Genomic DNA, 48738 nt, shown 5'->3' on the forward strand with positions numbered 1-48738 from the left:
CACCGTCCGCGCCATTCGCACGCGCTACACCGCAGGCGGCATCAGCATCCGCGAAACCCTCCTTGCCATGCTCCGCGCCGGACTCTCCGTCCGCGACATCTGTACGAAAATCGGATGTACCAAAGCGGCGGTCGCCTCGGCTATCCGCAACCACGACATTCAGCGCCCCTTCGTGGAAGGACTCTCCGACGAAATGAAGAAAAAACTCCGGCTCTGGACCGGAGCACACTTTTTTTTGTATAGGACGCACGCAGCGTAACCCGTAACTCCTCCAACGGCTTTTTCTTAAGTGATCGTCTACTGTTGCGTGATATTACTGGTCGTATGCACAGTAAACCCGGGCTGTGACACCACGCAACCGCTTACCATTTTCCAAATCCCCCCGACAATCCGGAAACCTTCCCGAAAAACCGGAAACTGCCCAGATTCATACCATTCCCCGCCCAACAGAATACGCAGAGACTGCCGCAGTGCAGCCTCAGGAGAAACAAAAAACATGCCACTCGACTTCACCCCGACTGCAATCGTGAAGAGCGCAAAGCGCACCTTCACCGCACCGATCACCTCTGCGAACGCGTTCGACGAAACAATCGCCGCACTCAAAGCAGAGGACAACCCCCTCGGCGCAACCGCGTATCAGACCGCCGGTGAAACCATCGACGGCGTCACCACCGCCGCCGAATCCTACCGGGCCACCATCGAATACCTCGACACCCTCGGCAAAACCCGCGGCGCAATCACCATCAGCGCACCGACCCGCACCTCCTACGATACAATCATCGCAGAAATCCTCGCTGCGACAGCCATCACCACCGCCTACGGTGCGGACACAACCGCAACCCGCAACACCGCAAAAGACAGCTGGAACGTCCGCCTCAGACTCCACGACCCCACCGGCGAAATCTACTACCTCGCCTTCACCAGAAAAGACCTCAAAATCAGCTCCTACGAGGCAGACGCCATCCTCACCAAAGTGGACACCTGGGCAGACAGCGTAGCCGCACTTAACTAACCGACCCGCTTCAATTCTAATGCGGGGTGATGAATCTGCCCCGAACGGGGCAGAACATCACCCCACAGAATTAAACCGGCGCGATTCACTCGCGGGCTTTGCCCGCTCGGATGCAGCGGTTGAACCGGGTATGCCAAACAAAAAAGACACCAAAAAAAGAGAAACAAAACCATGGACACTATCCTCCTCATCCTCATCATCGGACTCACCGCAAACGGCCTCGCCTTTGCCGCACTCATCCTCGCACCGCCCCTCTACGCATGGACGGACCGGTGGCTTGACCGCACCCACCACAGCACCGCAAACGAAAACCGGGACTAAAATCCCCGGCTTCTTTTTTTCTGAAAAACCTTACACCGCCTCTGCCGCCTCAGCAAACTCCTTGGCACCCGAAACCCGTCCGAACAACTTCAGCATCCACCGTTCCCTCCACCCGTACGCAAAACTCCCTCCCGACGCATTCGGATGACCTCCCCCGTTAAACTGCCGCGCAATCAGATGACTCACCGGCGCAACACTCCGGAGAGAAAACTTCCCCGTAGCAAACACCAGAAGCTCCATATCGCATCCAAGCTCCCGCCGCGCCTCCGCCGCCGTCTCGCTCGGATACCCGTATGCAGGCATCACCGCAATCACATACTTCCCCCGGAACACCCGCGCATGTCGAATACTCTTCCTCATACACGCATTCTTATCCCGCTCAATACCCGCAAAAATCCGCGAAACCTCATCATCAATAATAACACCCTCCGCAAGCTTATCCCGGATCAACTCAAGAAACTCCCGCTTCGACGTCACCATCCCCAGAACCGCCGACCGCGGATCCTCATGCCTCCACAAATCATAATCGCACACCACCCGTGCAACCTCCGCCGCCGCCGCATTCCCCCCCGCAAACGAAGCACAGACCACACCCGTAGCACACACGGACGTATCCACCGTAAGCGACACCACAAACGGCCGGACGCGTTCCATCTCCTCCTCCGACCACTTGTGATGATCATACCACTCAATCTTCCATCCCGCCGCATGTACCTTGCGGACCTGATCCTCAATCCCCTTCTGATACCCCAGATCCGAAATAATCAAACGATCCCCCTTCCCGTTGCATCCGCTCACCTGTCCCATAAACCAGCCGAACCGGTTCACCGACGAAAACAACGTAAGAATCTCCGGCCCGAACACCATCCGGCAGACCGCATCACTCCCCGCCGCATCCAGATCATTATGGGTCAGATGCACCACACCCGTCGCCCTCCCCACAATCTTCTCCTGCAGGCTCGGTTTCCTCTCAACAGACTTCTTACGCAGACACAAAGGCATTAGCTACTATGTTGCACCTTTGACAAAATAAGATAACGGGATGGAAAATAAGAATACTTATATAATTCACACGTCAACATTAATGACGCACAGCGCCTTTATAGCTCAGTCGGGAGAGCGCCAGACTGAAGATCTGGTTGTCGCCGGTTCAATTCCGGCTGAAGGCACTCCTTTTGGGTATTTTTTTCACAACATTTCCGGACACGGAACCGTATCAAATAACCTATCACAAAAATACCCGGCTGCAAAAAAAGAAAAAAACCGGCTCACTCAACCAGCAGCAGCATCACCGTCGTCATCGGAGAACCCAGCACCGACCCCCCCTCCACCTCCGTACACTCCAGCACACCCAGCTCCCATCCCGCCGCCGCACACGTCGCATACACATCAATACCCGCAGCCTCCATACTCGGCCGCATCCTCCTGCGGTTCTTACAATCCGTAATCACCGCTCCCTTCTCCTTCGCCGTACACTTCCCGCACCAGCCGCACTGATGCCCCGTGTACCCGAACGCCTTGTAAAACCCGTCATGAAACGCCATCTCCTCCAGCGCAAACATCACCGTCTGCACATACCGCGTCATCTCCCGCGACACCAGCCGCTCCGGCGTCGTCTCCCCCACATCCCCGTCAAACCGCACCAGAAGAGCCTGTGCATAACAATCAAGAACAGCCCGCGTCTCCGAAGGAGTCGGCGTATACGGCGGACACGAAAACCGCCGTCCGAACCCGTTACACCCGAACAGACACTTCATCCGCACCCACTCCCCCGTCACAACACTCTCCGCCGCAACCGGCACCGCATCCCCGCCTCTCTCACGGACAAAACACGTCAGCCTGGCAATCTCCTCATCAACCGTATACCTCCTCATTCTGACCCCCTCCGTCTCAGCGCCTCCTCAATAATTTTCCTCGACGAATTAAACGTACAACCGCAGAACGGCCCGACCCGCACCACATCCGCACGAATACCCCGCTCCCGCATCTGCGACACCAGCCGCTCCTCCGAAAAACCCTGATTAAACCCAAGCGTAACCACCTCAGGATCAATCTCCGCAATCGGCCGGAACATATCCTCCATATCCCCCAAAATCGCATGATCCACACACCGGAGACCCGCAATCATCATCAGACGCTGCTCCTCCGGAACAACCGGCCGCGGCTTATGCACCACATTCCGTTCCCGGGCAACAACCACCCACAGCTCATCACCCAGCTTCCTCGACTCCTCCAGATAAAACAAATGTCCGGGATGCAGAATATCAAACGTCCCGGTTGCAACAACTCTTCTCACGCAGAAACAACCTCCAAAGACATCGTATGGCCCTCGCGATCAAAACAGCGCCACGAATCCTCCGCAAACGGATCGCCCACAATAATATGACACTGGCCCGTCTCCGCAAACGTCTGCAGATCCGCATCTGACGGCCACAACGCCCCGTTCGGATGACTATGCGCCGTACCCGCAATCTGCATCCCGAGCGGCACCATATCCATAAAAATTGTCGCACTATCGCTCGTAACCGTCGTCCCCGCAATCGGATACACCGTCGTAATCACACCCTTCTCCGACCCGAGCATCACAATAAACTCATCGGGAAAACTCGACTTCCCCATCTCAAGAAGCAGATCCAGGACTTCCCGGTCGATTGCACGAACGAACATACTCTATTTATATTGGCGTGACGGAGAGATAATCATTCACATGCGGTCCGAAGAAATCACCGGCCTTGGCACAATCACCTGCAACGGACAGGAAATCCCCTACACCATCATATACAGCAACCGCAGCAAATCATGGGCAATCGAAGTCAAAACAGACGCCTCCGTCATCGTCCGCATGCCGCAGAACATCCCCCCCGAAAAAGTCAGAAAACTCGTCGAAACCAAACGTGAATGGATAGCCGATCAGGTACAAAAATACTCCTCCCGTCCCAAAATATCCCGCAACTACACCAACGGCGAAACCCTCCCCTTCCTCGGTCAGGAATACCCCGTTATCCGCCACACCGGCAGCCCCGCAAAAGCAGAATTTACCGACGACCGGTTCCTCATCACCATCCCCGACGACTTCACCGGACCCGATCAGACCGCCCTTGCCCGCGACCTGACCATCATGCTCTACCGGAGAATCGGCACAGCCCCTCTGGAAAAGATCATTCAGCACTACGCACCCCTCGCAGAAATCACCCCTCCCCGGCTCCGCATCCGGCTTCAGGAACGCAAATGGGGATGCTGCACTCCCAAAAACGGCATCATCATCAACGCCCGCATCCTCCTTGCCCCGGAAATCGTAGCCGAATACATCGTCGTTCACGAACTTGCCCACCTCAGATACCGCCACCACCAGAAAACCTTCTGGAACGAAGTCGAACGCCTCATGCCCGCATACCGCGACGCCGAAAACATTCTCAAAACCGACGGCTGGAAATTCGTCTTCTAAAACCCGGAAAACAAAAAAATAAAAGAGGAGGATAACTCTATGTCAGCCGGATAACCTTATCCGGTGATGAAATCATCAGTCCGCACCCATGCTGCTGCATCAACCGGCAGCACAAAGATACGTCCGTCTCCCTTCTTACCCGTCCGTGCATGATCACGGATAATCTTGATGATAGAATCCACATCCTTATCCGGAATCACAATCTCCAGTTTCGTCTTCGGCAGAGTGTGAATCTGCATCTTCCCCGCACGGTACTGCAGGCAGATACCTCCCTGCTCACCCCGTCCGCGGACATCGGTAATCGTTACTCCTGGAATATTCACTTCTTCAAGGGCATCTACAACATCATCCACCTTCTCGGGTCGGATAACTGCTACAATCATTTTCATACTGCATATCCTCCTACATTAGTTTGCCAGTTGTTCACCGTGCTGTGCGATGTCAAGACCCACATACTCCTCATCATCAGTGACCCGCAGGCCCATAACTTTGTTGATAACCCAGGCGAGGACAAAGGTCACCACGAAGGAGTAAACTACCGCAACACAGGCGTCCAGAATCTGGATGCCGAACTGCATCACGTTTCCTTCGATAAGGCCGCCGACACCGCCGATTGCCGTAACCGCGAACACACCTGTCAGGATTGCACCTGCAAACCCTCCCATACCATGGATTGCCCAGGCATCAAGGGACTCATCAAGACCTTTCTTGATTCTCCAGGTAAGAGCCGCGTAACAGACAATCGCTGCAATGATACCGATAGCAAGAGCACCAAGCACATTGACGAAACCTGCAGCCGGAGTAATACCGACTAAACCTGCAATAGCTCCCGAGATGAAACCGAGCGAGTTCGGCTTGCCACCTTTCCAGGAAAGAGCCATCCAGGTCAGAGCACCGGCCGCACAGGCCACCGCGGTCACCAGGAACGCACTCGCCGCAAGACCGTCCGCTGCAAGAGCACTACCTGCATTGAAACCGAACCAGCCGAGAATCAGGAACACACCACCGAGCAGAGTCAGCGGGATGTTGTGCGGACTCATCGTCTGGGAACCGTAACCAAGCCGTTTCCCGATCACAAGAGCAAGCGCCAGTGCCGCGAAACCTGAACTGATATGAACTACTGTTCCTCCGGCAAAGTCCAGAGCACCAAGCTGACCTGCCCAGCCTCCGCCCCATGCCCAGTGGGCAAGCGGCGCATAGACGATTGTTAACCAGATTGCACCAAAGATGAGGAACGCAGACATCTTAATTCTGCCAACAACACCTGAGGTCAGGATGGCGAGTGTCAGACATGCAAACATCATCTGGAAACAGACGAACAGCATATCAGGAATACCGCCGGACACACCGTCAATCGTGATGCCGTTTAACCCGAAGTACTCCAGGCTTCCAATGAATCCACCAATATCGCTGCCGAAGGCAAGTGAGTACCCGACAACAATCCACTGGATAATACCAAGGGCGAGGGCCACAAGGGACAGCATCATGGTTGCGATGACGTTCTTTTTCCTTACCATTCCACCGTAGAACAGACCTACTGCGGGAACCATCAGCAACACTAATGCGGCTGAAATAAGTACCCAGGCTGTCGCACCAGTATCAATATCCATAGTAATTCACCAATTAGCACGGCACACATACAAAAAGCCAAAGCAAAAAATAACTCTCCCCGAATCCCCTGCGGTGCGAAGAAACACCACAGGTCGAGGAAAATCCCATTCTACTCTAAACCTTTTGTGGTGTCTTGTGCTATTACTAATGTTGATATCTCATGTATATAAAGTGACATGGTGCGTGTTAACTTGTGTCATGCTACTGTTTGTATCTGTGGGATTTCCGGTACCTGCGCGCACAAAGAAGCATACAACCAATAGATACCAGCACACATTATAGAGTAATATGAAAGCCTGCATTATGTGCGGCGGCGAAGGCACCCGTCTTCGTCCCCTGACATTTGAGCGGCCCAAGCCGTGCATCCCGATAGCGAACCGTCCGTCCATTGTCCATCTTGTCACGCACCTCGCAAACCTCGGCTTTACCGACATAGTCATCACCATCGGCTACCTTGGCGACGAAATTCAGAAAGCACTCGGTGACGGCTCGCTCTACGGCGCAACCATCACCTACGTTCCCGAAAAGATCAAACTCGGAACCGCAGGCTCCGTCAAAAACGCCGAAGAGTACCTCAACGACGCACCATTCCTCGTAGTCGGCGGCGACCACATGACCGACCTCAACGTCCTTGAGTTCTACCGCGAACATATGAACTCCTCGGCGATTACCTCAATTGGTCTCATCAGCATTGAAGACCCCCGCGAGTTCGGCATCGCCGAACTCGACGCATCCCTGCGCATCCGCCGGTTCCGTGAAAAACCCTCTCCCGGAGAAATCTTCTCAAACCTTGCAAGTACCGGAATTTACGTCTGCGATCCGAAAATCTTTGAATTCATCCCCAAAGACACCAAATTCGACTTCGCCAAAGACCTCTTCCCGCTCTTAATGGAGAAAGGATACCAGCTGAACGGCTGGCTTGCACGCGGCAACTGGACCGATGTCGGCAACCCCGCCATGCTCCGGGCTGCGGAGAAATGGAAACTGCAGGAGAATGCAGCGACCAGCGTCGCCGGAACACTCAACGTCAAAGATGCACACATCACCGGCCCGGTGCGGTTCGGCGACGGCATCACACTTGGCGCAGGTTCGCGTGTCGTCGGCCCGGTCTTCATCGGCAGCGGCGTAACCGTCGGTGAAAACGTCATCATCGGCCCCTACACCAGCATTGGCGATAATGTTCTGATCAAAAACAATGCAAAAATATTCTCCTCCTCCCTCTACAACGGTGTCGTTGTCGGGGCAAACACCACCATCTCCGGCAGCATCATCGACATCGACACCATTATCGGTGACAACTGTTCCATAGAGCACAACACCGTAATCGGTCCCCGGTCGGTTCTCCGCAACAGCGTCACCATCCACTCCGGAACCCGGCTCTGGCCTGAAGTCATCGTACCGGAAAAAGCGATCGTCAAAGAGCATATGCTCAACGAAAAGTTCGACACCCGCTGTGAAGGATCGTAAAATCCTCTTCCCGCACTCTTTTTTTCGCCGGACACCAAACACTCATCCATGAAATTTTCCGGTAAAGTTGCCGTAGTCACCGGAGCCGCAAAAGGCATCGGCAGATCCGTTGCCCTTCTCTTCGCAGAAAACGGAGCAAAAGTTGCCGTCGTTGACATTGATGAAACCGAAGGTACAGCCACCGCCGCAGACATCAACAAAGCAGGCGGAAAAGCCTGCTTCATCCGCTGCGACGTAGGATGTGAATCTGACATTCTTCAGATGATTGCAGAGGTCACACAAACCTTCGGCACCATTGACATCCTCGTAAACGACGCCGCACTCCAGCTCAACAAAGGCCTGCTCGAAACCACCGCTGAAGAGTTCCGGCATGTCATGGACGTAAACGTCACCGGCACCTTCCTCTGTACCCGGGAAGCGGCAAAACACATGATCGCCCAAAACAAAGGCGGCGCGATCATCAACTTCTCCTCAACCTTCGCCGTAGTCGGCTCATCCGGCTACCTCGCCTATCATGCCTCCAAAGGAGCAATCGCCTCCCTCACCCGCGCAGCAGCAGTCGCCCTCCTGCCGTACGGCATCCGTGTCAATGCGGTTGCACCGGGAACCACCGAAACCCCCGGTCTCTACGACGGCGCCCGCGACACCGGAGACTTACAGGCAGGTCTCGCGGGTTTCCTTGCCCTTCAGCCGCTCAAACGGTTCGGCAGACCCGATGAAATTGCAAAAATCGTCCTCATGCTGGCAAGTGACGACGCCTCCTTTGTTTACGGAGCGGTCTGGATGGCAGACGGCGCCTACACAATTGTGTAAAAAAAATTAATCGTGGAGGTGCATACCGGCCCGCCGGACCTCAAGCTCCTCCTCCACCTTCGCAAAATCCACATCCGCAGCTTTGAGGGCAACCATCAGATGGAACAGCAGATCCGCAGCCTCTCCCACAATCGCCTCCTCGCGTCCGTTCTTCACCGCAAGCACAAACTCGCAGGACTCCTCACCCACCTTTTCGAGCGGCTTGTCAATACCCTTCTCATGAAACAGCAGATGACGGACATACGACTTCCTGCCCGGATCCTCTCTTTCACGCTCGCAGATAACCTGCCACAACTCATCAAACACCTGTGCATCCGTCATGCTTCCTCTTCTCCTCCGGGAACCGCAATATCCCCGATATCTTTCCGGTAAAATCTGCAGACCAGCTGGCGCGCCTTCTCGATCGTTGACCCGCCCTTGCCGATTGCAAGACCTACATCACTCTTCTCCGGAACAACAACCGTCACCGGACAATCATCTCCGCCGATCAGCACCTCCAGCACCTCCGCGGGTTTGAACATATTTGCGATAAACAGGGCTGGCTCCTCGGCAAACTCCACCATCTCGATCCGCTTCCCGAGAACCCGCGACATCTTCTTAATATTATCGCCGTTCTTTCCGATTGCAAGTCCCATATCTCCCTGCTTGATCACATAGATGATCCGATCAAACCGGTCGTCAATAAGACAGTCAATCGCCGTAGCCTTCGTTAAAATCCGGAGTTCCTCGATATACCGGCGTTCCTTAAAACCGATAGTCCGTTCCATTGCATATTTGTCGATAATATCCATACGTATCAGAAATTTTCCTATTGCAACAATTGATCCGGGGGACATCCCCCGCAGTATCCGGTAATGGTGGAGTTAGTAGGATCTTCCTACCAGAGCAGCTTTACCCGTCTTGCCGCAGATAATGCACGGCCCTTCATCGTTGACCACATACCTGCTGCGAACCTCGGTTCCCAGAAGACTTGAATTCGTCAGCTCCTCAAGTTTATCTGCACAGTCTCGGCATCCGCACCAGTGCACAACCACCACATTACCGTCCAGCTTCTCATTACACTCCTCGGGAGTTGCTGCCGTCATCAGATGGCTTTCCAGATGGCTCTCCGCCCGCGCAAGAATCTGGTCATGCGCCTCGTCGAGAAGCTTCCTCACCGACTCCGCGGCATTTTCACGCGGAACAATCGTCTTTACCCCCAGACGGTTCACACAGACAAGCTGATTGTTGTCAAGATCGCGGGGACCGAGCTCCACCCTGAGGGGGACCCCGTGCAGCTCCCAGTGATAGTACTTTGCACCCGGGCGCATATCGCGGGCATCCGTCTTCACCCGAAGACCGGCGGCCTTTAGTTCACTCTCCAGCGTCTTTACCGCTGCAAGAATCTCATCGCCGCGCTTGCCGACAATAACCGGAATGATAACAACCTGCGTCGGGGCAACCGTTGCCGGAAGGACCAGTCCCTTATCATCGCCGTGCACACCGATAACTGCGGCAATGCACCGCTCGGAGATACCGTAGCAGGTCTGCGATCCAAACTGCTGCTCACCGTTCACATCCTCATACGTGATACCAAAGGTTCTGGAGAAGTGATCGCCGAGATGGTGGACCGTTCCGATCTGCAGGGTTCTGCCGTCCGGCATCACCGCATCAACCGCCATGGTAAAGTCCGCACCCGGGAACTTGTCCCAGTCGGGCCGCTTGGAGATGATGATCGGAACACCGAGATCGCGGTAGAACTCCTGCGACAGCGCAAGTTCATACTCAACCTGCTCATTTGCCTCATCCCAGGTTGCATGAACCGTATGTGACTCCATAAAGGAGGTGATCTCCCGAAGCCGGATCAGCGGGCGGGTGTGCTTTGTCTCGTACCGGAATGTATTCACAACCTGATACAACTTCAGCGGAAGGTCAGCATGCGACCGGATCCACAGCGCATACATCGGATAAATTGCCGTCTCCGATGTCGGACGGAGTGCCAGTTTCACATCCAGCGGAGAAAGACCGCCGTGCGTAACCCAGTACACCTCATCCTCAAAACCTTTGATGTGCTCGGCCTCCTTCATGAACTCTGTTTCGGGGATCAGAAGCGGAAAAAGTGTTTCCTCATGATCTCTGTTTAAGAGGCTGCGGAGAAGTGTGTAGGTATGATTGCGAAGTGCAAATCCGAACGGATACCACACATACAGTCCTTTTACCGGATAGCGGACATCCATAATCTCCGCACGCCGGATAACCTCATTGTACCACGCGCTGAAATCACTTCGCGGCGGTAATCCTTCCGTCTCATCTGCCATGTTGTATATACACCTGAAGCAGTAGATCTATGCGCCGCAAGAGTATTAAGATAACCAACCGGCTTTGCCCCATCCTGCGCCCCCGTCGCGGAAGAGAGGAGTGCATACGAAAAAAATCAGAAAGTCCGGATCACAACGCAAGAACCGGTCTTCCGCCGCCGGTGATGCACTCGCCGCCGGATCTCCCGACCACATAGGTGTCTTCGACACCAACCGTCCCGACACCTGTAACACCGGCCTTCGGCTCAAGTGCAATCACCATATTTTCCGCAAGCGGGGAATCAAAACCCCGTGCAATCACCGGCCACTCATTCACCACAAGACCGATGCCGTGACCCAGGAAAGAAACGCGGCGGCTGCCGTACCCCATAAAATTCTCCGCAAGCCCGGGACTGAGGCCCCCGATAACCTCGGCATAGATCTCGGACGGAATATTTCCTGCGGCAAGGAGACCTGCCGCCCTCTTCTGTACTGCAATACACTCCTCATGCAGTGCTAGCGCATGTTCCGGCAGCTTTCCCGAAAAAGAGTACACCTGTGTTTTATCCGTATGGTAGCCGCAGTATCCGTAGCCGATATCCACAAACACCAGATCACCTTTTGTAAGGATACGATCCCTGCTGCCGACCGAAGGAATGACCGGCGACGCACCCAGCATCCCGCCCGGTCCGTCAAAACAGGTCGCTGCAAGTGTCGTTGTACCAAAACCTATCTGGCCGATCTGCATCTCCGTCCCGAACCCGGAAAACCGCACCACTCCCTGATAACTCATCTCCATCATCGCCCGGTAGAGTTCGCCGAACAGCTGAGCTTCACTCATACCTTCATACAGAATCTCCGGCACAACCTCCATCAGCAGACGGTCGTGTTCGCGCCCCGCTGTCCTCAGGAACTCCAGTTCATACGAACTCTTCACCGCGCGAAGATGCAGCATCACCGGATCGAGCGCGAGCACCGCATCCAGCCGGAAGTACTTCTGCAGCCGGTCAAGCATCGCCACCGGCACCTGATCCGTCTCAACAAACGTCCTCCCCAGATCTGAAGGGAGCACCTCCAGCATATCACGGTAACTCTTCATCGGGAAAATTGCATCAAGCGGTGACTCCTCGCGTGCCCGCTCAAAGCTCCGACGCACAAAAAACTGTACATCTCCGTTCCTGCGCAGAACCAGAACCCCGTCCTGAATCGTTCCGGTGAGGTAGTAAAGATTGACTCTTCCGAAAACAAGGGCAGTGTCCCAGGATGCATCGGAGGTCTCAAGTGCTGAGAAAAGATGTGCAAGCCGCGTGTCCGACTCGGATTTGGGAAGTTTCAGATACATGGAAATCTCCGTTGAAAAATCTGTAAAGTGGTATGTCGCAGCCGGTTTTAAGATTGCGGGTTTAGGATAAATCACACGCCCGCAAGAGCCATCATCGCAATCTCCGGCGTCACAAACGTCTCCACCAATGCCGCAATAATCAGAAGCGGGACGACCACCAGCAAAAACCGTGTCCCGTACCACAAACACGTCGTCCCGGCATTATCTCTCCCCTGGGCATCCAGATACAGGGAACGTCCGGTCTGCAGACCAAGGGCTGCCGCCATAAGAATTGCTGCAATCTCAAAAATACCGTGCGGAACAATCGTCGCCGCAAACACCGACACATCGTGCCCGCGCAGCATGACGCCGGAGATATTACCAATTACATACCCGTTGGAAACCAAAACAAACAGTGTAACCGCTCCAAACGTCATTCCTCCGATAAACAGGATTAAGCAAACCTTCAGGTTATTGAAAAAGATCTGCCAGGACAACAGTGCAGGAGCCGACGTGTCCAGTTCTGTTGTGGAACTCTGAAACGTCACCACAATCTCATCAGCCTCCTCCGGCATCTCAATGGACGCCGTATAGCCGTACATGCAGGACCCGAAAAACAGTACCACAACAACCGCGAGAGCCACGAAGTAGATTTTTCGATCTGACATCATCAGATAAACAGCACCATCCGCAGAATATCCCGCACACCCGGTGCAAACCCGACCGCAATCATTGCAAGCAGTACCAGATGCCAGATCTCATCCATACCTTCTTCCTTACGGAACATCTCCAGAATCCAGATGGCCGGAATCAGCACCGCTATTTTGAGAGGGAACATCACAAAGGCTGTTCCTGTAAGCTGGATCAGACCATCTCCCAGAACATGCTGCTCAATATAATGCATCGGATGCAGCTCCAGTGCAAAACTTGTTGCCGACGCATCCAGCAGTTGTCCGAAGATCAGAATCTTGTACAGCGGATGTGTCACATACTCCCATCGGAATCCGTATCGGAGCAGTGCCCAGAACAGACCCGCCGCAACCGTCGCTATCACCAGAATGCAACCCGCAACCCATAATGCAAGTTCCGTCTGGGTAATGCCCCACCAGCAGAGGAACGCGAGTGTCACCAGATTCGATACAACCCCTGTCCAGAAATACGGCTTCGTATAGGACGCAACAACCCCGTGTTTTTCCAGACTGCGGGACAGCACCAGAACCAGAATCGTGTACAGCAGCACCACGAAAAAGATCGGCGGTGTAACAAACAGCACCCACCAGGGTTCGGGGATGCAGCCGGTATCCTCCACAACCCGGAGAACCCCGCCGAAAACGACAAACGGCATTGATGCCAGAATGAGCTGGGTATCAACTCTGATATTATTTGCCCGAAGCCAGCGGTAAAGAAGATAAAGGGTGACGAGCAACAAGACTGCACACGTAATCGTCAAATAGATATTATACGGCTGGTCTTCAAGGACCGCATCGATATAGTATTTTTGTATGAACGCACCTATTTCATTAAACATATGGGGCCCCTGACCGTGAACGTAGACAATAATAGGATACTCAAGGATAAAACCTTTGACAAATCCCGATGGATTCAGATGCCGCGCAACGTCGTGGTCGGCCATGACGCTCTTCTGCAGATTCCGGGAATCATCGATGATCTCGGCGTTGCAGGACCAATCATGCTCCTGTCGGGTGCAACAACCATACAGACCGTCGGCGCACGGGTTGCAGAACTCCTGCAGGAACGCCCTGTCACCACTTGTCTTGTCGGCAGAATCACCTACGACGAGATTCAGCGTATCGAAGAGGCAGCGAAGGAAGCAGGAAGTGTACTCATCATCGCGGTTGGTGGCGGCCGCGTCATCGACACCGCAAAGGTCGTCTCCTACAACCTTGACATTCAGTTCATCAGTGTGCCGACCGCCGCATCCCACGACGGCATCGCCTCCTCCCGCGCATCGGTTGTAACCGATGCCGGCAACGTCAGCGTCGCCGCCCAGCCGCCGCTTGCGATTGTTGCAGATACCGGCGTGATTGCAACCGCCCCGCACCGGCTGCTTGCCGCAGGATGTGCAGACATCATTGCAAACTACACTGCTATCCTTGACTGGGAACTCTCCCACCGCCTCACCGGGGAAGCTATCAGCGAGTATGCCCTGACGCTCTCAAAGATCACCGCAGAAATTCTGGTAAACAACGCCGACCTTGTCAGCCATAACGATGAGACCGCTGCGTGGATTGTAGTAAAGGCGCTCTTCTCCTCAGGAATTGCCATGAGTATCGCCGGAAGCTCGCGGCCCGCCTCCGGTGGAGAGCACAAATTTGCCCACATGCTGGAACGTCTTGTCCCGGATTCTGCCCTGCACGGAGAAGCCTGCGGACTTGGTACCATCATCGGCATGTACTTTCACGGCGGCGACTGGAAAGGTATCCGGGCCTCCCTCAGGCGCATAGGTGCCCCTACCACACCGAAAGACCTCGGTATCAGCAACGAAACCTGTGTTGAGGCCGTTCTTCGTGCCTGCGAGATCCGGCCCGAGCGGTTCACCATCTTTGATACCGGTATCACGCGGGAAGCGGCTGTTGCGGCAGTAGAAGCATTGTATGAGGTGTAAATAAAATGGATGACGCAGAAAAAATTGTTACTATCGTCGGATCCGTGCTGGCTCATGAAGGAGCCGAGTTCGTCTATGCGGGAAAAATCCCCGAATGCGAAAAATGCAAAGTAGTCAAGGTCTGCCACAACGCAAAACTCCGGGAAGGCCGCCGGTATCGTGTGACCGCTGTCCGTCCGACGAAACACGAATGTTTTGTTCATGCCGGAGGAGCGGTTGCCGTGGAAGTAGCTGAAGCTCCCATCACCGCTGTTATTCCGACCAGCCAGGCAACCCGCCGGACCCGCATCACCTACACACCGGTATGTGACGACAGATTCTGCAAAGGCTACGCCTTCTGCCATCCTGACGGCATGACAGAGAAAGGACGCTATGTTGTTCTTGAAGTGCTCGGTTCCTACAACGAGATGTGCCCGAAGGGAAAGAAAAATCTTAAACTTGTCGAACTGCGCAGCGTGCCGACGTAAGCGTCCCGGCACATGCCGCAATCTCCTTCCGGATTTTGATTTGGCACATCCACTCTTTTGGCACATTTTTCACTCCGAAATACAGCCCGGCAAGCCCTCCGGCGATGGATGCAATCGTATCCGTATCACCGCCAAGCGTTGCCGCCCGCTCAATGCAGTCGCGAACAGATGCAGCATCTTGGAAACAGAATAGTGCACACCGTGTTGCTTCCACCGCATCAACCGACGGGATAAGGTCTCCGGAAAACAGATCCGTTCTCCCCGCCGCGTCCCGTGCCGCTGCAAGAGCATCGTCCCGCTCTCCTCCCTCCAGCAGTACTGCAGCTGCAATGGAAACCGCTGCACAGCAGTCTCCCGCTGCCGGATCGAAATGGGTGAATGCCGAGACCCTCCGTGCCTCGGCAGCTGCCGTCTGAGTGTTACAGACCAGCCCCACCGGCAGTGTCCGCATGACACTGCCGTTTGTCCTGCTCCCGAGGAGCGAATCCACCGTCCGTACCGCTGCATCAGGGAGACATCCCTGCTCCAGCAGTGCACAAAGCATCTTCGTGGTTCTGCCAAACGTCACCGGGTTGCGCCTGACAATCTCCGTCATGCGCAGAAGAAACGCATCCCGATCAAACATCCCGCAGGAAAGATACGTCCGGAGCAGGGCAAGCGTCATCATTGTGTCGTCCGTTACCGCACCCGCTGCAAGAGAAAACTGTCCTCCGCCGGCAACCGACAGGTTGCGGCGCGACGCAGGCATCATCCCCTCAAACGTGAGACCGACTGCATCACCTGCCGCCGCCCCGAACAGTCCTCCGAAGATCCTCTCCTTCTCCGATATAAACGTCATCCAAAGCCTCATATGTGGGTGTTATCTTATCCAAAAAACTCCCCTGTCGCACAGGTTATTTTGGAAAACTGCGCTTGTAACAGCCGTAACTGAACCGTGCTACAGTGTGTCCGGACCGAATTTTTCTTCTCCGATATAAACGTCACCAATAACCTATATCTGTAAATGAACAGACAAATGTAAGTAATCTTTTGATACGAGGTGTTTTGAAAATATGCAGAAAGAAGAGTTGCTTCACTTACATATGCTAATGGTTCAGATTAAGAAATACTACGAGTCAGTATCCGGAAACACCGTTTCGACCGCCGAGTATGACGCAATGCAGATATCTCCCATTCATATCCATAAAAATAAAAACCTTCACCGTGTTGCTCTTCTCACCCTCGGCAACGAGATCGTTACCGAGATGAACGCTCACAAAAAGCCCCAGACCTCGTTCCCCCAGGATTCTGGTACCAGCGTCATTGCAGAGCACTAACTCTTTTCCTCCAAATATGGACGAGCATGCTGTTCACCGGGAGATAATCTCCCTCATTTTTGCCTCGTCATATCCGGACATTCAGAGCATCAAGCTTTCCGTCTGCCGGAAATACTCCCTTGACACCATGCCGAAGAACTCGGCAATTCTTGCGGCGGCAACAGAGGAAGAGTATGAATCCGTTCGCCGCGTGCTCCAGGTAAAGCCGACACGTACACTTTCCGGTGTCGCTCCGGTCGCCGTTATGACCTCGCCATGTGCATGCCCGCACGGCAAATGTCTCCCCTGCCCGGGCGGACCGGATCATGTCTTCCAGTCGCCGCAGAGCTATACCGGCGAAGAACCGGCGGCCCTTCGCGCCCGACAGAATGAATATGACCCCTACCGTCAGGTCACCGCACGGCTCGTACAGTTCAAACTGCTCGGTCATCATGTAGACAAAGCGGAACTGATCGTCATGGGCGGTACCATGACCGCACGTGAACCCGCATATCAGGAGTGGTTCGTTGCCGAATGTCTCCGCGGCATGAACGAGTTCTCAGGGACACCATCTGCGGCACACAACCTTGCGGAACTGATGACTGAAAACGAAACCGCATCTGTCCGGTGCATTGCAACCACCTTCGAAACACGGCCCGACTGGTGCCGCGAAGAGCACATCAACCGGATGCTTGACCTTGGCGTCACCAAAGTCGAGCTTGGATTCCAGCATACCGATGACGACCTGCTTGCGCGGAACAAGCGCGGTCACACCGTTGCCGACAGTGTTGAAGCCAACCGCCTCCTGCGCGATGCCGGGATCAAAGTAGGATTTCATGTCATGCCGAATCTCTATGGCAGCAGCATCCCGCGGGATCGGGAAATGTTTGACACGCTCTTCACTGACCCCCGGTTCTGTCCCGACTTTCTCAAGATCTACCCGACGCTGGTAACACCCGGCGCAGAACTTGAAGAACTCTGGAAAGCAGGAGAATACGAAACTTACGACGAGGACGACCTCGTTGACCTTCTCGCCTATGCCAAAGAACGACTGCCCGAGTACGTCAGGCTCCAGCGCATCCAGCGCGACATTCCCGCAAAACTCATCGTGTCCGGATCCATTCACGGTCACATCCGCCAGATGGCGCAGAAACGTCTTGCAGAGAGAGGCAGGCAGTGCCGCTGCATCCGGTGCCGCGAGATCGGGAGACGCCCGAGCCACGCATCCGTTGAAGAAAAAACCCTCATTTACGAATGCTGCGGCGGAACCGAACACTTCCTCTCCACCGTTGCCGGAGACGCCCTGATAGGATTTGTGCGCCTGCGGTTCCCGGGAAGTGTCTTCCGCGCAGAGCTCGAAGCAGCAGCACTCGTCCGGGAACTGCACGTGTACGGCAGCATCGTGCCGCTTGGAGAACATGGGGAAGGCGAGGACCGCCAGCACCGTTCCTATGGCCGGAACCTGCTTTCCCGCGCAGAAGACACTGCCCGCAAAGCCGGTTATGAAAAAATCGCTGTTATGAGCGGTGTCGGTGTGCGGCCCTACTATCGCAAACAGGGATATGTGCGGACAGGCCCATATATGATCAAGACGTTATGAAGCCGGCCACCTATGAGTTCCTCAGGCAGCGATTCTCTGCCTACTACAACGGAGATGTGCAGGGAGCCGGCGCCGTATACATCCCCGAGGCACTCACGGAACGGGAATGGGGCTTCATCTTCTTTTCGAGCGGTGCAAAGACCGCCGGAATGCGCCGTCATCTCTCCTTCAGTTCGCCCGAAGAAGTACACACCTATCTCAAAACCATGACTCCCGCGCACGTCTACTACTCAACCGCCTACTATGCGCGGCCGGGAGCAGGGCAGATGAGCGACAAGGGATGGCTGGGTGCTGACCTCATCTTCGACCTTGACGCGGACCATATTGTCCGGGGTCCCTACGACGTCATGCTTGCGCGGGTCAAAGAGGAACTGTTCAAACTCATTGATATGCTGACATCAGAACTCGGATTTTCCGAGCGCGACCTCCGCATCAACTTCTCCGGCGGCCGCGGTTATCACATCCATGTCCCGACCCTTGCGGTCCGCAGCTGGGACAGTGCCGAGCGGCGCGAACTGGTCAACTATGTCTCGGGAACAGGTCTGTCCGCAGAAAGCATGCTTGCAGGTCCTGCACGGGACAAGGGCTGGCAGAAACGCTACCGTGCAGCCCTGCTTGCAGAGCTTGACAGGATAGCGGCACTGGATAGTGATGCGCAGACCGGATATCTCACCGGCCTGAAAGGGGTTTCCGACAAATTTGCCGCAGGATTCCTGAAAAATCTTGACACAACCCGTACAACCGCCGCAGCCATGCCGGAAAAACTGCTCGAAAACAAAGTTATCCGGGCAATCACAAACGCGGAGAACAAACCGTTTCAAGATCAGATTCTTGCAATGGCGGCCCAGGCCGATGAACCGGTTACCACCGACATCAAGCGGCTCATCCGTCATCCCGGCTCTCTGCACGGTGGTTCCGGCATGCGGGTAACCCCGCTTGAGATCAGCCGTCTTGCCGCATTCGATCCGCTGATCGATGCCGTCGTGTTCGGCGAGCGGCAGGTAACGGTTGAGTGTTCCTTCCCGCTGTCGATGCCGATACTCGGAAACCGCTATGACCTTGCCGCAGGATTGAATACCGTCCCTGAGGCGCTTGCGGTCTTCCTCTGCTGTCGCGGTATTGCAGAGATTGGGGGAGTGTAAATGCCTGACCGCATCAGCATCTCGGAACTTCACGGTTACCTGATTGACGAGCGCAACAGCGGTTCACTTACCGAAATCCCTGCAACCCTGTATGAAGAGGTGCATGCGGAACTCTCTTCGCTGACCAGTGAAGCGCGCAGCATGGGTGATCCGTTCGGAGAAGGTGTGCAGATTCTCTTAAAAGAACGTGAAAGCCTGCGCGAGTATATCCGTGACCTCTATACCGAACGTACCCGCAAAATCTTCTCACTGGCCCTCGCCAAAGCAACCGGTGAAGAGATCAACCGCGAAGAGCTCCGCGCCATGGTTCCCGGAGAGCGTTCGCTCTATGAGGTTGTGGCGGACTCGGCCACCGCGTGCAGAAAGGCTCTTCTTGACGGTAAACAGATAGTAGATACCACAACCGCATTCCACTTTACTCCGTCTGAGACTGGGCAGGTGGCAGATGAGCCGCTTTCGGCTGATGCGGCATCGTTTGCGGACGCGCATGCAGATGAAGTGTTCCAGAACGGCAACGCCGATGCAGAAACTGCTCCCGAATCGTACCGCGTGATTATGGTACAAGAAAAAGTCGAGGAATTTCAGGATTATAGCGGACGGTGCTATGCTCTTTCGCCAGGAGACATCGTTTCCCTGCCACAACCCATGGCAGAAATTCTTTGCAACCGCAACATAGCATTAAATATCAGGCTTCGCAAATAAGTATGGTATTCGGTATCCTTGATTTAGAGGGGACAATATTCATGAAAAAACCAGTAAAATTCAACACCTACTGCCCGTACTGCCGGAAGCACACCGAGCATGAGGTGGAAAAGGTAAAGAAGGGTAAGACAACCGGCCTCCACTGGATTGACCGGCAGAAGGCTCGCCGCAGCTCCGTTGGAAACCGCGGTAAGTTCGGCAAGGTTCCGGGAGGAGACAAGCCGACCAAGAAGATCAACGTACGCTACCGGTGCAAGGAATGCGGAAAGGCACACCTGAGAGCAGGATACCGCGCCGGCAAATTTGAACTTACGGAGTGAGCAAGAATGGTAAAAGCAACCCGCGAAAACCGGAGCAAGTTTCTGAAGGTTAAGTGCCCCGACTGTGAACACGAGCAACTCGTCTTCGAAAAGGCATCCTCAAAAGTTGAGTGCATCGTCTGCGGACGCGTCCTTGCAGAGCCGACCGGCGGCAAGGCCGACATCAAAGCTGATGTCGTCGCATCCTACGAGTAAATTCGGAAATATCATCAATGAGTGAAAGAGACTGGCCAATTGAAGGAGAACTTGTCGTCTGCAGTGTTGCAGAGGTCAAGGACTTTGCGGCATTCGTTGCCCTGGATGAGTATGAAGGACGTCAGGGTTTAATCCCGATTGCGGAGATTGCCCGTGGATGGATCAAGTACATCCGGGACTATATTCGTGAAGGACAGAAAGTTGTATGCAAGGTCCTTCATGTGGATGCATCCCGCGGCCACATTGATCTTTCCCTCAAAGATGTAAACGAACATCAGCGTCGGGAAAAGATTCAGGACTGGAAGAACGAACAGAAAGCCCACAAGTGGATCGAGTTCGCCTCAAAGGACAGTGATGTCCCGATCAAGGTAATTGAAGAGGCAATGTACAAGGAATACTCCTCGCTCTACGGTGCGTTTGAAGACATCGCCGTTTACGGAGATGCAACTCTGGAAAAGTTCTCCCTGTCTGATGTTGCAAGAACCGCGCTGGCAAAAGTCGCATCGGAAAATGTGAAAGTTCCACGGGTTACGGTTTCCGCAATTCTGGAACTCACCTCCAACAAACCGGACGGGGTGAATGTGATTCGGCGTGCACTCCGCTCTGCCGAGCCCAAGGTTGATGGTGCCGAGATCGAACTGTTGTATCTTGGTGCACCCAAATACCGGGTAAAGGTTGTTGCCCCTGATTACAAAACTGCGGAAAAAGCTCTGGAAAAAGCTGCATCCGCGGCAATCGGGGTTATGGAGCGTGCTGAAGGTGCCGGGAAACTGGTACGGAAACAGAAATAATCTGGTGCGTTATGACTGGTCATATCCGGCAGTGCCCGATTGATCACACCTATACTCTTTTGAAAGTTTGTCCGAAATGCGGTGCTGCAACAGAGTCTGTACATCCTGCCCGCTACTCTCCGCAGGATCGGTATGGAAAATTCCGAAGGATGGTGCGTGAATGGAACAGGTGAGTGTGCGCTGGTATGTGGAAGATGTGTCAGCCCACTCCGCTCCGATCGTAGTAGCAGGTCTTCCGGGTGTTGGTCACGTCGGAAAGCTGGTGGTGGATCATCTGATCCATGCGCTATCCGCGGTGAAGGTTGCAGAGATCACCTCAACGCTGTTTCCGCCGCAGATGTATCTCGGTGAGGATGCGGTTCTTCGTCTGCCGCGGAACGAGATTTTTTTTGTACCGGGAACCGATGAGCGCGGTCCGGTGATTTTTCTTGCGGGCGACTGCCAGAGTACCAGCGCCGAGGGGCATTACACGCTTGCGGAAGGGTATCTGCGGGTGTTTGATCTTCTTGGTGTCCGCCGCATCTACACACTGGGGGGTTATGGTGTCGGTCGTATGGTCGAACATCCCCGCGTGCTTTCGGCGCTCAGTTCTTCTTCCCTCAGAGAGGAGGTGCTTGCGGCAGGTGCGGTGATTAGTCCGGAGGAACCGGTGGGTGGTATCATCGGCGCTGCCGGACTTCTCATTACGCTTGGACGTCTGCACAGTATGGAAGGCATTGCACTTCTTGGCGAGACCTCAGGTTATCTGGTGGATCCGGTGAGTTCAACCGCGGTGCTGGATGTACTGGAACGACTGACGCATATCCGTGCCGACCGGACAGAACTGACAAATCTTGCGGAACAGATGATGACCGAGGTTGCGGCAATTGCAAACGCTGCGATGCCGCAGCCTCCGGACGATCTCAGATACATCGGATGAATCATGCAGAAAAATACAGACCTCCACCTGCACTCCTGTTTTTCGATGGCAACGTCCCCGGATATGCTGCCGGAAAATATTCTTGCTGGATGCAGAATCAAAGGTATTGAGGTTGTCGGCAGCGGTGATGCCCTGCATCCCGAATGGCGCAGGATGTGGGAGCCGTATCTGGATAATGCGTTCGGGATTACGGTTGTGCCGCAGACCGAGGTTGAGGATTCTTCTCGCGTGCATCATGTGATTCTTGCGGAAACCTTTGATCAGTTTGCCGAACTGCAGGAGATGTTTGCGCCTGCATGCGGACATCTGACAACCGCCGGCAGGCCGCATCTTCAATTGAACGGGGAAGAGATTGCATCTGCGGTGCATGAAGTAGGCGGCCTGATTGGTCCTGCCCATGCGTTTACCCCGTGGACATCGCTCTTTGCCGCATATACTTCCCCCTCGGAATGTTACGGGGAGGAGGGTTTTGAGTTCTGCGAACTGGGTCTTTCGGCGGACTCCACCTATGGTGCGGGAATTGCGGAGTTCGCGGAGGTTCCGTTCCTCACAAACTCCGATGCCCACAGCCCGACGCCGGTGAAACTCGGCCGCGAGTTTACGCGGATGGAGATTACGGATGAATCTCCCAAAGCTGTTCTTTCGGCAGTTTCCGCAGGTTCGGTTGTACTGAATGCCGGGTTTTTCCCGGAAGAAGGAAAGTACAACCGCACGGCATGTACCCGCTGTTATGAGCAGTTTTCCCTTGCGGAGGCGGAACGTCTCCGCTGGAAGTGTCCGCATGATAAAGGAAGAATCAAACTCGGTGTCCGTGAACGTGCAGAAAAACTCTCCACACTCTCTGAACCGACACCGCGCCCGCCGTATCTGAAGATGATTCCTCTGGGCGAGGTGATTGCCCGTGTGATGGGAACAGCGTCGCCGAACACGAAAAAATGTGCGGCGCTGTACGGCAGATTCATCGAGGCGTTTGACAATGAAATCGCTGTTCTGCTGGAGGTTCCGGAACGGGATCTATGTTCCGTTTCACCGGAGGTCGCGGATGCAGTGGTCAAGATGCGGGAAGGCCGCGTCACACTGTTTCCCGGTGGCGGCGGCAGATACGGCTCGTTTGCATTTTGATATTTTCTGATGCTGACTCTGGGGTTGCGGGAATTTTTCTGGAAAATGTAACAGGATGAGTCGTGGGTGCGGTTTTGTTTGAAGTAACCACGGATAAAAATTCACAAACAACGAAAATTCAACCCGCTTAGATTTTCCATAAAAATCCTCGCAACATCCCGGTTCACACATCCAGCACAAAAAATTATGCAAGGAATGCGCAGCGCGACTCGTCCAGCACCTGCACATCATCCAGCGATCGCAGCCGCATATTGCGTGCAGTCTTCTCAATACCCAGCTCAACATCTGAATCAATATCGATGATGTATGCCTCAAGCTCTTTGAGATGCATCCGGTTCGCTGCAACTGCCCGGTGATGACCGTCAATGAGGATCAGCTTTCCCCGTCGCCGAACTACGATCAGCGGCTCGGCAAGGCCTTTGGTGATCTCGTAACTTCTCCCGTCAAGCTCGTCCATATACACCTTTGACTGCGTCGGCATCAGCCGCTCAACCGGAATCATGCCGCGGGAAAGTTGCGGCTGTACGCCGTAGAGCGTCTTTAAGGTCTGAATGTAGTCAAAAACCTTCTCCGGCGTTACCTTTTCAATCTGCGACCGGATCACATCCGCATTGGTAATGATACCGATCAGCTTATTCTGATGATTGATGACCGGCAACTTCTGAATACAGAACCGGAACATCTTCCGCGCCACATCCGTCATTCCGCTGTCGGGATAGGTTTTCAGGAGTACCTTCTCCATCAGCATTGCAATCGAATCCGAAGCTGCGGCTCCCACAATATCCCGGGCTGCAATAAACCCGACAACACATCCCTCCTCATCCACCACCGGAAATCCGTCATGGGTTGTAGCACGGATCAGTCGGATGACATCCTTCACCGTGCCTGTTACCGGGACACTGAACACATGAATCGTCATGTAGTCGGAGACCACCTTCTTCTCTGTCGGAATTAATCCGGGATGCGTCGGCCCGACCAGCGAGTGCTCGGGACTGTCATCGATCTTCACATCCGCAAGCGTGTAGATGTTCATCGAATGCGCGGTTTTCTCAAGCCCGAGCTCAATATCTGCATCAATGGAGACCACGTACGCATCAAGACTGGGAATACCAAGCCTCTGTGCCGCAACCGCCCGGTGATGCCCGTCCACGAGAATCAGGCGTCCGCAGCACCGCACCGCAATCACCGGCTCGGCAAGATGCATCTTCAGCTCATACATCCTGCCCTCCAGTTCCTCCTGAAACACCAGAGACTGAGTCGGCTGGATATCACCAACCGGAATCGTTTCTCTTGAGAGCTTTGGATCAACACCATAGAGGGTATGCAGCGTACTCATAAAATTGAAAACTTTCTCCGGCGTCACCCGTTCAATCTGTGACCGGATTACATCCACATTCGAGACGATGCCGATAAGTGTGTTCTCATCATCAACGACCGGCAGTTTTTGAATGCCGGAGCGGAAAATTCTGCGGGCAACCTCAGTGATCGTCAGATTTGATGTTGCTTTGATCGGATGACGTGACATTCGCTGATCGACGGTCGTCAGCGGATGTTCTCCGATAATATCGCGTGCGGAGATGTAGCCGACCACTTTTCCCTGCCGCACCACCGGAAATCCATCATGATGGGTCGTGCGGATCAGATGAATTACATCACCAATGGTCTCGCCCGCATCAACGCTGATGACGTCGTGCGTCATGTAGTCCCGGACCTGCTTCTTCTCCATTGCTTGAGATAGTAATTCGTGGTGAAACAGCATCAATGCATCGAACAAAAAAAGTGGGGAGTATATTGGGGGTATGGATGGGGGATCGGAAGTGATATTCCTGCAGAACGGCTGGTTGAAGTGAGGTTTACTCAATATCGATGCTTGTTCCTTCCTCCGCTTTTTCCTTTTGCAGGGTGATTTCCATGACACCGTTCTTGAAGCTGGCCTTTGCCCCCTCCTGCGTGACTGCGGCAGGCAGGTGGATATTTCTCTGCATGCTGCCGACTTTACGCTCGCGCAGGTGGTAGGTGCCTTCTGTTCCCTCTTCCTCTGTGTGTGTGTGCTGTTCGGTTTTGATCATCAGGGTCTCAGGGTCAAGGAGCCTGACGGAAATATTCTCTTTTTCCACACCCGGGAGATCGGTTACGACAATGATCTCGCTCTCATTTTCGCAGAGGTCAACATGGAAATCGCTGCCGAACACGGAGTAGTTGCCGCTTTTTACTGCGGCAGGGAGAGTTGATGCACCGGACTGATTCATAAGGGAAGTTGCACGGGCTTCCATTTCGGCGAACAGCGAGTCAAGTTCGTTGCCAAGGGATGTAAAACTGAACTGATATGGTCTGATTGACATGATATTTTACCTCGTATACTATTGGTCACTCGCACGGAGCGGTTCATTGTGACTTACTAATAGTAAGTCACAATTGTATATAAATATTCTTTAATCTGCATTCTCAGGACAGCAACTACTTTATGAGGCATCCCTTCCCATACTATAGAGAAATGGCAGTACAGTCGAAGAGTAACGCGGGTGATAAACCCCGTCAGAAAAAAAATATTAATTGGACGCAGGTGGGCGTAGTCGCCTTTTGTGTTCTTCTTGTCGTAATGTGTATCATCTCGTTCAGTAATCTTGGCAATATTTTCAACCAGAACGGTGGAACCACGACATCCGGCACCCTTGTTGCCGGTGATCTTGCATACGTTGACTACACGATGTACATCGGCGACGTCCCCATGGTAACCTCCTCCCTTGATGTCTTCAACAACTCTCCGGCGGACCGTCTCCCGACATGGACGCAGACTCTTGGTCTTGTTGCAGGCCAGCAGATGGATGTTGTAAACGGAACCCCGTTACTGATCAACTCATCGTATGAGTATCCGTTCCGGATGCTGAATCAGGAGTACAACCAGATTGCCACCGGCGTCGTCGGCCTTGCGGTGGGCGAGTCAAGAACGGTAGAGTCCACAGGTTCCTTCTTCCAGACGACCTACACCAAAGATCAGGCAGAAGAGATGGGCATCGATTACGCCAACTGGACTGTCGGTACGATGGGACTCATGAACTTCCCGGTTGTAAACGAGACCAGCAATACCACAACGATGGCAATCCGCCCTGCTCTTGTTACCAACAAGACCGCTGATGAAATGGTTCTTCAGTACGGATACGATACTATCGAGATGAAAGTTGTTCAGGCGTACCGGACAAACGCCTAACAACTTTTTTTTGAAAATTTTGTAAAAAAAATAATTTATGACTTTTTGATCGCGTCGCGGTTGTGTTTGTAGGATTTTTCCTTCGGGTTAATCTTCATCGCCGTCCCGAATGCGGCGACTGCCTCATCCTTTCTTCCCAGATATGCACAGGCCGCACCTTTGATGCTCCAGACCTCGTCGTCTTCGGGGGTGATCAGCAGGACTTCTTCCGCAACTGCGAGTGCTTCGTCCCATTGTCCGATTCGCACGAGAAGATTTGCGAGCATTTTTGCGATGCGTTCATCCGTTGGTACTGCCTCTTTTCCACTGCGGAGAACTGCTTCCGCCTCATCCAATCTTCCCAGAGCCACAAGAGCATTTGCTTTGTTTGCAAAGGCTGCCGGGTTTGCCGGATCAATGGCAAGAGCCGCATCTGCTGCGGCAACCGCTCCCGCCGCATCTCCGGCGCGAATGAGATAACCCGCCTTGTTTGCATGGATCTGCGGTGCGTGGGGATTGATTGCAAGCGCGTCGCTTGCGGCAACCACCGCGTCAAGATATTTTCCGGTTTCAGCGAGCAGTCGTGCACGTTCTGCAAAGAATCGGTAATCGCCCGGAAACATCTCCGAGGATTTTGTGTAGCAGCCAAGTGCTGCGGTCTGCTGACCGATCTTTTCCAGCAACAGTCCGAGATTGTACCACACGTCCGGCACGTCCGGCCGGATCTTCAGTGACTCTTCGTAGCAGTAGATGGCACCTTTTGTGTCTCCTGTTTCGATGTGCGATGCAGCTTCCTTACACCAGAGCACGGGATCCGAAGGATTTTGGACCCGTGGATTTTTTACCATTATTTTTTCTCCCACCTGAGCAGCTGCGTAACACTTCCCAGCGTTCCGCCGCGACGGATCTCTTCTCTTACCCGGGTCTCGGTTTTGAAGACCTCAACCGCGCGGCGGGCAACCTCATAGGCCCGTTCTCGTGGAATGACAACGACACCTGACTGATCGCCGATTAGCCAGTCCCCGGGGCGCACGGTCTGTCCGCAGCAGGATATCTCAGGCCCAATTTCGCCGAATCCTTTCGGTTCTCCGGCATTCGGTTGTACTGCGGTTGCGAACACCGGGATATCCAGTGTCAGAATGTCGTCCCAGTCGCGAACCGCCCCATCAATGACAATTCCCGCAACCCCTCGGTTCATCGCCGAGCGGGTGGCGAGCTCTCCCCACGGAGCAATGTCGGTGCGCTTGTCGTTACTGATGACCAGAATGTCGCCCGGCATGCAGGAGTCGATCGCCTGTACCGGTTTGGACCAGTCACCGCCGAAGGTCTGCACGGTCACGGCGCGACCTATCATCTTGTGCGGAACATGGCGTTCAGCAAGTCCGGCCATTGTCCCTTTGCGGTAGAGGGCATCGGTGACGTTTGGTGCGGAGACGGTCTGGAGAAGTTCCCGGATCTGATCGTCAAGCGTTTTCTTTTCTGCGGGGACAGCCTTCGGGCTGTCAAGTGCTGCCCGGACGGCTGCGGTCGCCGCGGTAACATCCGCTGATTTGATGATCGTTCCGCCAACGATCACAATATCCGCACCGCGGGCTGCGGCAGCCGCTGCGGTCTCTGCATTCAGTCCTCCGGCAACCGCAATTTTTACCGGCAGTTTTCCAAGAGTGTCCAGCAGTGCGAGAGGATCTTTTCCGGTCATCTGCTGATCGATTCCCACATGGGCGTTGATGATCTGTACGCCGAGTGCAGCCAGCTCCTCTGCCCGGACGGCAGGGTCACGGACGCTCATCATGTCGGCCATGATCTGAACGCCGTAGAGTGCTGCTCCCCGCAGAGCGTCGGCAATGACGGCGTCGTCGGCTGCGGCAAGCACGCAGACAACGTTTGCCCCGGCTTTTGCTGCCATTTCCACTTCAATTGCTCCGGTATCGGAGGTCTTCAGATCGGCCACAAGCGTTAGGGAGGGGAAAAGGTCCCGCATCCGGCGGACACTTTCCATTCCCTCGCTTTTCACCAGAGGAGTTCCTATCTCTATCCAGTCGGCACCGCCGGCAACTGCCTCCCCGGCGATTTTTTCTGCGCGGGAAAGTTCCGTAAGGTCGAGTGCGACCTGCAAAACCGGTCTGACCATGTCAACTAGTTTGGTGAAGCGAGGTGATAAGGTTGGTGATGCGGCGGATTTTTACTTCTCCTTCTCCCGCGCAATCCGTTCATACACGCTGCACGCCTCCTCTGTGAGAGCATATCTTTTGGATTTCCCGTCAGACGTCTCGGCAAGAATCCGGTCATCGGCAAACCAGGAAAGATACCACTGAATCGTCATGCCAGTTACCTGCATCAGTGCCGCGAGTTCGTTTTTGGTGGCGTTCGGATGCGTATAATGTGTCTGGAAAAAGAGAAACAGTTTTTCCCGGAGGATCAGCGAGAAGATGCAGTACTCAACCGAACCCGGTTCCTGTCTGCTGGTGTAGTAGCGGATATTTCCGTGGTAGGGAAAAGAGTAAATGATGTACTTTCCGTTCCAGCCGCTGAAGCTGATAACTTAATCGAACCCCGTGAAATCTGTAATCCGTCCACGTTCTCCTGTTTGGCACAGCCGGGATGTGCATCAACGTAGACGTAGATTCTGGCAATGATCGGTATTCTGACCGCAGTTGCCGCAGGAAGAAAAAATAGGGTTACTGCTGCTGATCGTGCAGGATGGGAAGTCCCGCACGCAGCCAGGTGTTTATACCTCCCTCAAGAATATAGACCCGGGTGAATCCGAGTTTCTCCATCAGCTGACCGGTTCGCAGGCCGCGGATTCCTGACTGACAGTAGATCAGATACGTATCGTTTCTTGCGAGAGCGTGAATTGTTTCTGAGAAGTCCGGGGAGCGAAAATCAATGAAACGGGCACCTGTAAGGTATCCGTACTCATTGATCTCCGGTTTTGTCCGAACGTCTACGATAGTTATTCTTCCCGCATCGTTCAGCTGCTTTGCACCGGCGGCGTCAACGATTTGCGGAGGCTGTACTGTTGTGTTTTCTGGTTTGGTTGTCATTCTTTACTGGTACTTCTCAGAATAGACCAGCTTTTCCAGCGGAATCTTTTCTGCGAGTGTGATGCCGCCGACGTCGGGAACTCCTGCGGCGACGATGGAGATGAGTGTGTAGGTCTCCGGTACGTTTGCCAGCTCACGAACCGCATCTGTGTAGGGCATCTGGTTTCCTGCGATCCAGCATCCGCCATACCCGTAGGCGTGCAGGGCAAGGAGCAGGTTTTCGGTGGCAGCACAACAGTCTTCGACGGTGAACTTCCAGTCAGCCTCGCCGAAGACGAGGATCCCTACTGCTGCACCTTCGATAAACTTTCCGTTGGGTGCAAGTTCTGCGATCTTTTTCAGGGTCTCTTTGTTTTTGATAACGACAAAGATCCACGGCTGCTTGTTTCTGCCGGTCGGTGCCTTGGATGCACACTCCAGAGCTTTTCTGATAAACTCCTGGGGGATCTCCTCTTCCTTGAATTTACGGACACTGTGGCGCGACTGGATGACGGTAATACCGAAGTTTGCTATCCCTGGATTTCTCACATTCATATTTACTCCTTATGCAGGAGAAGTAAAGAGCCTTTCTGAACTGACAATCATCGCACATTCTGACGGGTGCAGACGCCACTGCGTCTGCACTCCTTAAAATAATTAGATCCAGCCGGTCAGAAACTGCCAGAGGTTTGACAGACCGGTCGTGAGAATCTGGGTCATCATATCCAGGTCCACACCGAGAAGCGGGGTTAAGAACACGAAGAAACACACTGTCGCAAGTGAACTCCCGATGTTCGCCACTGCCGCAACAATCAGAATACGGAACAGCGGAATCGAGAGCATTTCCCTGATAGAATCTGCCTTTGAGATTGCCTTCAGGTCTCCTGAGGTTGGCGGCCGCATCTTCGCCTCAACGATTGCCGCAAACCAGCCCGCTGCAAGGAACGGATTCAGGGAAGTCATCCAGGCAAGGGCTGCGGCAACTGCCACAGAGAATGGATGCCCGCGGACGAGAAGCGTCGCAACACCGGCGAACAGTGCGTGCAGAAGCACCCAGTAGATAATTGCCCAGATCAGAAGATCGGTTGCGCCGGAGAATGCAATCGCGATAAGGATCACCGCAAACATTGCGACGAACAGACCGCCGATGATCTTTCCCCAGGGATAGTGTTTCGGTTTTGCCAGAAGCTCTGCAAGCGGCGGAAGTGTTGACGGCTCTTCCCGGTACCGGTTGATTCCCGGTACATGTCCTGCACCGACAACCACCACTGCGCGCTCATAGGGGCTCTTCTCCAGATCGATCACACCATGGGCGAGGTAGGCATCACGTTCATCGATGAGTGCCTTTGCCCCGTTTGGTGAGAATTTGTGGAACTCTTCGAGTGCCATCTCAATAATGTCCGGGTTGGTCAGCTCATCGATCGAAACTTTGTCGATACCGCCTGCGGAGTCGTCATCCTCATCGTCTGCGGCAAACATCGACTGCATTAGTGCCCAGATGAGTTTGATCTTCTCCAGAATCTTCATCCCGCCCCAGAACCGGGCAAGTGTAATCCGGATATCGCGGTCGATGAGAACAAGCCGGATGCCTCGCTCCTCGGCGAGCCGGATGGCTTCCTTCATCTCTGCGCCCGGCTCAATCCCGACGTTCATACCGATTTTTCTCTGGACGTAGGCCAAAATCCACTGTACCAGCATCAGCGTGAAGTTGCCTTTCAGCAGATCCTTTACCTCCGGCGACTCGTGCTTCTCGGGCGGAGGGACAATGCCGTTTGCTGCATCCTCGGCCTCTTTCATCTGCTGCTTCAGTGCGGCAAACCGTCCTGGATCCAGCTCAATGGCGATAACATCGGGGTTGATGGTGTCCACTGCTTCACGAACTTCGTCGATACTTTTCTGCGAAACGTGGGCAGTTCCGACAATATGTATTTCTGTCATGATTTTTTTGGCGGTATGGAATATTCGTGTGCTCCGCTGCTGTCAAACACAATGGTTGACCCTGTGATTATACTATGTTTTTGATACTGTTTTTCGGTTTTTTCCAGCTCGGTATTCTCGGCATCCCGCCTTCTCAGAAGGTCTTCCGTGATCTGCCCGGCATCGTTGGTTGTGCCGCAGGTCTCACAACCGGGACATTCGGAGATGATGAGATCCTCTCCGTCAAGCATAAACGGATATGTCCGGCAGATGTGCGGGCGGCTGCGATATACCCGGCAGCGGTTGTTTTTGAGAAAAATGCAGTTACCGTCCTCACCTCTTTGGAGCACCCAGCCGAAGGTAAAGGTAAACCCGTCCTGCCGAATCCATTCAGGATACGGCTCGACGATCTCATCCATACTCATACCGGTTGCCTCTGCGAGAACTTCGATCTCCGGCGGCGAGACCATGACCTCATTGTCGGCCCCGCTGCAGCACGCTCCGCAGAGCAGGCAGGTAAATCCTGCTTCGCGTACCTTGTCCTTTATCCCGTCTGTGTCATTCATCGTGTTTATTCGTAGGCGTCGATGTGGTTCCTGATTGCGGTCTTGATCTGTTCGGGCGTGTAGCCGAGAAGACTTGCCAGAAACATTGCGCCTCCTGCACCTGACCCTTCTTTGATTTCGCCTTCTGCATACCGGGCAAGCCCTGCATGCCCGAGTGTGTCAAACTCTGGATCAACGTAGTATGCGTCACATCCGATTGCCGCTGCGGTTTCCCGGAATGTGGCGGTCGTATCATTATAGACGTAAGAGGTGGTGACAATATCCGGTACAGTGTTTCCGAGCGCCCGGATAACTGCTGCGGCCGCAAGCATCTGGGTTCCTCCGGCGAGGAAGAGTTTACCAGAGTAACCTTCGGCGATGCCTGCAGCGACCGGAATCATCGGATCACCGATCATTGCAACAATGCCAAGTGGATCGGCAGTGCCGGCATCCGCAACACGGGCAAGTGCTTCTTTTGCTATCTGTTCCTTCTGCGTCACCGGATTATCTACCAGACAACTGCTGACCTTTGCCGCATACCCGAGCGCGCGCAGGACACAGAGAGCTGTTGTTGTTCCACCCGGCAGACACTCCCCAAGGATCAGCATGTCACTGGTCTGGGAGAGATACTCACCGACCTTTACCCCTCGTTCATAGAGTTTCCGTGCCTCGGGAACGGCGTTCCCGTTTCGGGGATCTCCACCGGTTTTCCCGCCAAGATTCATGTACGGAACGGTGATCTCCGACTCAATTCCTGCTGCAATCATCAGGGGGTGCATGCCGATGAGGTCCATCATCGCAAGCGTAAGGACAGCCGGTGTCGGGCAGCCGGTTGGTGTGTTCGGTGTGATTCCCTCAAGGGACAGTTCTCCGTTGATGATCAGTTCTGCGTCCAGCGGCGGGACCAGCAGACTCTTTTCCGGACTTTCTCCGGCTCCGGATACTCCGGGAATCGTGGATACAAGACTGTTTGCAAGGATAAGGGCAAACATTGGGGCTTCAGGTTCAAAGTCTGCTCGTGCTGACACAAAAGACATGGTTCTATATCTATTTGGACTGACAAGGAATAATAGATATGAAGTCGGTCCGCGCCCTGTTGCAGTTTACCACCATCCTCCCTTTAGGTGAACCTGCGGACTTTGGTAGGTTCGCTCAGCGCAGCTGGCTCTATCCCCTTGCCGGATACGTCACCGGCGGGGTTGCCGCACTTCCGGGCCTTGCTGCCTGGTACTTCGGGTACACCAACTCGCTCGTGATAGCCGCTCTCACGCTCGCCCTTGTGATTTTCATCACGGGCGCGAACCATTTTGACGGTCTGCTGGATCTCGGCGACGGACTCATGGCGCACGGCAGTCGCGGGAAACGGATTGCGGCAATGACCGATCAGACGACCGGGGCGGGTGCACTTGCTCTGGGTATGATGATTGTTCTGATAACCTTCGCAGGTTTCGCTTCACTGCCGCCACTGTGGATTGCAGCGGCGGTGCTGTGCGGCGAAGTCTTCGGTAAAATGGTGATGGGTCTCTTCTCGGCTCTGGGAAAACCGTTCCACGAAGGAATTCAGAGTTATATTTACGAACATTCGAAGCGGCGGTTTGCCGCATACACGGTATTTCTTGCTCTTCCGCTTTTTTTCCTGCCGGAAAAAATAGTTGTGACCGCAGGACTTGCTGCGGCATTTCTGGTATTTGGTGTCCTGTGGCATCTCGCGCGCAGATGTTTCGGTGGTGTCAACGGTGATGTTACCGGCGCGGGAAATGAAATTACCCGTGCTGCCGTGGCAGTTATGTTTGCTCTTCTGCTGACGTGATTATCGTCTGCGCGACAGCGTTGTAAACCCGCACCCGGCATCATCGTCACACTCGATATCGGTTGCGTTTGCATCCTCAATGACGGTATTAAAGAGCATCATACCCTCCATGAGCTGCTGATCCATTGGTAGGCCGCCTTTAGATCCGCGGAGCGCCTGCGCGTACGGATTTGGTGTTACGCGGCGGTTTACCCGGATGCCTGCACAGTGCGCGCAGAAAACACAGCTGCTGTGAACAGATACTTCCTTGTCCTGACACATAACGGTTGCTTTTCCATTTGGTTTCCTCGTAAGCGGCAACGTCTTCATAACTCAAAATACTACTTCAAATCCGTATTAGTCTATCGATATCTTGTTTCCCGGTCTGCGGGACCTTTTGTCCCGGTCCACAGATTATTTTATATGGTTCCACATCGAATCTGTTATACTCGTATTGAGACAGGTAACGTGCCCCGCACGATACCTATCAATGAGTCAAAGTGGAGATAAATTACTATGGCAGCAGAAAAGCCCCACATGAACCTTGCCGTTATCGGTCACATTGACCACGGGAAGTCCACCACTGTCGGTCGCATTCTTTTTGAGACCGGTGTCGTACAGCAGCACATTCTTGACGCATACAAGAAAGAAGCAGAATCCAAGGGTAAGGGAACCTTCGAGTTCGCCTGGGTAATGGACTCCCTCAAGGAAGAGCGTGAGAGAGGTATCACCATCGATATCGCCCACAAGAAATTCGAGACTCCGAAGTACTCTTTTACCGTTGTGGACTGCCCAGGTCACCGTGACTTCGTCAAGAACATGATCACCGGTGCATCCCAGGCTGATGCGGCAATCATCGTCGTGTCCGGAACTGAAGGCCCGATGGAGCAGACCAAGGAACACGTTTTCCTGTCCAAGACTCTTGGTATCAACCAGATCATCGTTGCAGTCAACAAGATGGACGCTGTTAACTACTCCGAGGAGAAGTACAACGAAGCAAAGGAAAAGATGTCCAAGCTCATTGCATCCGTTGGATTCAAGCCGGCCGAGACTCCGTTCATCCCAATCAGCGCATTTGTCGGTGACAACATCAAGTCATCATCCGCAAATACCCCGTGGTACAAGGGCCCGACCCTTCTTGCAGCACTTGACGACTTCAAGCAGCCTGATATGCCGACCGACAAGCCACTCAGACTTCCGATTCAGGATGTGTACACCATCTCCGGTATTGGAACTGTTCCGGTAGGACGTGTCGAAACCGGTGTCATGAAGAAAGGAATGAAAGTCTCCTTCATGCCGGCAAACGTTGAGGGTGAGGTTAAATCCATTGAGATGCACCACGAGGAAATCCCGCAGGCACTGCCGGGTGACAACGTTGGTTTCAACGTCCGTGGTATCGCAAAGAACGACGTCCGCCGCGGCGATGTCTGTGGTCCGGTTGAGAACCCGCCGACCGTTGCAGAGGAGTTCCAGGCACAGATCGTTGTCCTGCAGCACCCGTCCGTTCTTTCCGTCGGATACACTCCGGTGTTCCACTGCCACACTTCCCAGACTGCCTGTATGTTTATCTCCCTTGACAAGAAGCTTGACCCGCGTTCCGGACAGGTTAAGGAAGAGAACCCGGCATTCCTCAAGGCCGGCGATGCAGCAATCTGCACCATCCAGCCGACCCGCCCGCTCGTTATCGAGAAGGCAAAGGAACTCCCGCAGCTCGGACGTTTCGCAGTCCGTGATATGGGTATGACCGTTGCAGCAGGTCTTGTTCTGAACGTCAAAGCAAAGCAGATGAGATAATCTCATCTATCACGAATTTTTTGTGGTGATTGACAATGCAGAAAGCCAGAATACGCCTTACTGGGACGGATTATGAAAAAGTGGAAACGGTTTGCACCCGTATCCGAGAGATTGCAGAGCGTACCGGTGTAAATCTGGCAGGACCCATCCCGTTGCCGACCAAGCGTCTTATCGTTCCGATCCGGAAGAGTCCGGATGGAGAAGGTACCGCAACGTGGGATCGCTGGCAGATGCGCGTTCACAAACGCCTCATCGACCTTGATGCCGATGAGCGTGCGCTCAGACAGCTGATGCGTATCCAGGTTCCAAAGGATATCAGCATCGAGATTGTTCTGGAGAACTAATCCGAGGTGAGGGCTTATGCCCGCCCCAACCTTTTTGTCACACATTCAAAGTCGTGTTCGTGTTGAGCACGTGTTTTTCGCTATTCTGATTGTTGCTCTTATTCTGAGATTTGCGTTTTTGGATCTCAAACTGTTTCATCATGACGAAGCGATTCATGCATGGTTTTCCTATCAACTGCTGACGCAGGGGACCTATATCTATGATCCTGTGTATCACGGCCCGTTTCTGTATTATGTTACCGCAGGAATGTTTGCGCTGTTCGGTGATTCGGATCTGGTAGGCCGTATTCTCCCGTGCATATTCGGGACTGCGCTCATTCCGCTGGTGTACTGTCTGTACCGGATGGGATACCTTTCCGGAAAAACTGCGATCATCGCGGGAATTTTTGTCGCAATCGCCCCGGAGATGATTTACTTCTCGCGGTTCCTGCGCAATGATGTCTTTGTGGTGTTCTTCTCACTGCTGATTGTGGTGGCGTTCCTTGCGTGGATTCAGAAAGGAAAGTGGTATTATCTGCTTCTTGCAGGTATTGCTGCGGCACTTGGCATGTGTTCCAAAGAGAATATGCCGATTATTTTAGTGACGTTCGGCCTGTTCTTCCTGTATCTTGTGTGGAGCAGAAAGATCACACTTCCCGAGCGCTGGCTGCGGGATGTGATTCTCGCAGTTGCAGTATTTTTCGGAGTCATATTTCTGTTCTATTCATCATTTGGCGCACACCCGGAGGTTATTTTCACTGCCGGACCGTCAGCGATTGAACACTGGCTGAATATGCACAATCAGCAGCGTATTGGTGGTCCGCCGTACTACTATCTGCTCCTGTTCGTGCTGTATGAGCTGCCGGTTCTTCTCTTCGCGATCGCGGGCGTGATACTGTATCTGCGTCGTCCGTGCGGAAAAAAGCAGGTGACGACAGAAGAGATTCTTCCGGAAATTTCGGATGCGGAGTTCTTTGAGAGCGACGGGGAGACTGTCTCCGGACCGGCACCTCCGGTGCCTGTGCCGGAAAAGAAGAACCCGATTCGAGATCTGTTCCGTCGTCCGGAACCACCGGTTGCCCTGAATCGTCAGGAGGAGTTTATCCGGTTTGCGATCTACTGGACAATCATGGCCTGTCTTACGTATGCGTACATCGGCGAGAAGGTTCCGTGGCTCTCGCTGCACCAGCTGGTACCGATGATCTTCGTTGCGGCGTACGCGTTGTCGTTTGCAGGAAAGTACACAAAACCGCTGATGGTTCTTGCATGTGCGTTCCTGCTGGTGGTCACGTTCCATGTAGCATATACTCCCGCAGACATTGCGGAACCGATCGTGCAGGTGCAGAACTCCGAAGATCTTGTGGAACTGATGGCGGCGATTGATGCTTCCGAAAAAGTTGCGATCTCGTCTGATCAGGGATGGCCGTTTACGTGGTACTATCGCGGCGACGGCTGGGATAAGATAAGTTACTACGGCAGAAAGATATCCCAGGATAGTGTTCTTGCGGGAGACTTTGATATCATCATGACGCACGATGATGATAGTTATGAGAGTCTCCCGGGATATGAGAAGAAGACGATCCGGTTAAGCTACTGGATTGATGGTGCTGCAACCGGAAACGATCCCGGCTGGTTCTGGTATTATGTGACGCGGGACGGAAAGATCGGCAGCATCAATACTGATGTGTTTACGAAAAATTCCTCAGCCTGATCTCTCCAACACTTTATTTTTGTACATTATCTGGATTAATCATAGTAATCTGAGTCTATTTCGTTTACATCATGCAAAACTATATCTGCCAGTAACTCGTTACTGTTGATCATGGAGGGCATTGGTCATCATACGTACATTTATGATGACCACCTGCGGTTCAGATGAATATTGATTTCCATTATTACGGGACATATCTTGCGGCAAGACTCGCAGGGTATACAAAACAGGATGCCGAAACGATCGCGTATGCGGCACAGTATGTGGATGAATCCAGTAAAGACATGATTGTTCCTGAATCTTCCGGCCTGATGCAGGTACCAACAGTTGAGACACTGGAAGAATCAATGAAATATGGCAAAGACCCGCGTCCCTGGACTCGCGAACAGTTGAGTTACATCCGCAGAACATGGATGTGCTTTCATTTCCTTCCGGGAAATATCTCCGTCTCAATGCCCTATCAGGGGAAAAAATCTTCCACTGGATTTGTTGATTCCTGGTCGTATGATGCATTTGAAGAGCAGAACTTCAAGTTTATGTGTCTTCCAAATAGCGAACTTGTTGTCAGAATGATTCAGGATATTCAGCTGAATCATCGGGATGCCGGATATGCTTTGCAGATGATAGGTCTGCGCATGCATGTTATGGCAGATACCTGGGCTCATATGTATTTTGCCGGGAGACCGGCATGGTATGTGAATGATGTCGAGGGGAAGGTTGAGGAGTATGATGGAGATGGATGGCATCCTCTTACATTCATATATACGGCTGATGATAATGTGGAAAAACGTTTGTACTCCTGTACTCCAACTATGCCCCGTTATAGTGCAATCGCATATCACGGCCACGGAAGAATGGGACATCTTCCGGATTACGGATTCATGCGTTACCGGTACTCCCCCCAATGGAGAAGCAGTGCTTCTGCATCAGAAAAAATTCTGGAAAAAGATAATCCGGAGGTATTTCTGCATGCTTTTCAGCAGATGGTCTATGCCCTGAAATGCATCAGGGAGGATACCAACAAATTCCAAGCAGGCGTATATGATTCAGCTCTTACCGAGGAACTCCGCCGGGTGTTTCAGTCGCGTACCCTAGATCAGTCACAACAATGGATTGCACTTATTAAATCCCATCTTGGTACTACTGAAGTTCCGAAAGACTTCCAAAAAAATGCATGGAAAGATGAGTTCATTCGTTCCGGTAAAAGCGGCAGTACCCCATACTACTACTTCGCTATATCGGCAAACCGCCATTATGAATTTGTTGACCATTATCTGACGGAGAAGGGTTTACCATTGTACGAGATGGAAAAGGGCAGTGAAGAAGTCGGGGCATTTGGTGATTATGCAGTATTCTGCCGGAAATCCCGTGTGAGCAAAATACGTGTGCGAACCGGGAGCATCGTTGATGCCGTGCAGGTTGTGTATGATGATGAGTATCAATCGGATTGGCACGGAAATGCCTGGGGAGGAGAAGTGCAGGAATTTAATCTGAATCCCGGAGAATATATTTCCGCGATAGACGGCGCGATTGTTTCCTACACCGGTGCATATCCGACTCCTGCAAAGAGCGTCTCATATCTTCGGTTTACCACATCAACCGGCAGAACATTCCTTTGCGGCAACCCCCGGTCCGGTCCGGTTCTCAAATCGTTATCGTATCTTGCGGGATCGAATATGAAAATATTTACTATCTCCGGCCAGTATGTCCGCAGATATCTTAATTCAACACCAAAAAAAGGAAATACAGTTGTCTACCTCAATGATCTCGCATTCGAGGGAGCGTCTGGAAGTTGAGTGTTTTCCTATCCCGCTCTCGTTGAACAAACACTGTACTATTCTTTTTTTTTGTTTATTTCCCTTAGAGTTCAGCCAAAACTTAGTTACCTCCGTCACACTAATAATAGCGTACAGATACCGGGGATCTACTTGTATGAAAACGGGCGATACAACCTCTGAACTCAACACCTTACGTTCGCGTCTTCTCGATCTCACGCTGCGCAACAATCTCCTCAACTATAAACCATCCAATACCCGCAGTATTGAGATCAACGGGGAACTTCCCGCCGCCGTGTATCACAGTCTGGTCATCGGCGAAAAGGGACTGAAGTTTTATCCGGCAGGCAAGAAAGCCGATGCCCCTCTGGAAGAGAGACACCTTTGGAAATATCCTGCCTTCGCAAAACCTACTGCAAAACAGCAGGATCTCATCCTGAAAACACCCTACGATGATATCAGTCTTCGCCAGCGGCTGTACTCGCTCTCCAACAAATCCCGTACCGTCTTTGAAGAACAGGGCTATCCTGTCCTTTATCTGGCTCTCGGATTTGTCAGCTGGTCGGAAGCCGAACATCCCGAAAAACTCTACAAAGCCCCCCTCCTTTTAATTCCGGTCGAACTCATCCGTCAGAAGGTCAAGGACAATTATGTCCTCAAATGGACCGGCGATGACCCTATGACTTCCCTGTCCCTGTCAGCGAAACTTGCTGAACAGGGGATTACGATCCCTGAGTTCGTTATGCCCGAGACCGCCGACGGCCTCACTGAGTACGCCGCATCCGTCGATGCCGCCGTCCGCGGGAAGGGATGGGAGTACTGTCCGGACATCGCTCTTGATCTCTTCAGTTTCCGCAAGTTTGTGATGTTCAAGGATCTCGATCCCGAATCCTGGGACGAAAACTTCTCGCCTGAAACGCACCCCCTTATCGCCGAACTCTTTCATCCGGGAACAACATCTGCTGCGGGGGCAGGCGATACATTCCCGGAAAATGAGATCGATGTCCGGCTTCCGTCCGAAAGATCCTACAACATCATGGACGCCGACTCCTCGCAGGTTGCCGTTATCGAAGAGGCAAAGTCCGGGAAAAACCTCGTCGTCGAAGGTCCGCCCGGTACCGGCAAATCCCAGACCATCGCCAACATGATTGCAGAGATGCTGGTCAGCGGCAAAACCGTTCTTTTCGTCTCGGAAAAGATGGCCGCACTTGAAGTGGTCAAGCGGCGTCTGGACACCGCGGGTCTTTCCCGGTTCTGTCTTGAACTCCACAGTCAGAAGGCAAAGAAGGGAGAGGTCATCCGTGAACTTGAGCGAAGCATCCAGCATCCGGGCAGCAGCTCTGCATCCCCGGACAGTATCCATCTGCAGATCGACTCTCTCCGTGGAGAGCTTGACGGTTACTGCCGTGAGCTTGCCGCCCCTATTGGGGCCTGTGCCTTCACTCCGTATGATCTTTTCGGCATTCGCGAACAGTACCGTTACGAGTTTGAGGACAGCCCCGAAGGACCGGGACGCAGAATCCCGCGGGTCGTTATTCCTTCGGCAAAAGAAATAACGCCGGACCAGTACAAAGACGCAATTGCAGCCCTCCATGACATCGAAGCCCTGCTGCCCTCGCTCATGCCGACCGGCAGACCGCTCAGCCAGCACCCCTGGGCAGGCTGTGTTCCGGGTCTCGTTCTCCCACAGGATCGCGATGAGATTCTCGAACTGGTTGAGAGCTACCGCATAGCAATCGAAAAACTTCTCTCGGCCATGCGGCGGCTCTCTGATCTTACCGGCGTTCCTGTTCCCCGTGAGGAGACCGGTGTCTCCCGCATGGTGGAGTCCTGCCGTCTCCTGACAAATGACTTCGCTGCAGATGCCGGAGCGCTCACAAATCCTCTCTGGGACAAACAGTCCGAGGTCACCAGACTGATCTCCGGCATGCAGAAACTTGCCGATCACCGCGCCCGCATTCTTGCATCCTTTACTCCGGAAATATTTTCACGCAACCCGAACCGGCTCTACTCCGCGTTCCGCGAGGTCGCCGGAAAAGGCACAATTGCAAAAATATTCTCCTCTGCTTACAAAGAAATCAGGGCGGAAATCTCCTCCTACTATCGTGGCGCCGTCCCGCCGGACGCACAGATTCTTACCGACCTGCTTGATGCCCGCGACTATCTCACTGAACGCGATGCATGGATGCAGGACGAGATGCTCTATGCCTCCGCGTTTGCGCCGGTCTGGAACGGCGAGGAGACCGACCCTGCCGCACTCGCAAGGTATGCCGAGTGGATATCTGCCATCCGGCTCATGATAAAGGAAGGGCTTGCAACCTCTCACACACTGGAACTTCTCGGTGCCGGTTCCATCACCACGACCGCGGTCGTTCCGCTCTTCGCCGAAGTGGAAGCGGCGGGTATCGTCCACAGTGAAGCCCGCGCGAAACTCTTCGCCCGCATCGGCATCTCCGAGATGGAAGACCCGACGTTTGCCGAGCAGCGCAAACGCTGCGACCTCTGGTCCTCGGACATTGACGGTGTTGTTCTCTGGAGCAAACTTCTGACCTACACCGATGTTCTTGGGAAAACAGTCGCGGCCCCGCTTCTGGAACTCCTCTTCTCCGACAAACTCGGTCCCGGCGAACTTGTCCCGAGTTTCCTTACCGGCTATGCCGACTCCCTGCTTCGTGAAGCCATTGCCGAGCGCCCGCTCCTTGCGCGTTTCTCCCAGATTCCGCACGAACAAAAAATTGCAGCCTTCGCCTCCTGTGATCGCGGCGCCATTGCAGAGAACTGTAAACGTATCGCAAAAATTCTCGAAGAAAAAATTCCGGAACTGTACTCAGGGGCCTCCCGTGACTCCGAGATGGGAGTTCTCACCGGTGAGTTCAACAGAAAGCGCGGTCACATGTCCATTCGCATGCTCATGAGCAAAGCGGGCTGGCTGATTCAGCAGATCAAACCCTGTTTCATGATGAGTCCGTTGTCTGTTGCCCAGTATCTCGATCCCCGTTCCGTGCAGTTTGATGTCATCATCTTTGACGAGGCAAGTCAGGTCAGACCGGAGGATGCACTTGGCGCACTCATGCGCGGACACCAGCTTGTTGTCATGGGCGACTCCCGCCAGCTTCCGCCAACCACCTTCTTCGATCAGATCGCATCCGCCGATGACGAGGATGAAGGTGAGTCGGTTGCAAGCATCACCGACATGGAAAGCCTTCTCAATGTCTGCAAACAGTCGTACGAAACAAAACGTCTGCGCTGGCACTACCGCTCACGGCACGAGTCCCTGATCGCTGTGTCCAATCAGGAGTTCTACGACGGCAACCTCATGGTCTTCCCCTCGCCAATGCACGAGACGCCTGACCTCGGCCTTTCTTTTGTCCATCTGCCGGACACCGTGTACGAACGCGGCAAGGCGGGTATCAACCGCGGCGAGGCGCAGGCTGTGGCCGCGGCGGTCATTGAGTACTACCGCAGGTTCCCGGACAAAACACTCGGGGTTGCCACCTTCTCCACCCGCCAGCAGGAAGCCATCCGCCATGAGGTTGAACTTCTGCTGCGCGACAACCCGGACGTTGAGTCCCTGATGCGGCCGGAGAACGGGGAGAACTTCTTTGTCAAGAATCTGGAAACCGTACAGGGAGATGAGCGCGATACGATGCTCATCAGTATCGGTTACGGGTTTGATGAGAACCACAAGCTGAGTAAGAATTTTGGTCCTCTCAATCAGGACGGCGGTGAGCGGCGGCTGAACGTTTTAATTACCCGCGCCCGTGAACGCTGTGTGGTCTTTGCCAACTTCCGGGGATCCGATCTGGCCGTTGAACCCGGTTCTTCCTCCGGCATCTCTGCACTTGCCACCTTCCTGACCTATGCTGCGGACCGCAGTTCTCCTCTTGATGCAAGCGGTGATGCCCCCGACGACGTGGCCGGACTGTTCGGCGACACCATCGCGCGGCTGCTGGAGGACAACGGCTATAGTGTTGCGAAAAATGTCGGATGTGCCGGGTTCCGGATCGACATTGCCGTGGAAAACCCCAGAGAACCGGGAGTGTACCTTGCCGGAATTCTCTGCGACGGCCCGTACTACTGGTCGTCCGAGGTTGCCCGCGACCGTGACCGGCTTCGGACACAGGTTCTTGAAGGGCTTGGGTGGAACCTCATCCGTATCTGGGCAACCGAGTGGTACCAGCATCCGGCATCCTGCACCAAGATGCTGCTTGATGCGGTTGAGGCCGCAAAGAAAATCACGAAGAAAAAGTCTGCTGCAAAAGTAAAACCTGCAGCAAAAACTTCCGCAAAGAAACCGCCAGTGGAAAAACCTGTGGAAGAGCCTGCTGTCGTGGTCGCCCCGACGACCTCCACCGCTGTCAGTCTCCGGCTTGTTCCCTACATCTGTTGTGAGGAATGCTCCCTTGGCAGCTATCATCAGTTTGCCTCTGTCCCTGATTCTGTCCTCGGTACGGCGATCGTGCAGATTGTCTCCGTCGAAGGGCCGGTTTCTGCCGCCGTTCTCACGGCCCGGGTCAAAGAACTTGGCCGCGTACCCCGCATGACTGCAGCCGTCCGCGACCGTATTGCTTCGGTAGCCGCCGCGGAAGTTGCCGAAGGACGACTTGCCGCAGATCCGGAAGGTTTCCTTACCGTTCCCGAGTGTGTCATCTCACCGCGGGAGCGGCCTGCCAAGTGGTCTCCCGCGGACGTATCTCTTGCCGAGATTGCCGCCGCGGCCGTTTCCGTCCTGGAAAAACAGTTCTCTACCCCGCGTGACGATCTGATCCGCCAGACAGCCATTGTCCTCGGGTTCAAAGCAACTGCTGCGGTCAAAGACCGGGTTGCCTCCGGCATTGATGCCGCGATTGCCGACGGTCGTATTCTTCTGGATGGCAAACTCTGCAAAGCTGCCTGAACGGGTTCATCCCTACACTTTTTTCTGATACCACGTCACAAGTATATACTACTTCTTTCGGGGCAGTCCTATGTCTGAGGCAGTATCCGCAGTAATCACATCCGCACCCTACCTTCTGGAAGGAATGGGCGTAACCCTTGCACTGGTAGCAATATCGCTCCTGATCGGGTTTCTCTGCGGCATTGCCCTTACACTCGGACAGGTGTACGGCCCGCGTTTTGTCAAACGTCTGGTAGATATTTACGTCTGGTTCTTCCGCGGCCTGCCGAATATCGTTCTTCTGTTTCTGTTCTACTTCGCGCTCTTTCCGATGACCGGTTTTGATGTGCCGGCATTTGCGGTTGCGGTTGTTGTGCTCGGTCTCAGAAGTGCCGCATACCAGTCCCAGATATTCCGTGGCGCCATTGAATCCATTGCTGATGGTCAGATGCTTGCTGCACGTTCTCTTGGCATGACCAGATGGCAGAGTATCAGAACTGTGATTCTTCCCCAGGCTCTCCGGCTTTCCCTGCCCGGCTGGGCGAACGAGTATCCGGTTCTCCTGACGGACTCTGCTGTTGCCTATGTGATAGGCGTTGCAGAACTTCTTACCAGAACCGCTCAGGTCATCAGCAAAACCGGTGAGCCGATGGTGTTGTACCTTACCTGTGCGGTCATCTTCATCCTCCTCAACTACGGCGGTATGATGCTTATCCAGCGGGTGGAAAAGAAAGTCCGGATCCCCGGGTTCGGCAACAATGAGGTGACAGATACATGAGTGACACTCCTATTCTCCGGGTCGAAAACCTTTCCAAATCCTATGGTGATCTGGAGGTTCTCAGGTCGGTATCGTTTGATGTCTATAAAGGCGAGACCAAGGCGTTCATCGGCCCGTCCGGAACAGGAAAGAGTACGCTTCTGCGCTGTATCAACCAGCTGACCGTTCCGGATGACGGTCATGTGTATCTTAACGGCGAGGAGATCACCCACTCCGGTTCAAAGATCAACGAATACCGTCAGAAGATGGGCATGGTCTTTCAGAACTTCAATCTGTTCGATCATCTGACCGCCGTTCGCAACGTAGAGATAGCACTTCTCAAAGTCAAGAAGATGGACAAGGCCGCGGCGCGTAAGAAAGCCATGTTTGAACTGGAACGTGTCGGCATGGCCGACCGTGCCGACTATTATCCGGCCCAGCTTTCCGGTGGGCAGGCACAGCGCGTGTCCATTGCCCGGGCGCTTGCCATGGACCCGGATGTCATGCTGTTTGACGAACCGACCTCGGCTCTCGATCCGGAACTGAAGCGTGAGGTGCTTGAGGTCATGCGAAAACTTGCCGCTGACGGCATGACGATGCTGATCGTAACGCATGAGATGCACTTTGCCACCTCGTTTGCCAGTGAGATCCTGTTTATGGAGAAGGGCGAGATTGTTGAGCGCGGCAGTCCTGCCGATATTCCTGCCAGTCCGTCGTTTGAACGCACCCGTGCCTTTATGGGAACCTACGAAGAGTAGTCATGGACGCAGCGACGAATCTTACCACCAATGCGACTGCGCTGTCCGGGATAACGGATTTTCTGAGTGAAACCTGGGCACACATTCTCGCAGAGATTCCGTTCTGGCAGGATATTCTTTTGCCTGCACTGTGGGATGGTCTTATCGTCACGCTTCAGCTGGTGGCACTTACTGCCCCGTTCGGTTTTCTTCTTGGTCTTCTGGTTGCTGTTGCCCGCGTGTACGGAGTCCGGCCGGTTCGCTGGGCAGCGCAGTTGTATGTGATATTTTTCCGCGGATGTCCGCTTTTGCTGCTGCTGTTTATTCTCTACTTTGGTCTGCCGTCGGTTGGGATTGTTCTGGGTTCGTTCCTGTCGGCACTGATAGGATTTATTCTCTGTAATTCGGCCTATAACTCCGAGTACCTCCGCGGTGCGCTTCAGTCCGTGAAAGGCGGCCAGATGACCGCAGCCCAGGCTCTCGGCATGACGAAACTTCAGGCAGTCCGCTATATTGTTATCCCGCAGGCACTCCGAAAAGCGCTTCCCGGTGTCTCAAATGAGTTCATTTACCTGATCAAATACTCGTCACTGGCCTACGTGGTAACAGTAATTGAGCTGACGGGTGCTGCGAAAATTATTGCAAGCAAATATTTTGCCTACTTCGAGGCGTTTGCGGCGGTCGGCGTGTTTTATCTGGTGATTGTAACCATCGCAACGCTTTCAATCAACCGGCTGGAGAAGAAATACGCAATTCCCGGGACGGGTGCCGGGAAGGGGACATAATACGGTTTAAGTATCTTCGTCCCCTAATAGAAACTACATGTCATTTAGTGTTGATGTGATTGATAAACTTGCAGCGCTTGTTACTGCTGCGTTCGGTCTCGTTGCCGCACTTGCGTGGAACTCTGCCATTCAGGCTGTCTTCAAGGAGGTTTTTGGTGATCAGAGCAGTATTCCTGCAATGCTTGGCTATGCGGTTTTTGTGACGGTGATTGCCGTTATCTTTACCCTGTGGATAGGTTTTGTTTCCAACAAGGCGAAGGGAAAGATCGAGCCGGAGAAAAAGGAGTAGTCCTATTCTCCCTGTTTTTGGAATAACATTTATTATCGGGTATTTTCATATCAATATTCAGCGCGTAACAACGCGTTGTTGTTTGAATGGAACTTCTTTACGCTATTGTTGTAATCATAGGGTTGTTCATTTTTGAGTCGATCGCAAGTATCGATAATGCGATCATCAATGCTGATATTTTAGCCACTATGAAAGAAAAGGCCCGGCGGTGGTTCCTTGTATGGGGTATCCTTCTGTCGGTGTTTCTGGTTCGCGGTGTTCTGCCGTGGATAATTTTGTGGGCGGCGAATCCGTCTCTCGGGCCGGTTGGTGCGCTCACGGTAACGTTTACCGATGATGATCTGGCAATGTCCGCGATGGAGAGTACTGCTCCCTATCTGCTGATGTTTGGCGGTGTTTTTATGCTGTTCTTATTCTGCCACTGGTTGTTTGCCGAGAAGAAGGACTGCATTATGCCGGGAGAGCGGTTCCTGACAAAGCAGGCGCCGTGGTTCTATGCGGTTGTTGCGATTCTTCTGCTGGTACTCGTCTGGGCAACGCTGGAAGCGGATCCGGTTCTCGCGTTTGCCGCGGTCGCGGGTTCGACCCTGTTCTTCCTAGTGCAGGGTTTCCGGTTGTCGGCGGATCAGAAGTCGGCGGAGCTTGGTCACAGTGAAAAGTCCGATGCGGCAAAGCTGATGCTTCTCCTGGTAATCGACAGTACGTTTTCGATTGACGGGGTTATCGGCGCGTTTGCATTTACGTTTTCGGTGCCGCTGATCTTTATCGGATGCGGTCTTGGTGCGATTGTGGTGCGCGAGCTGACCATCAAGTACATCGATACGATCAAGCGCTACATTTATCTGAAGAACGGTGCGATGTACTCGGTTCTGACGCTGAGTCTGATCATGGTCGCGGAAGGTTTCGGTGTTCATACACCTACCTGGCTTGCGCCGGTTGCGATGGTTGTGATCGTTTCGGTGTTTCTTTACATCTCGGCACTTCGCATCCGTCGCGGGAAGGGTCCGGTCTGTCCGGTTCCCTTCCAATAATTTCCTTCTAACACAATCTTTTTTTTGTCTGCTCCCGAAGAGTCAGATATGCGAGTGTACTGTGCTCAGATTGCCCAGGTGTGGAATGATCCTGCTATCGCGTTTACGCGGGCTGAGGAGGCTGCTTTGCATGCGGTGGGTGAGGGTGCGGATCTGGTACTGTTTTCCGAGCAGTATGCGACCGGCTGGCGTTCTTCTGCTGATGTCGGGTTGCCCGGGTTTTCCGGTGCAGAGGTGAAGGCGCGGTGGTGTTCGCTTGCGAAGGAACACCGGGTTGCGGTTGCGGGGTCGTATGCGCGTGAGGTGCCGAGCATGCTTCCGCAGAATGTGATGCTGGTTGCAGGTCCGGATGGTAATGTTCTTGCGGAGTATGCGAAGATGCATCTGTTTACGCCGGGCGGGGAGGACCTGCGCTACTCTGCCGGAACGGAGCCGGTCTGTTTTTCGTACGGGGGTGTGAAGTTCGGATGCGCGATCTGTTTTGATCTGCGGTTTCCTGAGTTGTTCCGCGCGTATCTGCATGCGGGATGTGCGTGTGTTCTGGTGCAGGCTGCGTGGCCTGCGGCGCGCGTTGCGGACTGGGAGCTTCTGCTGCGCGCCCGTGCGCTGGAGAACCGGGGGTTTGTTGCGGGTTGCGGATGTCTGGGGTATGATTCCGGTTGTGGTGTTGATTATTCGGGCCGGAGTCTGGTGTGCGATTATGAGGGACGCATTGTTGCGGATGCGGGGGTGTTCGAGGGGGGATGTTGCGCGG

Annotated in this window: 55 protein-coding genes and 1 tRNA gene; 32 read left to right on the forward strand and 24 right to left on the reverse strand. The window is 53.7% G+C overall.

Annotation, left to right across the window (positions count from 1 at the left end; genetic code table 11):
- The 3 genes from O0S10_RS07925 to O0S10_RS07935 form a co-directional block, all read left to right on the forward strand.
- Positions 1-259 (forward strand): hypothetical protein (locus tag O0S10_RS07925; protein WP_268925343.1); only part of this gene is annotated, 259 nt, incomplete at its 5' end.
- Positions 260-496: 237 nt separating this feature from the next.
- Entirely contained in the window at positions 497-1012 is a 516-nt protein-coding gene (locus tag O0S10_RS07930) for a hypothetical protein (RefSeq protein ID WP_268925344.1), read from the forward strand.
- A gap of 171 nt (positions 1013-1183) precedes the next feature.
- The gene (locus O0S10_RS07935) at positions 1184-1333 is read left to right on the forward strand and encodes a hypothetical protein (RefSeq protein ID WP_268925345.1); all 150 of its coding nucleotides are present in this window, start codon (positions 1184-1186) and stop codon (positions 1331-1333) included.
- 30 nt (positions 1334-1363) lie between these two features.
- Here the strand turns inward: O0S10_RS07935 and O0S10_RS07940 are convergent, their stop codons facing one another.
- Positions 1364-2335: a DHH family phosphoesterase gene (locus tag O0S10_RS07940; protein ID WP_268925346.1), complete on the reverse strand. Its 972-nt coding sequence runs from the start codon at positions 2333-2335 to the stop codon at positions 1364-1366.
- A gap of 94 nt (positions 2336-2429) precedes the next feature.
- Here O0S10_RS07940 and O0S10_RS07945 point away from each other — a divergent pair.
- A tRNA-Phe gene (locus tag O0S10_RS07945) sits at positions 2430-2502 on the forward strand.
- Positions 2503-2601: 99 nt separating this feature from the next.
- On the opposite strand, the gene O0S10_RS07950 is transcribed toward O0S10_RS07945, so the two are convergent.
- From O0S10_RS07950 to O0S10_RS07960, 3 genes are read right to left on the reverse strand one after another with little or no spacing between them, the layout of a single operon-like run.
- Positions 2602-3207 (reverse strand): DUF2284 domain-containing protein, encoded by a 606-nt coding sequence (locus tag O0S10_RS07950; RefSeq protein ID WP_268925347.1) that lies wholly within the window; start codon positions 3205-3207, stop codon positions 2602-2604.
- Complete coding sequence (locus O0S10_RS07955) at positions 3204-3629, reverse strand: FAD synthase family protein (RefSeq protein ID WP_268925348.1); 426 nt, start codon at positions 3627-3629, stop codon at positions 3204-3206. Before O0S10_RS07955 ends, O0S10_RS07950 begins: the two co-directional genes overlap by 4 nt.
- Positions 3626-4000: a Mov34/MPN/PAD-1 family protein gene (locus tag O0S10_RS07960; protein ID WP_268925349.1), complete on the reverse strand. Its 375-nt coding sequence runs from the start codon at positions 3998-4000 to the stop codon at positions 3626-3628. The genes O0S10_RS07955 and O0S10_RS07960 overlap by 4 nt, the downstream gene beginning before the upstream one ends.
- Before the next feature lie 40 nt (positions 4001-4040).
- Between O0S10_RS07960 and O0S10_RS07965 the strand changes: the two genes are divergently transcribed.
- Positions 4041-4778 (forward strand): M48 family metallopeptidase, encoded by a 738-nt coding sequence (locus O0S10_RS07965; RefSeq protein ID WP_268925350.1) that lies wholly within the window; start codon positions 4041-4043, stop codon positions 4776-4778.
- A 56-nt stretch (positions 4779-4834) separates the two neighbouring features.
- On the opposite strand, the gene O0S10_RS07970 is transcribed toward O0S10_RS07965, so the two are convergent.
- Complete coding sequence (locus O0S10_RS07970) at positions 4835-5167, reverse strand: P-II family nitrogen regulator (protein ID WP_268925351.1); 333 nt, start codon at positions 5165-5167, stop codon at positions 4835-4837.
- An 18-nt stretch (positions 5168-5185) separates the two neighbouring features.
- On the reverse strand, positions 5186-6388 hold the full coding sequence (locus O0S10_RS07975) for an ammonium transporter (protein WP_268925352.1): 1203 nt from the start codon (positions 6386-6388) through the stop codon (positions 5186-5188).
- Between the two features lie 289 nt (positions 6389-6677).
- On the opposite strand from O0S10_RS07975, the gene O0S10_RS07980 reads away from it, so the two are divergent.
- Positions 6678-7856 (forward strand): nucleotidyltransferase family protein, encoded by a 1179-nt coding sequence (locus O0S10_RS07980; protein WP_268925353.1) that lies wholly within the window; start codon positions 6678-6680, stop codon positions 7854-7856.
- A gap of 48 nt (positions 7857-7904) precedes the next feature.
- A complete protein-coding gene (locus O0S10_RS07985) occupies positions 7905-8669 on the forward strand; it encodes an SDR family NAD(P)-dependent oxidoreductase (RefSeq protein WP_268925354.1) in 765 nt (254 codons plus the stop codon).
- Between the two features lie 6 nt (positions 8670-8675).
- Here O0S10_RS07985 and hisE read toward each other — a convergent pair whose 3' ends face one another.
- The 6 genes from hisE to O0S10_RS08015 form a co-directional block, all read right to left on the reverse strand.
- Entirely contained in the window at positions 8676-8990 is a 315-nt protein-coding gene (gene hisE, locus O0S10_RS07990; protein ID WP_268925355.1) for a phosphoribosyl-ATP diphosphatase, read from the reverse strand.
- On the reverse strand, positions 8987-9436 hold the full coding sequence (locus O0S10_RS07995) for a NusA-like transcription termination signal-binding factor (RefSeq protein ID WP_268925393.1): 450 nt from the start codon (positions 9434-9436) through the stop codon (positions 8987-8989). Before O0S10_RS07995 ends, hisE begins: the two co-directional genes overlap by 4 nt.
- A gap of 96 nt (positions 9437-9532) precedes the next feature.
- Positions 9533-10966 carry a proline--tRNA ligase gene (gene proS, locus O0S10_RS08000; RefSeq protein WP_268925356.1) on the reverse strand — a complete coding sequence of 478 codons (1434 nt, stop codon included), beginning with the start codon at positions 10964-10966 and terminating at the stop codon, positions 9533-9535.
- 130 nt (positions 10967-11096) lie between these two features.
- Positions 11097-12287 (reverse strand): M24 family metallopeptidase, encoded by a 1191-nt coding sequence (locus tag O0S10_RS08005; RefSeq protein ID WP_268925357.1) that lies wholly within the window; start codon positions 12285-12287, stop codon positions 11097-11099.
- A gap of 71 nt (positions 12288-12358) precedes the next feature.
- Entirely contained in the window at positions 12359-12937 is a 579-nt protein-coding gene (locus tag O0S10_RS08010; protein WP_268925358.1) for a stage II sporulation protein M, read from the reverse strand.
- Positions 12937-13794, reverse strand: coding sequence for a DUF63 family protein (locus O0S10_RS08015; protein ID WP_268925359.1), 858 nt, complete (start codon positions 13792-13794; stop codon positions 12937-12939). The genes O0S10_RS08010 and O0S10_RS08015 overlap by 1 nt, the downstream gene beginning before the upstream one ends.
- Between O0S10_RS08015 and O0S10_RS08020 the strand changes: the two genes are divergently transcribed.
- A complete protein-coding gene (locus O0S10_RS08020) occupies positions 13795-14892 on the forward strand; it encodes an NAD(P)-dependent glycerol-1-phosphate dehydrogenase (protein WP_277612755.1) in 1098 nt (365 codons plus the stop codon).
- Positions 14893-14897: 5 nt separating this feature from the next.
- Positions 14898-15359 carry a UPF0179 family protein gene (locus tag O0S10_RS08025; RefSeq protein ID WP_268925360.1) on the forward strand — a complete coding sequence of 154 codons (462 nt, stop codon included), beginning with the start codon at positions 14898-14900 and terminating at the stop codon, positions 15357-15359.
- On the opposite strand, the gene O0S10_RS08030 is transcribed toward O0S10_RS08025, so the two are convergent.
- Positions 15325-16197 (reverse strand): ADP-ribosylglycohydrolase family protein, encoded by an 873-nt coding sequence (locus O0S10_RS08030; RefSeq protein WP_268925361.1) that lies wholly within the window; start codon positions 16195-16197, stop codon positions 15325-15327. The two genes, O0S10_RS08025 and O0S10_RS08030, sit on opposite strands and share 35 nt — an antisense overlap.
- A gap of 214 nt (positions 16198-16411) precedes the next feature.
- Here O0S10_RS08030 and O0S10_RS08035 point away from each other — a divergent pair, with 214 nt between their 5' ends.
- From O0S10_RS08035 to O0S10_RS08080, 10 genes are read left to right on the forward strand one after another with little or no spacing between them, the layout of a single operon-like run.
- On the forward strand, positions 16412-16675 hold the full coding sequence (locus tag O0S10_RS08035) for a UPF0058 family protein (protein ID WP_268925362.1): 264 nt from the start codon (positions 16412-16414) through the stop codon (positions 16673-16675).
- Between the two features lie 16 nt (positions 16676-16691).
- Complete coding sequence (locus tag O0S10_RS08040; RefSeq protein WP_268925363.1) at positions 16692-18254, forward strand: tRNA uridine(34) 5-carboxymethylaminomethyl modification radical SAM/GNAT enzyme Elp3; 1563 nt, start codon at positions 16692-16694, stop codon at positions 18252-18254.
- Entirely contained in the window at positions 18251-19396 is a 1146-nt protein-coding gene (priS, locus tag O0S10_RS08045; protein WP_268925364.1) for a DNA primase catalytic subunit PriS, read from the forward strand. The genes O0S10_RS08040 and priS overlap by 4 nt, the downstream gene beginning before the upstream one ends.
- A complete protein-coding gene (locus O0S10_RS08050; protein ID WP_268925365.1) occupies positions 19397-20098 on the forward strand; it encodes a DNA replication complex GINS family protein in 702 nt (233 codons plus the stop codon).
- Between the two features lie 41 nt (positions 20099-20139).
- Positions 20140-20418 carry a 50S ribosomal protein L44e gene (locus O0S10_RS08055; protein ID WP_268923267.1) on the forward strand — a complete coding sequence of 93 codons (279 nt, stop codon included), beginning with the start codon at positions 20140-20142 and terminating at the stop codon, positions 20416-20418.
- Positions 20419-20424: 6 nt separating this feature from the next.
- On the forward strand, positions 20425-20613 hold the full coding sequence (locus O0S10_RS08060) for a 30S ribosomal protein S27e (protein ID WP_268925366.1): 189 nt from the start codon (positions 20425-20427) through the stop codon (positions 20611-20613).
- Positions 20614-20630: 17 nt separating this feature from the next.
- Positions 20631-21404, forward strand: a complete 774-nt coding sequence (locus O0S10_RS08065; protein WP_268925367.1) for a translation initiation factor IF-2 subunit alpha — start codon at positions 20631-20633, stop codon at positions 21402-21404.
- Between the two features lie 11 nt (positions 21405-21415).
- Positions 21416-21577 (forward strand): RNA-protein complex protein Nop10, encoded by a 162-nt coding sequence (locus tag O0S10_RS08070; protein ID WP_268925368.1) that lies wholly within the window; start codon positions 21416-21418, stop codon positions 21575-21577.
- Entirely contained in the window at positions 21565-22323 is a 759-nt protein-coding gene (locus O0S10_RS08075; RefSeq protein WP_268925369.1) for a proteasome assembly chaperone family protein, read from the forward strand. The genes O0S10_RS08070 and O0S10_RS08075 overlap by 13 nt, the downstream gene beginning before the upstream one ends.
- A gap of 3 nt (positions 22324-22326) precedes the next feature.
- A complete protein-coding gene (locus O0S10_RS08080) occupies positions 22327-23445 on the forward strand; it encodes an endonuclease Q family protein (RefSeq protein ID WP_268925370.1) in 1119 nt (372 codons plus the stop codon).
- Between the two features lie 184 nt (positions 23446-23629).
- Here O0S10_RS08080 and O0S10_RS10515 read toward each other — a convergent pair whose 3' ends face one another.
- Both O0S10_RS10515 and O0S10_RS08095 read right to left on the reverse strand, forming a co-directional pair.
- Positions 23630-25171, reverse strand: coding sequence for a CBS domain-containing protein (locus O0S10_RS10515; RefSeq protein WP_338148564.1), 1542 nt, complete (start codon positions 25169-25171; stop codon positions 23630-23632).
- 127 nt (positions 25172-25298) lie between these two features.
- A complete protein-coding gene (locus tag O0S10_RS08095) occupies positions 25299-25787 on the reverse strand; it encodes an Hsp20/alpha crystallin family protein (protein ID WP_268925371.1) in 489 nt (162 codons plus the stop codon).
- A gap of 152 nt (positions 25788-25939) precedes the next feature.
- Between O0S10_RS08095 and O0S10_RS08100 the strand changes: the two genes are divergently transcribed.
- Positions 25940-26653 (forward strand): hypothetical protein, encoded by a 714-nt coding sequence (locus O0S10_RS08100; protein ID WP_268925372.1) that lies wholly within the window; start codon positions 25940-25942, stop codon positions 26651-26653.
- A 35-nt stretch (positions 26654-26688) separates the two neighbouring features.
- On the opposite strand, the gene O0S10_RS08105 is transcribed toward O0S10_RS08100, so the two are convergent.
- The 8 genes from O0S10_RS08105 to cobT all read right to left on the reverse strand — a co-directional run bounded on the left by O0S10_RS08105 (position 26689) and on the right by cobT (position 33154).
- Positions 26689-27480 carry a tetratricopeptide repeat protein gene (locus O0S10_RS08105; RefSeq protein ID WP_268925373.1) on the reverse strand — a complete coding sequence of 264 codons (792 nt, stop codon included), beginning with the start codon at positions 27478-27480 and terminating at the stop codon, positions 26689-26691.
- Positions 27480-28763 (reverse strand): orotidine 5'-phosphate decarboxylase / HUMPS family protein, encoded by a 1284-nt coding sequence (locus O0S10_RS08110; RefSeq protein ID WP_268925374.1) that lies wholly within the window; start codon positions 28761-28763, stop codon positions 27480-27482. Before O0S10_RS08110 ends, O0S10_RS08105 begins: the two co-directional genes overlap by 1 nt.
- Positions 28764-28814: 51 nt before the next feature.
- Positions 28815-28955, reverse strand: a complete 141-nt coding sequence (locus tag O0S10_RS08115; protein WP_268925375.1) for a hypothetical protein — start codon at positions 28953-28955, stop codon at positions 28815-28817.
- Positions 28956-29310: 355 nt separating this feature from the next.
- Complete coding sequence (locus O0S10_RS08120; RefSeq protein WP_268925376.1) at positions 29311-29676, reverse strand: rhodanese-like domain-containing protein; 366 nt, start codon at positions 29674-29676, stop codon at positions 29311-29313.
- Positions 29677-29679: 3 nt separating this feature from the next.
- Positions 29680-30210, reverse strand: a complete 531-nt coding sequence (locus tag O0S10_RS08125; RefSeq protein WP_268925377.1) for a nitroreductase family protein — start codon at positions 30208-30210, stop codon at positions 29680-29682.
- Positions 30211-30312: 102 nt separating this feature from the next.
- Complete coding sequence (locus O0S10_RS08130; RefSeq protein WP_268925378.1) at positions 30313-31593, reverse strand: TraB/GumN family protein; 1281 nt, start codon at positions 31591-31593, stop codon at positions 30313-30315.
- Positions 31590-32138, reverse strand: a complete 549-nt coding sequence (locus O0S10_RS08135) for a YkgJ family cysteine cluster protein (protein WP_268925379.1) — start codon at positions 32136-32138, stop codon at positions 31590-31592. Before O0S10_RS08135 ends, O0S10_RS08130 begins: the two co-directional genes overlap by 4 nt.
- Before the next feature lie 5 nt (positions 32139-32143).
- Positions 32144-33154: a nicotinate mononucleotide-dependent phosphoribosyltransferase CobT gene (gene cobT, locus O0S10_RS08140; protein ID WP_268925380.1), complete on the reverse strand. Its 1011-nt coding sequence runs from the start codon at positions 33152-33154 to the stop codon at positions 32144-32146.
- A 38-nt stretch (positions 33155-33192) separates the two neighbouring features.
- On the opposite strand from cobT, the gene cobS reads away from it, so the two are divergent.
- On the forward strand, positions 33193-33927 hold the full coding sequence (gene cobS, locus O0S10_RS08145; protein ID WP_268925381.1) for an adenosylcobinamide-GDP ribazoletransferase: 735 nt from the start codon (positions 33193-33195) through the stop codon (positions 33925-33927).
- On the opposite strand, the gene O0S10_RS08150 is transcribed toward cobS, so the two are convergent.
- Positions 33928-34236, reverse strand: a complete 309-nt coding sequence (locus tag O0S10_RS08150) for a hypothetical protein (protein ID WP_268925382.1) — start codon at positions 34234-34236, stop codon at positions 33928-33930.
- Between the two features lie 186 nt (positions 34237-34422).
- On the opposite strand from O0S10_RS08150, the gene tuf reads away from it, so the two are divergent.
- The 11 genes from tuf to O0S10_RS08205 form a co-directional block, all read left to right on the forward strand.
- Complete coding sequence (tuf, locus tag O0S10_RS08155) at positions 34423-35700, forward strand: translation elongation factor EF-1 subunit alpha (protein WP_268925383.1); 1278 nt, start codon at positions 34423-34425, stop codon at positions 35698-35700.
- A gap of 35 nt (positions 35701-35735) precedes the next feature.
- The gene (gene rpsJ / locus O0S10_RS08160; RefSeq protein WP_268922324.1) at positions 35736-36044 is read left to right on the forward strand and encodes a 30S ribosomal protein S10; all 309 of its coding nucleotides are present in this window, start codon (positions 35736-35738) and stop codon (positions 36042-36044) included.
- Between the two features lie 118 nt (positions 36045-36162).
- Positions 36163-37734: a flippase activity-associated protein Agl23 gene (locus tag O0S10_RS08165; protein WP_425438312.1), complete on the forward strand. Its 1572-nt coding sequence runs from the start codon at positions 36163-36165 to the stop codon at positions 37732-37734.
- A gap of 164 nt (positions 37735-37898) precedes the next feature.
- Positions 37899-39530, forward strand: a complete 1632-nt coding sequence (locus O0S10_RS08170) for a DUF6765 family protein (RefSeq protein ID WP_268925385.1) — start codon at positions 37899-37901, stop codon at positions 39528-39530.
- 136 nt (positions 39531-39666) lie between these two features.
- The gene (locus O0S10_RS08175; protein ID WP_268925386.1) at positions 39667-44406 is read left to right on the forward strand and encodes a DUF3320 domain-containing protein; all 4740 of its coding nucleotides are present in this window, start codon (positions 39667-39669) and stop codon (positions 44404-44406) included.
- 70 nt (positions 44407-44476) lie between these two features.
- On the forward strand, positions 44477-45163 hold the full coding sequence (locus O0S10_RS08180; RefSeq protein ID WP_268925387.1) for an amino acid ABC transporter permease: 687 nt from the start codon (positions 44477-44479) through the stop codon (positions 45161-45163).
- Positions 45160-45900, forward strand: coding sequence for an amino acid ABC transporter ATP-binding protein (locus O0S10_RS08185; RefSeq protein ID WP_268925388.1), 741 nt, complete (start codon positions 45160-45162; stop codon positions 45898-45900). Before O0S10_RS08180 ends, O0S10_RS08185 begins: the two co-directional genes overlap by 4 nt.
- A gap of 2 nt (positions 45901-45902) precedes the next feature.
- On the forward strand, positions 45903-46664 hold the full coding sequence (locus O0S10_RS08190; RefSeq protein WP_268925389.1) for an amino acid ABC transporter permease: 762 nt from the start codon (positions 45903-45905) through the stop codon (positions 46662-46664).
- Between the two features lie 37 nt (positions 46665-46701).
- Positions 46702-46953, forward strand: coding sequence for a DUF5654 family protein (locus tag O0S10_RS08195; RefSeq protein WP_268925390.1), 252 nt, complete (start codon positions 46702-46704; stop codon positions 46951-46953).
- Positions 46954-47039: 86 nt separating this feature from the next.
- Complete coding sequence (locus O0S10_RS08200; RefSeq protein WP_268925391.1) at positions 47040-47984, forward strand: DUF475 domain-containing protein; 945 nt, start codon at positions 47040-47042, stop codon at positions 47982-47984.
- Positions 47985-48032: 48 nt separating this feature from the next.
- Positions 48033-48738, forward strand: a 706-nt coding sequence (locus tag O0S10_RS08205; protein ID WP_268925392.1) for a nitrilase-related carbon-nitrogen hydrolase, incomplete at its 3' end; no start/stop codon positions are given.

Origin of the sequence: Methanocorpusculum petauri (assembly GCF_026891975.1) — an archaeon.
Lineage (GTDB): Archaea > Halobacteriota > Methanomicrobia > Methanomicrobiales > Methanocorpusculaceae > Methanocorpusculum > Methanocorpusculum petauri.

Bases quoted from the DNA above. Each gene is read 5' to 3' on its own strand.
- O0S10_RS08125 (WP_268925377.1), bottom strand. From the start codon at position 30,210: ATGAATGTGAGAAATCCAGGGATAGCAAACTTCGGTATTACCGTCATC.
- tuf (WP_268925383.1), top strand. From the start codon at position 34,423: ATGGCAGCAGAAAAGCCCCACATGAACCTTGCCGTTATCGGTCACATT.
- priS (WP_268925364.1), top strand. From the start codon at position 18,251: ATGAAGCCGGCCACCTATGAGTTCCTCAGGCAGCGATTCTCTGCCTAC.
- O0S10_RS08200 (WP_268925391.1), top strand. From the start codon at position 47,040: ATGGAACTTCTTTACGCTATTGTTGTAATCATAGGGTTGTTCATTTTT.
- O0S10_RS08050 (WP_268925365.1), top strand. From the start codon at position 19,397: ATGCCTGACCGCATCAGCATCTCGGAACTTCACGGTTACCTGATTGAC.
- O0S10_RS07985 (WP_268925354.1), top strand. From the start codon at position 7,905: ATGAAATTTTCCGGTAAAGTTGCCGTAGTCACCGGAGCCGCAAAAGGC.
- O0S10_RS08115 (WP_268925375.1), bottom strand. From the start codon at position 28,955: ATGACGATTCAGTGGTATCTTTCCTGGTTTGCCGATGACCGGATTCTT.
- O0S10_RS07970 (WP_268925351.1), bottom strand. From the start codon at position 5,167: ATGAAAATGATTGTAGCAGTTATCCGACCCGAGAAGGTGGATGATGTT.
- O0S10_RS08100 (WP_268925372.1), top strand. From the start codon at position 25,940: ATGGCAGTACAGTCGAAGAGTAACGCGGGTGATAAACCCCGTCAGAAA.
- O0S10_RS07965 (WP_268925350.1), top strand. From the start codon at position 4,041: ATGCGGTCCGAAGAAATCACCGGCCTTGGCACAATCACCTGCAACGGA.
- O0S10_RS08195 (WP_268925390.1), top strand. From the start codon at position 46,702: ATGTCATTTAGTGTTGATGTGATTGATAAACTTGCAGCGCTTGTTACT.
- O0S10_RS08175 (WP_268925386.1), top strand. From the start codon at position 39,667: ATGAAAACGGGCGATACAACCTCTGAACTCAACACCTTACGTTCGCGT.
- cobT (WP_268925380.1), bottom strand. From the start codon at position 33,154: ATGTCTTTTGTGTCAGCACGAGCAGACTTTGAACCTGAAGCCCCAATG.
- O0S10_RS08005 (WP_268925357.1), bottom strand. From the start codon at position 12,287: ATGTATCTGAAACTTCCCAAATCCGAGTCGGACACGCGGCTTGCACAT.
- O0S10_RS08120 (WP_268925376.1), bottom strand. From the start codon at position 29,676: ATGACAACCAAACCAGAAAACACAACAGTACAGCCTCCGCAAATCGTT.
- O0S10_RS08130 (WP_268925378.1), bottom strand. From the start codon at position 31,593: ATGACAGAAATACATATTGTCGGAACTGCCCACGTTTCGCAGAAAAGT.
- O0S10_RS08180 (WP_268925387.1), top strand. From the start codon at position 44,477: ATGTCTGAGGCAGTATCCGCAGTAATCACATCCGCACCCTACCTTCTG.
- O0S10_RS08150 (WP_268925382.1), bottom strand. From the start codon at position 34,236: ATGAAGACGTTGCCGCTTACGAGGAAACCAAATGGAAAAGCAACCGTT.
- O0S10_RS08030 (WP_268925361.1), bottom strand. From the start codon at position 16,197: ATGACGTTTATATCGGAGAAGGAGAGGATCTTCGGAGGACTGTTCGGG.
- O0S10_RS10515 (WP_338148564.1), bottom strand. From the start codon at position 25,171: ATGGAGAAGAAGCAGGTCCGGGACTACATGACGCACGACGTCATCAGC.
- O0S10_RS08025 (WP_268925360.1), top strand. From the start codon at position 14,898: ATGGATGACGCAGAAAAAATTGTTACTATCGTCGGATCCGTGCTGGCT.
- O0S10_RS08010 (WP_268925358.1), bottom strand. From the start codon at position 12,937: ATGATGTCAGATCGAAAAATCTACTTCGTGGCTCTCGCGGTTGTTGTG.
- hisE (WP_268925355.1), bottom strand. From the start codon at position 8,990: ATGACGGATGCACAGGTGTTTGATGAGTTGTGGCAGGTTATCTGCGAG.
- O0S10_RS07975 (WP_268925352.1), bottom strand. From the start codon at position 6,388: ATGGATATTGATACTGGTGCGACAGCCTGGGTACTTATTTCAGCCGCA.
- O0S10_RS08095 (WP_268925371.1), bottom strand. From the start codon at position 25,787: ATGTCAATCAGACCATATCAGTTCAGTTTTACATCCCTTGGCAACGAA.
- cobS (WP_268925381.1), top strand. From the start codon at position 33,193: ATGAAGTCGGTCCGCGCCCTGTTGCAGTTTACCACCATCCTCCCTTTA.
- O0S10_RS08040 (WP_268925363.1), top strand. From the start codon at position 16,692: ATGGACGAGCATGCTGTTCACCGGGAGATAATCTCCCTCATTTTTGCC.
- O0S10_RS08185 (WP_268925388.1), top strand. From the start codon at position 45,160: ATGAGTGACACTCCTATTCTCCGGGTCGAAAACCTTTCCAAATCCTAT.
- O0S10_RS08055 (WP_268923267.1), top strand. From the start codon at position 20,140: ATGAAAAAACCAGTAAAATTCAACACCTACTGCCCGTACTGCCGGAAG.
- O0S10_RS08060 (WP_268925366.1), top strand. From the start codon at position 20,425: ATGGTAAAAGCAACCCGCGAAAACCGGAGCAAGTTTCTGAAGGTTAAG.
- O0S10_RS07960 (WP_268925349.1), bottom strand. From the start codon at position 4,000: ATGTTCGTTCGTGCAATCGACCGGGAAGTCCTGGATCTGCTTCTTGAG.
- O0S10_RS07995 (WP_268925393.1), bottom strand. From the start codon at position 9,436: ATGGAACGGACTATCGGTTTTAAGGAACGCCGGTATATCGAGGAACTC.
- O0S10_RS07935 (WP_268925345.1), top strand. From the start codon at position 1,184: ATGGACACTATCCTCCTCATCCTCATCATCGGACTCACCGCAAACGGC.
- O0S10_RS08020 (WP_277612755.1), top strand. From the start codon at position 13,795: ATGGGGCCCCTGACCGTGAACGTAGACAATAATAGGATACTCAAGGAT.
- O0S10_RS08105 (WP_268925373.1), bottom strand. From the start codon at position 27,480: ATGGTAAAAAATCCACGGGTCCAAAATCCTTCGGATCCCGTGCTCTGG.
- O0S10_RS08110 (WP_268925374.1), bottom strand. From the start codon at position 28,763: ATGGTCAGACCGGTTTTGCAGGTCGCACTCGACCTTACGGAACTTTCC.
- O0S10_RS08190 (WP_268925389.1), top strand. From the start codon at position 45,903: ATGGACGCAGCGACGAATCTTACCACCAATGCGACTGCGCTGTCCGGG.
- O0S10_RS08135 (WP_268925379.1), bottom strand. From the start codon at position 32,138: ATGAATGACACAGACGGGATAAAGGACAAGGTACGCGAAGCAGGATTT.
- O0S10_RS07980 (WP_268925353.1), top strand. From the start codon at position 6,678: ATGAAAGCCTGCATTATGTGCGGCGGCGAAGGCACCCGTCTTCGTCCC.
- O0S10_RS08075 (WP_268925369.1), top strand. From the start codon at position 21,565: ATGGAACAGGTGAGTGTGCGCTGGTATGTGGAAGATGTGTCAGCCCAC.
- O0S10_RS08080 (WP_268925370.1), top strand. From the start codon at position 22,327: ATGCAGAAAAATACAGACCTCCACCTGCACTCCTGTTTTTCGATGGCA.
- O0S10_RS08035 (WP_268925362.1), top strand. From the start codon at position 16,412: ATGCAGAAAGAAGAGTTGCTTCACTTACATATGCTAATGGTTCAGATT.
- O0S10_RS08070 (WP_268925368.1), top strand. From the start codon at position 21,416: ATGACTGGTCATATCCGGCAGTGCCCGATTGATCACACCTATACTCTT.
- O0S10_RS08170 (WP_268925385.1), top strand. From the start codon at position 37,899: ATGAATATTGATTTCCATTATTACGGGACATATCTTGCGGCAAGACTC.
- O0S10_RS08015 (WP_268925359.1), bottom strand. From the start codon at position 13,794: ATGTTTAATGAAATAGGTGCGTTCATACAAAAATACTATATCGATGCG.
- O0S10_RS08065 (WP_268925367.1), top strand. From the start codon at position 20,631: ATGAGTGAAAGAGACTGGCCAATTGAAGGAGAACTTGTCGTCTGCAGT.
- O0S10_RS07930 (WP_268925344.1), top strand. From the start codon at position 497: ATGCCACTCGACTTCACCCCGACTGCAATCGTGAAGAGCGCAAAGCGC.
- rpsJ (WP_268922324.1), top strand. From the start codon at position 35,736: ATGCAGAAAGCCAGAATACGCCTTACTGGGACGGATTATGAAAAAGTG.
- proS (WP_268925356.1), bottom strand. From the start codon at position 10,966: ATGGCAGATGAGACGGAAGGATTACCGCCGCGAAGTGATTTCAGCGCG.
- O0S10_RS07950 (WP_268925347.1), bottom strand. From the start codon at position 3,207: ATGAGGAGGTATACGGTTGATGAGGAGATTGCCAGGCTGACGTGTTTT.
- O0S10_RS07940 (WP_268925346.1), bottom strand. From the start codon at position 2,335: ATGCCTTTGTGTCTGCGTAAGAAGTCTGTTGAGAGGAAACCGAGCCTG.